The sequence below is a fragment of the Isoptericola sp. NPDC055063 genome, from assembly GCF_053608125.1.
In genome coordinates this window covers 360,187-410,023 of the sequence record NZ_JBSGUW010000001.1, presented here as the reverse complement: position 1 = coordinate 410,023, position 49,837 = coordinate 360,187, and the positions used below count along the sequence as shown (strand labels likewise).

The 49,837-nt window shown below is 74.3% G+C and carries 45 protein-coding genes; 17 read left to right on the top strand and 28 right to left on the bottom strand.

All coding sequences use genetic code 11. The annotated features are described in order from the left end of the window. Positions 1–203: 203 nt before the first annotated feature. The gene (locus ACWF41_RS01830; RefSeq protein WP_380326943.1) at positions 204–3,476 is read left to right on the top strand and encodes a GH92 family glycosyl hydrolase; all 3,273 of its coding nucleotides are present in this window, start codon (positions 204–206) and stop codon (positions 3,474–3,476) included. Positions 3,477–3,679: 203 nt separating this feature from the next. After that, on the top strand, positions 3,680–5,167 hold the full coding sequence (locus ACWF41_RS01825; RefSeq protein WP_380317727.1) for an APC family permease: 1,488 nt from the start codon (positions 3,680–3,682) through the stop codon (positions 5,165–5,167). 13 nt (positions 5,168–5,180) lie between these two features. On the opposite strand, the gene ACWF41_RS01820 is transcribed toward ACWF41_RS01825, so the two are convergent. Next, entirely contained in the window at positions 5,181–5,558 is a 378-nt protein-coding gene (locus ACWF41_RS01820; protein WP_380317724.1) for an HAD family hydrolase, read from the bottom strand. A gap of 33 nt (positions 5,559–5,591) precedes the next feature. Here ACWF41_RS01820 and ACWF41_RS01815 point away from each other — a divergent pair, with 33 nt between their 5' ends. Next, positions 5,592–6,215, top strand: coding sequence for a hypothetical protein (locus ACWF41_RS01815; RefSeq protein WP_380317721.1), 624 nt, complete (start codon positions 5,592–5,594; stop codon positions 6,213–6,215). Positions 6,216–6,469: 254 nt separating this feature from the next. Here ACWF41_RS01815 and ACWF41_RS01810 read toward each other — a convergent pair whose 3' ends face one another. The 4 genes from ACWF41_RS01810 to ACWF41_RS01795 all read right to left on the bottom strand — a co-directional run bounded on the left by ACWF41_RS01810 (position 6,470) and on the right by ACWF41_RS01795 (position 9,786). After that, the gene (locus ACWF41_RS01810) at positions 6,470–7,864 is read right to left on the bottom strand and encodes an HNH endonuclease signature motif containing protein (protein WP_380317718.1); all 1,395 of its coding nucleotides are present in this window, start codon (positions 7,862–7,864) and stop codon (positions 6,470–6,472) included. A gap of 75 nt (positions 7,865–7,939) precedes the next feature. Continuing rightward, a complete protein-coding gene (locus tag ACWF41_RS01805) occupies positions 7,940–8,464 on the bottom strand; it encodes an O-acetyl-ADP-ribose deacetylase (protein ID WP_380317715.1) in 525 nt (174 codons plus the stop codon). A 38-nt stretch (positions 8,465–8,502) separates the two neighbouring features. After that, positions 8,503–8,751: a PspC domain-containing protein gene (locus tag ACWF41_RS01800; protein ID WP_380317712.1), complete on the bottom strand. Its 249-nt coding sequence runs from the start codon at positions 8,749–8,751 to the stop codon at positions 8,503–8,505. A 96-nt stretch (positions 8,752–8,847) separates the two neighbouring features. Beyond that, positions 8,848–9,786 (bottom strand): aminoglycoside phosphotransferase family protein, encoded by a 939-nt coding sequence (locus ACWF41_RS01795; protein ID WP_380317709.1) that lies wholly within the window; start codon positions 9,784–9,786, stop codon positions 8,848–8,850. A 52-nt stretch (positions 9,787–9,838) separates the two neighbouring features. Here ACWF41_RS01795 and ACWF41_RS01790 point away from each other — a divergent pair, with 52 nt between their 5' ends. Together ACWF41_RS01790 and ACWF41_RS01785 are read left to right on the top strand one after the other, a co-directional pair. Next, on the top strand, positions 9,839–10,729 hold the full coding sequence (locus tag ACWF41_RS01790) for an endo alpha-1,4 polygalactosaminidase (protein ID WP_380317704.1): 891 nt from the start codon (positions 9,839–9,841) through the stop codon (positions 10,727–10,729). 94 nt (positions 10,730–10,823) lie between these two features. Next, entirely contained in the window at positions 10,824–11,219 is a 396-nt protein-coding gene (locus tag ACWF41_RS01785) for a hypothetical protein (protein ID WP_380317701.1), read from the top strand. On the opposite strand, the gene hrpA is transcribed toward ACWF41_RS01785, so the two are convergent. From hrpA to ACWF41_RS01750, 7 genes are all read right to left on the bottom strand, one after another. Beyond that, positions 11,200–15,549 (bottom strand): ATP-dependent RNA helicase HrpA, encoded by a 4,350-nt coding sequence (hrpA, locus tag ACWF41_RS01780; protein ID WP_380317698.1) that lies wholly within the window; start codon positions 15,547–15,549, stop codon positions 11,200–11,202. The genes ACWF41_RS01785 and hrpA overlap by 20 nt on opposite strands. 190 nt (positions 15,550–15,739) lie before the next feature. Then, the gene (locus tag ACWF41_RS01775) at positions 15,740–16,681 is read right to left on the bottom strand and encodes a CPBP family intramembrane glutamic endopeptidase (protein WP_380317695.1); all 942 of its coding nucleotides are present in this window, start codon (positions 16,679–16,681) and stop codon (positions 15,740–15,742) included. After that, complete coding sequence (locus tag ACWF41_RS01770; RefSeq protein ID WP_380317692.1) at positions 16,668–17,438, bottom strand: CPBP family intramembrane glutamic endopeptidase; 771 nt, start codon at positions 17,436–17,438, stop codon at positions 16,668–16,670. The genes ACWF41_RS01775 and ACWF41_RS01770 overlap by 14 nt, the downstream gene beginning before the upstream one ends. A 126-nt stretch (positions 17,439–17,564) precedes the next feature. Continuing rightward, the gene (locus tag ACWF41_RS01765; RefSeq protein WP_380317689.1) at positions 17,565–18,119 is read right to left on the bottom strand and encodes a VanZ family protein; all 555 of its coding nucleotides are present in this window, start codon (positions 18,117–18,119) and stop codon (positions 17,565–17,567) included. A 125-nt stretch (positions 18,120–18,244) separates the two neighbouring features. Further along, positions 18,245–18,751 carry a pyridoxamine 5'-phosphate oxidase family protein gene (locus tag ACWF41_RS01760; protein ID WP_380317686.1) on the bottom strand — a complete coding sequence of 169 codons (507 nt, stop codon included), beginning with the start codon at positions 18,749–18,751 and terminating at the stop codon, positions 18,245–18,247. A gap of 55 nt (positions 18,752–18,806) precedes the next feature. Further along, the gene (locus ACWF41_RS01755; RefSeq protein WP_380317684.1) at positions 18,807–19,742 is read right to left on the bottom strand and encodes an aldo/keto reductase; all 936 of its coding nucleotides are present in this window, start codon (positions 19,740–19,742) and stop codon (positions 18,807–18,809) included. 71 nt (positions 19,743–19,813) lie between these two features. After that, on the bottom strand, positions 19,814–20,674 hold the full coding sequence (locus tag ACWF41_RS01750; protein WP_380317682.1) for an aldo/keto reductase: 861 nt from the start codon (positions 20,672–20,674) through the stop codon (positions 19,814–19,816). Between the two features lie 97 nt (positions 20,675–20,771). Between ACWF41_RS01750 and ACWF41_RS01745 the strand changes: the two genes are divergently transcribed. After that, complete coding sequence (locus ACWF41_RS01745; protein WP_380317679.1) at positions 20,772–21,668, top strand: LysR family transcriptional regulator; 897 nt, start codon at positions 20,772–20,774, stop codon at positions 21,666–21,668. Positions 21,669–21,771: 103 nt separating this feature from the next. Continuing rightward, positions 21,772–22,716 (top strand): D-2-hydroxyacid dehydrogenase family protein, encoded by a 945-nt coding sequence (locus ACWF41_RS01740; protein WP_380317676.1) that lies wholly within the window; start codon positions 21,772–21,774, stop codon positions 22,714–22,716. A gap of 6 nt (positions 22,717–22,722) precedes the next feature. Here ACWF41_RS01740 and ACWF41_RS01735 read toward each other — a convergent pair whose 3' ends face one another. After that, positions 22,723–23,181: a hypothetical protein gene (locus ACWF41_RS01735; protein WP_380317674.1), complete on the bottom strand. Its 459-nt coding sequence runs from the start codon at positions 23,179–23,181 to the stop codon at positions 22,723–22,725. 43 nt (positions 23,182–23,224) lie between these two features. Continuing rightward, complete coding sequence (locus ACWF41_RS01730; protein WP_380317671.1) at positions 23,225–24,193, bottom strand: helix-turn-helix transcriptional regulator; 969 nt, start codon at positions 24,191–24,193, stop codon at positions 23,225–23,227. A 135-nt stretch (positions 24,194–24,328) separates the two neighbouring features. Here ACWF41_RS01730 and ACWF41_RS01725 point away from each other — a divergent pair, with 135 nt between their 5' ends. Then, the gene (locus tag ACWF41_RS01725) at positions 24,329–25,459 is read left to right on the top strand and encodes an epoxide hydrolase family protein (protein ID WP_380317668.1); all 1,131 of its coding nucleotides are present in this window, start codon (positions 24,329–24,331) and stop codon (positions 25,457–25,459) included. 109 nt (positions 25,460–25,568) lie between these two features. After that, entirely contained in the window at positions 25,569–26,417 is an 849-nt protein-coding gene (locus ACWF41_RS01720; RefSeq protein WP_380317665.1) for a siderophore-interacting protein, read from the top strand. Positions 26,418–26,426: 9 nt separating this feature from the next. Here the strand turns inward: ACWF41_RS01720 and ACWF41_RS01715 are convergent, their stop codons facing one another. Beyond that, positions 26,427–26,897: a hypothetical protein gene (locus ACWF41_RS01715; RefSeq protein WP_380317662.1), complete on the bottom strand. Its 471-nt coding sequence runs from the start codon at positions 26,895–26,897 to the stop codon at positions 26,427–26,429. A gap of 141 nt (positions 26,898–27,038) precedes the next feature. Here ACWF41_RS01715 and ACWF41_RS01710 point away from each other — a divergent pair, with 141 nt between their 5' ends. Beyond that, the gene (locus ACWF41_RS01710) at positions 27,039–28,313 is read left to right on the top strand and encodes an amidohydrolase (RefSeq protein ID WP_380317659.1); all 1,275 of its coding nucleotides are present in this window, start codon (positions 27,039–27,041) and stop codon (positions 28,311–28,313) included. 24 nt (positions 28,314–28,337) lie between these two features. On the opposite strand, the gene ACWF41_RS01705 is transcribed toward ACWF41_RS01710, so the two are convergent. Next, positions 28,338–29,102, bottom strand: a complete 765-nt coding sequence (locus tag ACWF41_RS01705; RefSeq protein ID WP_380317656.1) for an IclR family transcriptional regulator — start codon at positions 29,100–29,102, stop codon at positions 28,338–28,340. Between the two features lie 175 nt (positions 29,103–29,277). Between ACWF41_RS01705 and hutH the strand changes: the two genes are divergently transcribed. The 5 genes from hutH to ACWF41_RS01680 are packed head-to-tail and all read left to right on the top strand — an operon-like array spanning position 29,278 to position 34,505. Further along, on the top strand, positions 29,278–30,918 hold the full coding sequence (gene hutH, locus ACWF41_RS01700) for a histidine ammonia-lyase (protein ID WP_380317653.1): 1,641 nt from the start codon (positions 29,278–29,280) through the stop codon (positions 30,916–30,918). A 23-nt stretch (positions 30,919–30,941) separates the two neighbouring features. Beyond that, complete coding sequence (hutU, locus tag ACWF41_RS01695) at positions 30,942–32,627, top strand: urocanate hydratase (RefSeq protein WP_380317650.1); 1,686 nt, start codon at positions 30,942–30,944, stop codon at positions 32,625–32,627. A gap of 1 nt (position 32,628) precedes the next feature. Beyond that, entirely contained in the window at positions 32,629–33,912 is a 1,284-nt protein-coding gene (gene hutI / locus ACWF41_RS01690; RefSeq protein ID WP_380317647.1) for an imidazolonepropionase, read from the top strand. Positions 33,913–33,960: 48 nt separating this feature from the next. Further along, positions 33,961–34,176: a hypothetical protein gene (locus ACWF41_RS01685; RefSeq protein WP_380317644.1), complete on the top strand. Its 216-nt coding sequence runs from the start codon at positions 33,961–33,963 to the stop codon at positions 34,174–34,176. Then, positions 34,173–34,505: a type II toxin-antitoxin system PemK/MazF family toxin gene (locus ACWF41_RS01680; protein ID WP_380317641.1), complete on the top strand. Its 333-nt coding sequence runs from the start codon at positions 34,173–34,175 to the stop codon at positions 34,503–34,505. Before ACWF41_RS01685 ends, ACWF41_RS01680 begins: the two co-directional genes overlap by 4 nt. A 31-nt stretch (positions 34,506–34,536) precedes the next feature. Here ACWF41_RS01680 and ACWF41_RS01675 read toward each other — a convergent pair whose 3' ends face one another. Both ACWF41_RS01675 and ACWF41_RS01670 read right to left on the bottom strand, forming a co-directional pair. Further along, on the bottom strand, positions 34,537–35,031 hold the full coding sequence (locus tag ACWF41_RS01675; RefSeq protein ID WP_380317638.1) for a hypothetical protein: 495 nt from the start codon (positions 35,029–35,031) through the stop codon (positions 34,537–34,539). Next, on the bottom strand, positions 35,028–35,990 hold the full coding sequence (locus tag ACWF41_RS01670; RefSeq protein WP_380317635.1) for an arginase family protein: 963 nt from the start codon (positions 35,988–35,990) through the stop codon (positions 35,028–35,030). Before ACWF41_RS01670 ends, ACWF41_RS01675 begins: the two co-directional genes overlap by 4 nt. Before the next feature lie 352 nt (positions 35,991–36,342). Between ACWF41_RS01670 and ACWF41_RS01665 the strand changes: the two genes are divergently transcribed. Further along, the gene (locus ACWF41_RS01665; protein ID WP_380317632.1) at positions 36,343–37,833 is read left to right on the top strand and encodes a dicarboxylate/amino acid:cation symporter; all 1,491 of its coding nucleotides are present in this window, start codon (positions 36,343–36,345) and stop codon (positions 37,831–37,833) included. Positions 37,834–37,899: 66 nt separating this feature from the next. Here the strand turns inward: ACWF41_RS01665 and ACWF41_RS01660 are convergent, their stop codons facing one another. From ACWF41_RS01660 to ACWF41_RS01625, 8 genes are all read right to left on the bottom strand, one after another. Further along, entirely contained in the window at positions 37,900–38,391 is a 492-nt protein-coding gene (locus ACWF41_RS01660; protein ID WP_380324374.1) for a hypothetical protein, read from the bottom strand. Positions 38,392–38,464: 73 nt separating this feature from the next. Continuing rightward, the gene (locus ACWF41_RS01655; protein WP_380324377.1) at positions 38,465–39,163 is read right to left on the bottom strand and encodes a response regulator; all 699 of its coding nucleotides are present in this window, start codon (positions 39,161–39,163) and stop codon (positions 38,465–38,467) included. Beyond that, a complete protein-coding gene (locus ACWF41_RS01650) occupies positions 39,160–41,682 on the bottom strand; it encodes a sensor histidine kinase (RefSeq protein ID WP_380324380.1) in 2,523 nt (840 codons plus the stop codon). Before ACWF41_RS01650 ends, ACWF41_RS01655 begins: the two co-directional genes overlap by 4 nt. 2 nt (positions 41,683–41,684) lie before the next feature. Continuing rightward, positions 41,685–42,311, bottom strand: coding sequence for a K(+)-transporting ATPase subunit C (gene kdpC, locus ACWF41_RS01645; RefSeq protein WP_380324383.1), 627 nt, complete (start codon positions 42,309–42,311; stop codon positions 41,685–41,687). Between the two features lie 34 nt (positions 42,312–42,345). Then, complete coding sequence (kdpB, locus tag ACWF41_RS01640) at positions 42,346–44,505, bottom strand: potassium-transporting ATPase subunit KdpB (protein ID WP_380324386.1); 2,160 nt, start codon at positions 44,503–44,505, stop codon at positions 42,346–42,348. 3 nt (positions 44,506–44,508) lie between these two features. Then, the gene (gene kdpA, locus ACWF41_RS01635; RefSeq protein ID WP_380324389.1) at positions 44,509–46,182 is read right to left on the bottom strand and encodes a potassium-transporting ATPase subunit KdpA; all 1,674 of its coding nucleotides are present in this window, start codon (positions 46,180–46,182) and stop codon (positions 44,509–44,511) included. Beyond that, complete coding sequence (locus tag ACWF41_RS01630) at positions 46,182–46,271, bottom strand: potassium-transporting ATPase subunit F (RefSeq protein WP_380324392.1); 90 nt, start codon at positions 46,269–46,271, stop codon at positions 46,182–46,184. The genes kdpA and ACWF41_RS01630 overlap by 1 nt, the downstream gene beginning before the upstream one ends. A 314-nt stretch (positions 46,272–46,585) precedes the next feature. Then, complete coding sequence (locus ACWF41_RS01625) at positions 46,586–47,767, bottom strand: FAD-dependent monooxygenase (protein WP_380324395.1); 1,182 nt, start codon at positions 47,765–47,767, stop codon at positions 46,586–46,588. Positions 47,768–47,888: 121 nt separating this feature from the next. On the opposite strand from ACWF41_RS01625, the gene ACWF41_RS01620 reads away from it, so the two are divergent. Beyond that, positions 47,889–48,608, top strand: coding sequence for a TetR/AcrR family transcriptional regulator (locus tag ACWF41_RS01620; protein WP_380324398.1), 720 nt, complete (start codon positions 47,889–47,891; stop codon positions 48,606–48,608). 69 nt (positions 48,609–48,677) lie between these two features. On the opposite strand, the gene ACWF41_RS01615 is transcribed toward ACWF41_RS01620, so the two are convergent. Both ACWF41_RS01615 and ACWF41_RS01610 read right to left on the bottom strand, forming a co-directional pair. Then, positions 48,678–49,220 carry a DUF4822 domain-containing protein gene (locus tag ACWF41_RS01615; protein ID WP_380324401.1) on the bottom strand — a complete coding sequence of 181 codons (543 nt, stop codon included), beginning with the start codon at positions 49,218–49,220 and terminating at the stop codon, positions 48,678–48,680. 114 nt (positions 49,221–49,334) lie between these two features. Then, entirely contained in the window at positions 49,335–49,757 is a 423-nt protein-coding gene (locus tag ACWF41_RS01610) for a 5-oxoprolinase subunit C family protein (RefSeq protein ID WP_452181874.1), read from the bottom strand. Between the last annotated feature and the right edge of the window lie 80 nt (positions 49,758–49,837).

The following is a 49,837-nucleotide window of genomic DNA, read 5'->3' as shown; positions in this document are numbered from 1 at the left end:
GGGAGCGGGGGAGGGGGGGGGGGGGGGGGGGGGGGGGGGGGGGGGGGGGGGGGAGGGGGGGGGGGGGGGGGGGGGTTTTTTTTTTTTTTGGGGGGGGGGGGAAGAACCCCCCGCTCCGTGTTTCCCGGACGGCTGTTGACAGCGGTGTCAGGTCCCTGCCAGCCTTGGCCCGACCCACACAGCTGTGGAAGGAACCCGCTCGCATGGACGCACGTCGGGGCCGCACCGGCCGCCTGCTCCGCACCACCCTCACTCTCACGACGACGGTCGCTCTCGGCGCCGTCCTGGCCGGCGTCCCCGCGTCCGCCACCCCCTCGTCGCCCGACGGGACGGAGAAGGTGCGCGGGCCCCTCACCGCGTACGTGAACCCGTTCATCGGCACCAAGGACGACGGCAACACCTACCCGGGCGCCGCGGCGCCGTTCGGCATGGTCCAGCTCTCGCCCGACAACGGTCACAACGTGGGCTACGACTACGACAACGACCGGGTGCGCGGCTTCTCGCTGGTGCACATCTCCGGTGTCGGCTGCGGGCTGGGCGGGCCGCTGCCCGTGCTGCCCACCACGGGCGACGTGACCAGCACGGACTACGCCGACTACGCGCTGGCGTACTCCCACGACGACGAGGAGGCGTCGCCCGGCTACTACCGCGTCGGGCTGCAGGCCCCCGAGGGCGTCGTGGAGGCCGAGCTCACCGCGTCGCAGCGCACCGGTGCGCAGCGGTACACGTTCCCGGCCACCACGAAGGCCACCGTCATGCTGAACACGGGGCAGGCGCTCAACAGCGTCGCCGGCTCCAGCGTGCGGGTCGTCGACGACCGGACGATCGAGACCACCATCACGACGCGTGGCTTCTGCCAGGACACCGAGCCGCAGACGATCCACACGCGCACCGTCTTCGACCGGCCGTTCACCGCGCACGGCACCTGGAACGGCGACGCCGTCACGAAGGGCTCCGACGCCGCCGACGGCAAGGGCCGGATCGGGGCGTACGTGCAGTTCGACACGCGCGAGGACCGCGACGTCGAGGCGGTCACCTCGCTGAGCTACGTCGACGCGGCGGGCGCCGCCGCCAACCTCGAGGCCGAGCGCGGCACGTTCGACGAGGTCCGTGCCGCGACGACGGCCGCCTGGGAACGGCGCCTGCGGACCGTGCAGGTGAAGCGCGGCGCGCACGAGGACCTGCGCACCTTCTACTCCTCGCTGTACCGCAGCTTCCTCGCCCCCAACGTCGGCTCCGACGTCGACGGCCGCTACCGCGGGTGGGACCAGGAGGTGCACCGCGAGAAGGGGTTCACCTACTACCAGAACTACTCGCTGTGGGACACGTACCGCACCCAGCAGCAGCTGCTGGCGCTGCTCGCACCGCGCGAGTCCGCCGACATGGCGCTGTCCGTCGTGCGGCAGGGGCAGCAGGGCGGCTGGCTGCCGCGCTGGGGGTACGGCACGGTCGAGACCAACATCATGACCGGTGACCCGGTCACGCCGTTCCTGGTCAGCGCCTACCACCAGGGCCTGCTGGCCGGGCACGAGGACGAGGCGTACGAGGTCCTCAAGCAGAACGCCGACGGCGTGCCGCCCGCCGACTCGCCGTCGAACGGACGCGCGGGGAACGTCGAGTACATCCGGGACGGCTACGTGCCGCAGGACCCGTCGCGCCGCACCCGGCCGGGGGACTTCGACCTCGACCACGGCGCCTCCGCGACGCTCGAGTACGCGCTCTCCGACGCCATGCTCTCGACGATGGCGCGCGACCTCGGGCACGACGCCGACGCCGACCGCTACGCCACGCGCGGGCAGAGCTACCGCAACGTCTTCGACCCGCGCACCGGGGCCTTCCGCGCCCGCGGCGGCGACGGGCTGTTCACGGGCAACCCCGACCCGGCGTGGAGCGAGGGCTTCCACGAGGGCACCGCGGTCCAGTACCAGTGGCTGGTGCCGCAGGACGTGCTGGGGCTGTTCGACCTGCTCGGGGGCACCGACGCCGCGGCGGCCGACCTCGACGACTTCTTCGCCTACGACCAGCTGGTCGACGACCCGGCGCACGTCGCCAGCGACGTGTGGGTCAACGGCACGTACGACTACTACGGCTGGAAGACGTACAACCCGAACAACGAGCCCAACCTGCACGCCCCGTACATGTACCTGTGGGCCGGGCAGCCGTGGAAGACGACGGACGTGGTGCGCGCGGCGTCGACCCTGTTCACGGACGGGCCCGACGGGGTCACGGGCAACGACGACCTCGGCACGATGTCTGCCTGGCACGTGCTGTCGTCGATCGGCGTCTACCCGATCGCACCCGGCAGCGACCTGTGGGGCCTGACGACCCCGCGCTTCGACGACGTGCGGATCGACCTCGACGACGACTTCTACGGCCGGGGGACGCTGCACGTCACCGCCGACGGGCTGTCGGCCACGAACCGCTACACGCAGTCGGTGACGCTCGGGAAGCGCGACCTGTCGCGGGCGTACGTGACGGGGGCCGAGCTCACCTCGGCCGGGAAGCTCGACGTCCGCACCGGGGCCGAGCCGTCCGCCTGGGCGACGGCGCCCGCCGACCGGCCGGGAGCGGTGGCCGCCGGGGAGCCGCAGGCCGACCACCGCCTGTTCGCCGGCCTGTCGCCCGCGCACCCCGTGCTGCGGCCGGGCGGCAGCGTGGAGGCGTCCGTGCAGGTCGTCGCCCAGGGCGCCGGGAAGGTCTCCGGCACCGTCGAGGTGACGGCCGGCGGCGCCGTGGAGGCGGCGACCGACCTCGCGGAGTGGAGCGCCGACTCCGACGGTCTGCCCGCCACCGTGGAGGGCACCGTGACGCTGTCCGCGCCCGCCGACGCGAAGCCCGGGCAGTACCCCGTCCGCGTCGTCGTGTCCGACGGCGCCGGCGGCACCGTCGAGCGCGAGGTGCCCGTCGTCGTGGCCGCCGAGTCCTGGCTCGCGCCCGCCTTCGACAACGTGGGCATCGGCGACCGGGGCAAGGCCAACGCCGACCTCGACGGCGGCGGCGCCTACCTGCTGCGCGACGGGCTCGCCGCCGCCGGTGCCGTCCAGGGCCTCGAGCTGACCGTGCCCGGCACCGACCTCACCTACGTGCTCGGCGCCCCCGACGCCGGCGAGCCGGACAACGTGGCCGCCGCCGGCCAGCAGGTCGACGTGCCGGGTGCGCGGTCGGGTGCGCGGAAGGTGTCCGTCGTGGGCACCGCGACCCACGGCACCCAGCGCGGCACCCTGCGGCTCGGCTTCGCCGACGGGAGCTCGTCCGATGTCGACGTGGCGGTCACCGACTGGTGCGCCGGGTCGCCCGACGCCGGCAATGTGCTGGTCGCCAAGCCCGGCGGCCGCGGCAACGGCACCGGTGTGGACAACTTCGGCTGCGGGCTCTACGCCACCGCACCCGTCGCCGTCCCCGCCGGCAAGGAGCTCACGTCGGTGACGCTGCCGGACAACCCCCGGCTGCACGTCTTCGCCGTCGCGACGGACTGACCGCCCTCGCACCTCGTGACGTAGCGATTCCTCGTCGTCCCGCAGCAGGGCGACGAGGAATCGCTACGTCACCGTCGACCTTCGGTCACGGCCGCGCGTCGGCCGTGCACCGCGGGCCGGGGCGCGGTTCCATGGGGGATGGCTGTCCCGCGCAACGAGGCGCGGGGGCCGCGAGGACGATCCAGGGGATCCAGGGGGTCGCGATGAGCCAGACGATCGACGAGACCGGGCCGGACGGGGCGGGCGGCACCGCGGAGCCGGGCCTCAAGCGGGTGATGGGGCGCAAGCTGCTGCTGCTGTTCATCGTCGGGGACATCCTCGGCACCGGCGTCTACGCGCTCACGGGCCAGGTGGCCGGCGAGGTCGGGGGCGCGGCCTGGGCGCCGTTCCTCATCGCATTCGCGGTGGCGACGATCACGGCGTTCTCGTACCTGGAGCTGGTGACGAAGTACCCGCAGGCTGCGGGGGCCGCGCTGTACACGCACAAGGCGTTCGGCATCCATTTCGTCACGTTCATCATCGCGTTCATGGTGATGTGCTCGGGCATCACGTCGGCGTCGACGGCGTCGAACGCGTTCGCGGGCTTCCTCAACGACGGCTTCGGCCTGGGCCTGGGGACGAACGGGCTGCTGTGGATCGCGCTGGGCTTCATGACGCTGGTGGCGCTGGTGAACTTCCGCGGCGTCGGGGAGAGCGTCAAGGCGAACGTGGTGCTGACCCTCGTGGAGCTGTCGGGCCTGCTGCTCGTCATCTTCGTCGGCATGTGGGGGATGACTCAGGGGCGGGCCGACTTCTCGCGGGTGGTCGTGTTCGAGAGCCCGGACGACAAGGGCGTCTTCCTCGCCGTCACGGCCGCCACGACGCTCGCGTTCTTCGCCATGGTGGGCTTCGAGGACTCCGTCAACATGGCGGAGGAGTGCCAGGACCCGGTGCGGGACTTCCCGCGGACCATGCTCACCGGCCTGTCGATCACGGGGCTCATCTACGTGCTGGTCGCCATCACCGCCGTCGCCCTCGTGCCCGTCGGCGACCTCACGGACGCCGAGAAGGGTTCCGCGCTGACGCAGGTCGTGGCGGCAGGCGCTCCCGGCCTGCCGTTCGACACCATCTTCCCGTTCATCGGGATGTTCGCGGTAGCGAACTCGGCGCTCATCAACATGCTCATGGCGTCTCGGCTGCTGTACGGGCTGGCCAACCAGGGGGTGCTGCCGCGGAGCTTCGGCCGGGTGCACCGCACCCGCCAGACGCCGTGGGTGTCGATCATCGTGACCACGCTGATCTCGTTCGGCCTCATCGTCTACGTGGTCAACGCGAACGCGACCGAGGAGGGGGCCAACGCCATCGCCCTGCTCGGCGGCACCACGTCGTTGCTGCTCCTGGTCGTGTTCGCGGTCGTCAACGTGGCGTTGCTGGTGCTGCGCAAGCAGCCCGTGAAGCACCCGCACTTCCGCACGAAGACGTGGCTCGCCCTGCTCGGCGCGCTCACGTGCGCCTACCTCGCCGGGCCGTGGGCGCGCAGCGCGGAGCAGCAGGAGCAGTACCTCATCGCGGGCGGCCTGCTCGCCGTCGGCATCGTGCTCTCGTTCATCACCTGGCTCTACAACCGCACCGTGCGGCACGAGCCCACCGAGTTCGAGCACATCGAGGACATCGACGAGGACAAGCCGCAGGCGGGCTTCCCGAAGCGCTGACCTGCCGCCGGGCTCAGGGGGTCGCGACCGTCCGCCTGCCGTCGACCCCGTGCCCGTCGAGCAGGTCGAGCAGCGCCGCGTGCCCGTCGTCGACCGTCCAGCACACGGCGGCGAGGCCCGCGGCGCGGGCGCCCTCGACGTTGTCGGGCCGGTCGTCGACGAACAGGATGGCGGCGGGGTCGGCACCGATGCGGCGCGCGGCCTCGGCGAAGAACGCCGGGTCCGGCTTGGCCGCGCCGAGGTCGTGGGAGTAGCAGCTGACGTCGAACAGGGCGTCGTAGCCGAGGGCGTCGCGCATGTACGCGGCCCGGTGCCGGTCCTGGTTGGTCCCGAGGTGCACGCCGTACCCGTTGCGGCGCAGGGCGTCGACGACGTCGAGCGACGCGGGCACCGGGTCGATGCCACGTCGGCGGCGGCGCTCGGCGTGATCCGCGGGTCGTTCGCGGACGCCGGCGTGGACCTGACGCGGCAGGACGCGGAGCTGCTGCGCGCGGGGCTGGACGCCTGGCGCGACCTGGCCGGCCGGCACCAGATCCTCATCCACGGTCTGGTGCACCAGGGCGCGGAGTTCGCGGGCGAGACCGCCCTCGGGCGGGAGATCTTCTGGGACGTCACCGGCACCGTCACCGAGCTCTCCGCGGTGGACGGGCCCGTGTCGCTGCTGGAGGTCGTGCGCCGGGTGGTCGCCGCGCGCCTCGGGTTCGACGTCAACGAGGCGTACACCGAGACGTTCCGCACCGGCATCGGCCCGGCGCTGGGCCTGACCACCGAGCTCGACATGCCGTACCGCGTCCCCGGCGAGCCCGAGGACGCCGCCCCCCGCACCCGCACCGTGGGCCTCGCCGTCGTCGTGACCGCGCCGAAGCAGGGCGGCCCCGCGCTGGTGCTGTCGGGCTGGTCGCTCGACCCGGCGCAGCGCAACGGCCTGGAGATGCTGCTGGCGGCCATGGCCGGGCCCGCGACGATCGTCGCGGAGGGCGCGGACGAGGCCCCGCTGTTACCGGGCCCCGCCGGCCCGGGGACGCCGTCGTCGCCCGCGGGCGCCTGACCGATGGCGCGCACGAGGACCCCGCTGCCCCCTGCCCCGGACGAGGTGCCCCTCCCGGCGACGTTCGGCGACTGGTACGACCTGGCCGCCACGCATCTCGGCGTCGCCGAGCGCCGCGACAGCGGGGCGTCGCGGCTGTTCGCGGGCCTGCTGCTGGTGCTCGCGTGCACGCTCGGCCTGGGCGTGTTCGCCGGCCCGCAGCGGCGCCGCGTGTCCGTCGGGTTGTCCGTCCGTCGGGTCGCCCGTCTGTCGGGTCATCTGTCCGCCGGGTCGCTCGTCGCGGCGTTGCCGGTCGGTGGATCCGGCCAGCGTCTGCCTGTGGGGTCTGATGGCGGGTCGTGGTGCGTCCGCCCGGTCGGAGAGGTCCAGGTGGCGACGCCGTCCGGCCCCAGGCTGCTATGCCATGCCGTCTGGTGTTTCAGCACGTGATGATGACGGCACAGGTGGGTCAGGTTGCCCGCGACGGTGCGCCCGCCGTCGGACCACGCGACCACATGGTCGACGTCGCACTGCACCGCCCGGCGGGAGCAGCCGGGGAACCGGCAGACGCCGTCCCGCGCCCGGAGGAAGGCGCGCAACGCAGCGGGAACGGTGTAGGTGCCGGGGTCGGTGGTGAGGACGCGCCCGTCGACGGGGTCCACGAGCAGCCGACGCAACGACGGTGCGGCCGCCGTGAGCAGTGCCGCGGTCTCCGCGTCCATCGGTCCGTGGCCGTCGAGCTCGGCGGCCTCCTCCGCGTGACCGAGCAGCGACAGCACCGGCACCGTCACCCGTACCGCCGGGACGATCCGGCGCGCGATCTCCGACAGGCGAGGTACGGACGTCGCGCTGCCCGCGTCCGTGCCGTCGGCGGACGTGCGACGTTCGGGCGTGCCTGTGAGGAGCAGGTCACCGAGGGCGTCGGCGCGAAGCTGCGCGCGTGTGCGGCTGTCGCCGTGCTCCTGTGCGCGCGATGCGGCGCTGGTGAGGCGGTCGTAGGCGGCGTGGGCGACGTGCGCGGGCAGGTGGGCGGTGAGCCAGGCCATGCCGTCGGCACCTGGGTCGACGTAGACGGCCCTCGACTCCGCGGCTCGGCGATGACGCTCCGCGAACGCCTCCGGGTGGACGAGGTCCCGGGCGCGACGGAGGCGTCGGCGCAGCTGTGGCACGGTGCACGTCGTCGCGCGGGGGAGCACGGCGGCCTCGACCCGGGCACGCGCGTGGGGGTCCGGGAGGTCGGCCAGGGTGTCGGCGATCGCGGTCGCGTGCGCGAGGGAGACGCTTCCCTGGGAGAGCAGGTCGAGGGTGGCCCGTCCAGGTTCACCCGCCTCGACCACCAGCGTGCGGGCGGTGTCGAGGAGGTGCGAGGCGGTCTGCTCGGTGAGGTGCAGGGCGGTGGCGAGGTCGGCGGTGAAGGCGCGCCGCGCCAGGTCGTGACGGCGTTCGGCTCCTGCGCGGTTCAGCGTGACGTCGTCATGGGCGAGCAGCTCGGACTCGGCACGCGCCGCAGCCACCCGCGCGCGTTCCACGGCGACCAGCTTGCGCGCCTCGAGCGCGTCGACGTGCCGCTGGAGCTCGACGGCTTCGTCGATCGCGGTCGACGCGTGCGCGAGCGACGGCGCCGCAGGGGGCAAGTCGGCGGGGCGCGATGTCGGCACGGTGTCGAACATGTGTTCGACCCTAGCGGGTGCCCCGGCGCCCCACAAGGGTGTGGACAGCCGCCTGTGGACAACCGTTCCCGCAGGTCAGGCGGACGCGAGGGTCTGTTCGAAGGCGGCGAGCACGGGCGCGTTGAAGAGGACGAAACGGACCTCGTCAAGGGCGGCGGGGTTGGCGTCGTCCCAGGTCCGGACGGCGGTGGTGGCGGCCTGCGCCACGTCGTCGGCCGCCCAGCCGTAGACGCCGGCGCCGACGGCGGGGAACGCGACGCTCCGGGCGCGCAGGTCGGCCGCGACGTCGAGCGACCGGGTGAAGCACGAGACGAGCAGGTCGGGGTCGGTCTCGCCCGCGTGCCGGTTCGGGCCGACCGTGTGGATCACCCACGCGGCGGGCAGGTCGAAGCCGGGCGTGGCGACCGCCTCGCCGACCGGCAGCCCGGCGGGCAGGGTGCTGGCGCGCAGCTCGCGGCACGCTGCGAGGAGTCGCGGCCCGGCGGCCGCGTGGATGGCGCCGTCGACCCCGCCGCCGCCCAGCAGCGACGAGTTCGCGGCGTTCACGATCGCGTCCACGGCGACGGTGGTGATGTCGCCGCGCTCCACGGAGACGTGCACGGTTCCTCCTCGGGGTGGCACCAGGTCGGGCGGCGCGCTCAGGCGGCGCGCAGCGCCTTGTCCTCGTCGGGCATGAGGATCCACAGCACGATGTAGGCGAGCACCTGCGGGCCGGGGATGAGGATCGACGCGACGGCGAGGACGCGGACGAGGCCGCGGCTCCAGCCGAGGTAGTCGGCGAGGCCCGCGCAGACGCCGCCGAGCACGCGGCCGAACTTCGGCCGGAACAGCTTGCGGCGGGGGGCGGGGGCGGGCTGGACGTACGGGGTCGAGGTGGGAGTGGTCATGTCTCGACGGTACGAGCGGCCCCGCGCGCTCGGTATCGGGTTCTCCCCCGGTTCGACCCTGAGGATTCGACCCTGAGGATCCGACCCCGACCCCGGTCAGGCCACGGCCGCCGCGACCCTCCGCTGCGACGCCCGGGCGAACTCGGGCCAGCGGTCCCAGTAGTAGGGCAGGGCGATCACGCCCTGCACCAGGGTCCACCCGCGCCCGCGCTCCCAGGCCCCGTCGTCGAGGTCGCCGCCCGGCCCGGCCCCGGCGGCCTCGCGGAACGCGTCGCGGTCCCGGCCGGAGAAGAGCCACCAGGCGGGCGGCAGGTCAGCCGCCGGGTCGCCGACGCCGAGGGCGCCCCAGTCGATGACGGCGGTCAGCCGGCCGTCCCCGCCGGTGCCGTCCACCAGGAGGTTGCCGGGCATGAGGTCGCCGTGCAGCCACGTGCCGGGCACCGGGTCGGACGCGGCCTCCAGCGCGCGGTCCCAGGCCTTGAGGACGGCGGGGCCGTCGACGCGGTCGCCGGCCTCGGCGGTGGCGCGGCGGACGTCGTCGTCCAGGCGGGCCAGCGGTACGCCGCGGCCCGTGCCGTCCTTGACCGGCCCGTCCGTCGCGTCGACGGCGCGCAGCGCGGCGACGAACGTGCCCAGGTCGGTGGCCGCGGCGGCGGGGTCCAGGTTCGGGGTGGCGCCCGGGTCGAGCGGGTCGGCCACGGCGGCGCCGGGCACCCACGGCACCACGGACCAGTGGAACGGGTACGCGTCGTCGGGCTCGCCCACGGCCAGCGGGGCGGGCACCGTCAGCGGGACGTGCGGCGCGAGGCGGGGAAGCCAGCGGGCGTCGGCGAGCGCGTGCTCCCCGGCCCACGCGATCTTCGGCATCCGCGCCACCAGGGCGTCGTCGTCGCCGCCGAGGCGGAACAGCAGGTGGTCGGTGCCCGACTCCCGCACCGGGGTCACTGCCAGTGAAGCCCACTGCGGGTGCTGGGCCGCGACCAGGCGGCGGACGTCGTCGGCGGTGACGGGGACCTCGTCGTCGTGCAGCGTCATGGCCCCGACCGTAGACGCGCCCGCCACCCCGCAGCCAGGCGATACTCGTGCGGTGCGGGGAACGGCGGCGGTGCTCAGGTCCGTGCTGGTGACGACGACGGTGGCGCTCGCGGCGGCCGCGTGCGACCCCGTCGCATCGCCGTCCGCGGGCCCCTCCGCGCCGCCGTCCACCGGGCCGGAGGCACGCCCCGAGGTCGAGCTGCCGCCCACGACGGGCGCGCTCGACTACCAGCTCGGCGGAGCGTCCGACGCGGGAGAGGCCGGCGGGACGGCCACTATCGACGTGGTCGTCCGGGACGCGACGGACGACCCGCTGCCTGGCGCGTACAACGTCTGCTACGTCAACGGCTTCCAGACCCAGCCCGGCGAGGAGGGCCGCTGGGTGGGGCGCGAGGACCTGCTGCTGCACGACGCGGACGGCGAGCCCGTCGTCGACCCGGACTGGCCCGACGAGCGTGTCCTCGACCCGTCCACCGCGGAGCAGCGCGAGGGGATCCTCGCGGTGCTGGGCCCGGTGGTCGAGGGGTGTGCGGCGGCGGGGTTCGACGCCGTGGAGCTGGACAACCTCGACACCTGGACCCGGTTCGACGCCGTCGACGAGGCGGGCGCGCACGCCCTCGCCCGCGCGTACGTGGACCTGGCGCACCGGTCCGGGCTGGCCGTCGCGCAGAAGAATGCCGCCGAGATCACCCGCCTCGCCCACGACGACCTGGGCTTCGACCTCGCCGTCACCGAGGAGTGCGCCGTGTGGTCCGAGTGCGCCGCCTACACCGACGTCTACGGCGACCACGTGCTCCAGGTCGAGTACCCGGACGCGCTGGAGGCGGCGGGCCTGACGTTCGACGAGGTGTGCACGCTCGAGGACCGCGCGCCGCTCACCGTGCTGCGCGACCGGGACCTCGTCGCGGCGGGTGCCGAGGGGTTCGTGTACGACGCCTGCTGACCGCCTCGCAGGGCCGCTCGCCGGCACGGCTGGTGCGCGCCGTCACCAGCCGCGAGGATGAAAGCACCGACGGCGGCCGAGGAGGGCGCGACCCGTGAGCTGGTACGCGATGGTGCTGGGAGCCCTGGGCGCGTGCGCCCTGGCGGGGGCGATCACGTCCGTCCCGGTGCTGGTGTCGCGGTGGATGCGGTGGCACGTCGGCTGGTTGCGGGCCGCCGTCGTGCTCCTCGTGGTGTACCCGGCGCTCCTGCTCGGCCCCGGGGACGCGCTGCCGGTGCTCGCGCTGCCGGCCCTCGTCGGGATGACGCTGGGCGAGTGCCTCGCCTGGGCGCACGTCGCCCGCGCGCACCCGCTGTTCACGCGCGAGGGGTACTGGGGCCGCGTCCTGACCCTGCTCGGGCGGCTCGGGGTCGCCGGCCGCGTGGCGGCCGACTACCGGGCGGCGGCCCGCGTGCTCGGCGCGGCCCCGGTCACCAGCCCCCGGGGCTGAGGACCTTGCGGATGCGCTTCTCGCTGACGGCGCCGTCGGTGCCGAGCTGCTGCGCGAACAGGGAGACCCGCAGCTCCTCGATCTGCCACCGCACCTCCGCGAGCTCGGCCGCGCGGGTCGGGTCGGCGGGCCCGGCGGCGTACGCGGCGCGGGCCTTGTCGTAGGCCTCGGTGACGTCGTGCACGCGCCAGGCGAGCTCGGCGTCGCGCGCAGGGTTCGTCTGCGCCTTCTCCAGCCGGTACGACGCGGCCCGCAGGTAGCGCACCAGGTGCGGCAGGCGCCGCGGCGGCGTCTGGGCCATGAAGCCGTCGTGGATCAGGCCGGCCACATGGTCGCGGATGTCCTGCAGCGTGTTGAGCAGCGCGAGGGACGACGACGAGCGCACCTCGCCCTCGACGGTCCGCCACGCGGTCAGCGCGGCGACCACGTGCCCGACGATCCGGTGCACCTCGTCCTCCAGGTGCCGACGCACGAACGCGCGGGCGTCGGCGTACGCGTCGGCGTCGCGGACCTGCTCCGCCACCGGGCCGCCGACGGGGGTGCCGGGTGCCTTCGCCGCGTCGGGGCTGGTCAGCGCGATGACGGCCGCGAGCTGCAGGTCGGACACCAGCGCCTCGGTGTTCCGGTAGGGCGCGGCGGCCAGCGTCAGCGACTGTGTCGACGACCAGCGTGACGTCACGCGCCCCGTCTGCAGCGCCGTCTCCGCCAGCAGCAGGCGCCGCACCCCGCGGGCGTGGGCGGCGTCCCGGCCGCTCGCGTCGGCGAGCACGCGCAGGGCGACCGACGGCCGGCGCTTCGCATCCTCTTCCTCGACCAGGGCGGGGTAGCCCTTGACGACGACGCCGCCGCCGAGGTCGGTGGACACGGAGTCGGGCAGGGCGCCGTCGGGCAGGCCCTCCGGCCAGGTCGTGAGGCCCGTCTGCTCGGGCACGACGGCGCTCGCGCCGCCCGTCGCGGTCGGCGCGGGGATGGTGGGCGCAGGCTTGCCCGGCGTCGGCGCGGGGGTCGCGGAGGCCGGCGTGCCCGACGAGCGTCGCGCCTCCTCGAGCGCCAGCCCGACGGCGCCCTTGACGGCCGCGCGGACCGCGGCCTCGGCCTGTGCCGCGAGCCGGCGCTGCAGGGACAGCAGGTCCTTGGACTCGTCGAGCGGCGTCGCGGCAGACCTGGGGCCCTTGCCGCGCGACTTCCCCCGACCCTTGCCCTTCGCCGGGGCGACGGGGGCCGCGGCGGCGTCCTCGACCCGGAACGTCATGCGCAGGTGCGCGGGCAGGCGCTCCACGCGCTCGGCGTCCCACACGTCGTCGGGGATGACGACGTCGCGCAGCGCCCGGACGGCGCGCGAGAACGCGGCGTGGAACGGCTCGGCCATGTCGCCGGCGCGGGTCATGTCCTCCCACGACGGCGTGTTCTCGCGCAGCCAGCCCGCGACGGCACGGCCGACGTCCGGCGCGGGCACGAGCTGCACGCGCACGGCCTTGGGCAGCGACTTGATGGTCGCGACGCACAGCTCGTCGAGCAGGCCGGGCACCATCCAGTCGAAGCCCTCGGGGGCCACCCGGTTGAGGATCGACAGCGGGACGTGCACGGTGACGCCGTCGGCGGCCGCGCCGGGCTGAAACTGGTACGTCAGCGGCAGCGTGACCTCGCCCTGCGTCCACGTCTCGGGGAACTCGGAGGTGTCCACGGCGTCGGCGTCGACGAGCTGGTCGAGCGTGAACGTCAGCAGGTCCGGCGTCTCGCGCTGCGCCCGCTTCCACCACCGGTCGAAGTGGGCGGCGCTGACGACGTCGTCGGGCACGCGCTCGTCGTAGAAGGCGAACAGGTCGTCCTCGGAGGCGACGAGCCCCCGCTGGCGCGAGCGCGCCTCGAGCTTCTCCGCCTCGGCGAGCAGGCGCCGGTTCTCGGCGAAGAACTTGTGGTGCGTGGTCCACTGCCCCTCGACGAGCGCGTGCCGCACGAACATCTCGCGCGCAGCCTCCGGGTCCACCTTCGCGAAGAGCACGGGGCGGTCGGCGACGATCGGCACCCCGTACAGCAGCACCTTCTCCGTGGCCATGGCCGCGCCCTGCTTGGTGGACCAGTGCGGGTCGGAGTACGTGTGCTTGGCCAGCGGCCCGGCGAGCTCCTCCGCCCACTCGGGCTTGATGCGGGCGACGTCGCGCGCCCACAGGCGGGACGTCTCGACGAGCTCGCCGGCCATGATCCACTCCGGCGGCTTCTTGCTCAGCGGCGAGCCGGGGAAGATCGCGAACCGGGCGCCCCGCGCACCGACGTACTCGTTGCGGGCGCGCTTCGCCGCCTGCCGCAGCGCGCGGGCGCGCGCCTCGCCGCGCAGGTGCGCCACCGACGACGCCTTGATCTCGCCGGTGTCCTGCATGCCGATCTGGCTGAGCAGCCCGGCCAGCAGCGATCGGTGGATGGTGTCGTCGTCCCAGACGTGTTTCAGGTCGGCGTCCGACTCGGCCCCGGGTGCGTCCGAAGTCGGGTCGGACGCCTTGCGGCGCGCGGGGCCGGTGGGGGTGTAGCGCATGTCGATGCCGAGCGGCTTGGCCATCTCGCGCAGCTGCGCGACGACGTCCTGCCACTCGCGGATGCGCAGGAAGTTCAGGTACTCCGCCTTGCACAGGCGGCGGAACGCGGACGAGCCCATCTCGTGCTGCTGGCCGCGCACGTACTCCCACAGGTTCAGGGCCGTGAGGAAGTCCGACTTCTGGTCGGTGAACCGGGCGTGCAGCTGGTCGGCCTGCGCGCGGGACTCGGCCGGGCGCTCGCGCGGGTCCTGGATGGACAGCAGGGCCGCGATGATCGCGACCTCGCGCGCGACGCCCTGCTTGGCGCCCTCGATGATCATGCGCGCCAGGCGCGGGTCCATCGGGAGCTGCGCCAGCGTGCGGCCGACGTCGGTGAGCCGCGTCGCGCCGTCCTTCGTCTCCAGCGCGCCCAGCTCGGACAGGAGCTGCACGCCGTCGCGCACGGCCCGCGTGTCCGGGGGCTCGACGAACGGGAACTTCGCGACGTCGTCGGGGGTCTTCACGACGCCGACCGAGATCATCTGCAGCAGCACCGATGCGAGCGACGTGCGCAGGATCTCCGGCTCGGTGAACTCGGGCCGACTCTCGAAGTCGTCCTGCGAGTAGAGCCGGATCGCGACGCCGTCCGCCACGCGGCCGGACCGCCCGGAGCGCTGGTTGGCGCTCGCCTGGCTGATCGGCTCGATCGGCAGCCGCTGCACCTTGGTGGCCTTGGAGTAGCGCGAGATGCGCGCCGTGCCCGGGTCGACGACGTAGTGGATGCCCGGCACCGTCAGCGACGTCTCCGCGACGTTCGTTGACAGCACGATCCGTCGGCCCGGGTGCGACTGGAAGACGCGGTGCTGCTCGGCCGCGGACAGTCGTGAGTACAGCGGCAGGATCTCGACGAAGTCCGGCCGCTTGGCGTCCCGCACGCGGTCCTTGAGGTGTCCCTCGAGCGCGTCCGCGGCATCGTGGATCTCCCGCTCGCCGGAGAGGAACACGAGGATGTCGCCGGGGCCCTCGCGCATCAGCTCGTCGCAGGCCTCGACGATGCCCGTGACCAGGTCCTTCTCCTCGCCCTTGGCCTTCTTGGGCTGGTCCGGGTCCGTGTCCGGGGAGAGCGGGCGCCAGCGGATCTCGACCGGGTAGGTGCGCCCGGTGACCTCGACGACGGGCGCGGCGTCGGGCAGGACGTCGACGACGGCCTCGGGAGCCCCGCCGACCTCGGCGAGGTGCGACGGCGAGAAGTGCGCGGCGAAGCGCTCGGAGTCGATCGTCGCGGACGTGATGACGAGCTTGAGGTCGGGACGCCGTGGCAGCAGCCGCGACAGGTAGCCCAGCAGGAAGTCGATGTTGAGCGACCGCTCGTGCGCCTCGTCGATGACGATCGTGTCGTAGGCGAGGAGGTCCGGGTCCCGCTGGATCTGGGCCAGCAGGATGCCGTCCGTCATCACCTTGACGAGCGTCTCCTCGCTCGAGGTGTCGGTGAACCGCACCTGGTAGCCGACGACGCCGCCGAGCGGCGTCCCCAGCTCCTCGGCGACGCGCTCGGCGACGCTGCGGGCCGCGATCCGCCGCGGCTGCGTGTGCCCGATCTGCCCCGCCCGGCCGCGGCCCAGCTCCAGCAGGATCTTCGGCAGCTGCGTCGTCTTGCCGGAGCCCGTCTCGCCCGCGACGACGACGACCTGGTGGTCGCGGATGGCGGCCGCGATGTCGTCCCGGCGTGCCGAGACCGGCAACTGCTCGGGGTAGACGATCGGCGGCACCTCGACGGCGGCGCGGATCGCGGCGGCCTTCTCCAACTGCTCGCGGTTCACCCGGCGCGGGCCCGCCTTTCGGGGGCCTCGGCCCTGCCCGCGTCCGCGCCCTCGGCCACGACCCCTGCCGTGTCCCCGGTCCTGGGAACGACGCGCACCGCCGTCGTCCGACGACGACTGCGGTGCGGGGCTGTGCTCGGTGCTCACGACGTCCCATTCTCTCAAGCCCCGCAAGGTGATTCGTGCCCGGCTACGCGGCGACCGTCGCGCCCGTCGCCGCTCCCGTCCCCGCGCCGCCGTCGGGCCGCGCCAGGTACCGGCGCAGCGCGACGAAGGCGACCGCGACCACGACCGCGAGCACCACGGTGAGGTACACGCTCGCCTCGGTGCCGAACTCGCCGCCCGTGAGGGCCGCACTCGACCCGTCCGCGGGGGCGAGGCGCACGAGCGTGTTGTCCCGGGCCTCCCCGCTCACCGCGATGCCGAGCACGTTGCCCTGCACCATGTTCCAGCCCGCGTGGATCCCCATGGCCGTCCACAGGGTGCCCTGCCGCAGCACGAGCAGGCTCACGAAGATGCCGAACAGCGTGATGTTGAGCTTCGCCAGGAGGTTGCCGCCGGGGTGGATGAACGCGAACAGCGCCGCGAGGAGCACGACGGCCAGCCAGGCGGGCCACGAGTACAGGTGCCGCTGCAGCAGGAAGCCGCGGAACACGATCTCTTCGCTGCTGCCCTGGATCAGCCAGATCGGCAGGGTGGCCAGGACGAGACCCAGGGCTCCCGTCCGCGTGAGCGTCCCCGGCCCGCCGTCGACCACGACCAGCTGCCCGGACAGGATCGACGGCAGCGCGCCGAGCGTGACGAGCGCCCCGCCGAGCACGAGACCTCCCAGCAGCCGGGCCCACCAGCGGCGGTCGCGCAGCCCGAGCGACCCTGCCGGGCGCCGCTCGTAGAGCACCACCCACAGCAGCACGATGGCGATGGGCCACAGGTCGGTGACGCCCTCGATCACCTGCGACGCGAAGCTGGACAGGTCGTTTCCGTGGCCGGTCGCGATGCGGATGCCGGCGCCGATCACCACCTGCACCACCAGCACGGCGAGCACGATGCCGACGACGTACGTCAGCCAGATCGGCGTCCGGCGGCGGCCCTCGTCGATCGCGCGGACGAACGGCAGGTCACGGACGCGCACCGTCGGCGCCCTCCGCCTCGACGGCAGGGGTTGCATCGGACGCCGTGCGCTCGTCGGCACCGCGGATCACCCACGCGACCACGGCGAGCCCGAGCAACCCGATCAGCGGGGTGGCGAGGCCCGCGACCGGCACCGTCTCGTCGTCGACGAAGTTCACCGTGAACACCGACACGTCCCACAGCCCGTGCAGCACCATCGACCACACCAGCGAACCGGTGACGCGCCGCAGGATGTAGAACACGGTGCCGGACCCGGCCGCGATCAGGGCCTGGAGCAGCGCCTTCTCGGGCGCCAGGCCGGAGACGGTGTTGGCCAGGTGCATCGCGCCGAACAGCAGGGTGCTCAGCAGCCACACCCCGGCCTCCCGGTAGCGCGAGCGCAGGGCGACCAGCAGGACGCCGCGGGCGGCCAGCTCCTCGCAGAATCCCACGCCGACGCCGAGCAGCAGCAGCGCGATCAGGAAGGAGGCGTCGAACGCGGACCACTCGGTCTGTGCGAAGCTCACCAGCGCGAGCATCGCCATGAGGACGGGCACGACGACGGGCCACCGGCGCGCGCTGGGATGCCGGTCGTGCAGCGCGGGCCGCCACCAGCCGAGGGCGGTCGTGACGGCGACGAGGTAGACCGCACCGACCACGAACGACGGCACCGTGACGCGGTAGATCGACTCCGCGCTCGCCCCCACCTCGTCGAACGGCACCCCGGAGATCTCGGCCACCACCACGACGATCACCAGGTACCCCACGAGCACCGCCACCCCGATCCATGCACGAGGCCGTACGCGCACGACACCACCAGCCTTCCGCTCGACGTTCCCGGACGTGCACGGCTCCGTCGCCGCGCCTTCATCGTCGGGGCGGTCGGCGCTTCCCGCGACCGGACGTCACGGCGCCCGGCTGACGGCGACGTCGCCCGGAGGCGGCCCGGAGAAGCTCACCGGCGAGGCGACGAAGAGCCCCGCCGCGAGCACGGCGAGCACCGTCCCGGCGGCGCACCACCGGGTCACGACCGTCGCCGCCCGGGCCTGGAGGGTGCGGCGCGCGAGGACCACGACCCCGAGCCCGGCCAGGCCGCCCGCGGTGTTGACGACGACGTCGGTGACGTCCGAGCTCCCCACCGCCAGCACGTACTGCGCGACCTCGAGAAGCGCGCTCGCGCCCGCGAGGGTGCCGGCGACCTTCCACCACGGCCACGCCGGCGCGAGGAGCCCGAGGTAGACGCCGAAGGGTAGGAAGATCACGAGGTTCAGCATCAGCTCGACGGGCTCGCTGGCACCCGCGTGGGCGGTGGCCACGAACGGCACGAGCTTGACGACGCGCTGCCCCGCCTCGCCGGTCCAGGGGACGCCGAGCTTCCACAGCACGAGCCACGTGAGCAGGACGAGGTACGTCGCGAACAGCAGGGGCAGGAGCCGCGGGCGCGGCGCGGGGACGGTCATCGCCCCAGCCCACCCGTCGCCATGTTGCGGGAGCGTATGCGAATCACGCCGCGCCGTGTGGCGATGCTCGAGCGCGACGACGTACCGGGAGCCCTTCGGGGGGCCCGGGCTCAGGGCAGGTCGACTCAGGGCAGGTCGACGTAGAGCCGCCGGTCGGTGCCCCCGCCGCGCGTCGGGTGGCTGCCGGGTGCGTGCAGGAACCACTCGTCCACCGTCAGCACGTACAGCCGCAGGTCGGACTCGCCCGAGAGCTCGGCGGGGGTGAACGGGCTCAGGCCGCGGGGGTCGGCGTACGCGGCCGCGCAGCGTTCGGCCAGCTCGTCGTCCGGCACCTGCCGGGCGCGCCCGGTCACGTAGACCGCCTCGCCGGCGCCGATCGCGCGGGTCGAGTCGAAGACGACGGCGTCGACCCGCGGTTCGGTCGCGACGTTGCGGGAGTGGTGCGCCCGGGGGTTCGACACCCAGTACAGGTCGCGGCCTGCCTGGGTGAAGAAGACGGGCGAGGCGTGCGGGGCGCCGTCGGCGTCGACGGTCGCGAGCACCAGGTACCGGACGGCGGTAAGGACGCGGCGGGCGTCGGCGACGAGGTCGGGGTCGGCGGGGGGCGGGGGGCCCTGCGGGGGAACGGTCATGCGGGGGTGGACCGGCGCCCCGGACCGGAGTCATCGGGGCGCCGGTCGGTCCGGCTCACGGCACGCGGTAGCCCGCGGCGCGGAACAGCTCGTACCACTCGGCCCGCGTGAGCGGGAGGTCCGAGCCCTGCGCGGCGCCGGCGACGCGCTCCGGCGTCGTCGTGCCGAGCACCACCTGCATCCCCGCCGGGTGACGCGTGATCCACGCGACCGCGATCGCGATGGGCGGCACGTCGTACTTCGCCGCGAGGCGGTCGATCACGGCGTTGAGCTCGGGGTAGTCGTCCGAGCCGAGGAACACGCCGGTGAAGAAGCCGGCCTGGAACGGCGACCAGGCCTGCACGGTGATGTCGTGCAGGCGGCAGTAGTCGAGGATGCCGCCGCCGTCGAGGGTGAGCGACTGGGTCTCGCCGGCCATGTTGGCCGCCACGCCCTGCGCCACGATCGGCGCGTGCGTGATCGACAGCTGCAGCTGGTTCGCGACGATCGGCTGCCGCACCGAGCGCTTCAGCAGCTCGATCTGGCCGGGGGTGTGGTTGGAGACGCCGAAGGCGCGGACCTTGCCCGCCGACTCGAGATCGTCGAACGCGCGCGCGACCTCGTCCGGCTCGACGAGCGCGTCCGGGCGGTGCAGCAGGAGCACGTCGAGGTAGTCGGTCCCCAGGGCCTGCAGCGAGGCGTCGACGGACTCCACCAGGTGCTCGTACGAGAAGTCGAAGTACGGCCCCTCGCGCACGATGCCGGCCTTGGACTGGATGGTGAGCTGCTCACGCTCCGACGGCGTGAGCTGCATCGCCTCGGCGAAGCGGCGCTCGCAGCCGTGCAGCTCCTCGCCGTACACGTCGGCGTGGTCGACGAAGTCGATGCCGGCGTCGCGGCCGGTGCGGACCAGCTCGCGGACGGCGTCGTCGTCCAGCTGCTGGATGCGCATGAGGCCGAGCACGACGTTCGGGACCTGGCGGCCGGTGGTGCCCAGGGGGACGGTTCTCATGAGTGGTCTACCTCGATCGGGGGAGAGGTGTGGCGGTGGGGGTGGTGCGGCGGGCTCAGGAGCCCGACAGTTCAGGAGTCGGAGAGCGCGGCGAGCTCGTCGGCGGTGAGGACGAGGTCCACGGCGCGCGCGGAGTCCTCGATGCTCGCCGGCCGCGACGCCCCGGGGATGGGGACGACGACGGGCGCCAGCGCGAGCTCCCACGCGAGCGTGACCTGCTGCGGGCTCACGCCGTGGGCCTCGGCGACGCGGCCGAACGCGGCGTGCGCCGTGCCGACCTCGCCGGCCCGGTTGATCCCGCCGAGCGGGGACCAGGGCAGGAACGCGATCCCGAGGGCCGCGCAGTGCTCGAGCTCGGCCAGGCTGGAGCGGAACGCCGGCGAGAACTGGTTCTGCACCGACGCGAGGCGCCCGCCCAGCACCTCGTTCGCCTCGTCGATCTGGGCGACGCTCGCGTTCGAGATGCCGGCCTGGACGATGACGCCCTCGTCGAGCAGCTCGACCAACGCACCGACCGACTCGGCGTACGGCACGGCGGGGTCCGGGCGGTGGAACTGATAGAGCCCGATCGCCTCGACGCCGAGGCGGCGGGCGGACTCCCGGGCGGCCTTCTTGAGGTGCTCGGGGCGCCCGTCGCGGGTCCACGACCCGTCGCCGGGGCGCAGGTGGCCGCCCTTGGTGGCGACCAGGACGGCGGACGTGTCGCCGCCCCAGGAGCGCAGCGCGCGGGCGATGAGCTCCTCGTTGTGGCCGACCTCGCCGGCGTCGCGGTGGTAGGCGTCGGCGGTGTCGACGAGGGTGACCCCCGCGTCGAGCGCGGCGTGGATCGTGGCGACCGAGCGTGCCTCGTCGGGGCGGCCCTCGATGGACATCGGCATGCCGCCGAGCCCGATCGCGCTGACGGTCTGGGTTCCGATCGTGCGAGCTTCCACGGCTCTCCTTGTGTCGTCGGTGCCCCCGACGATAGGAAGATCACCGTTGATGAGTCCAACAACTGGACGTGATGGGTTTCAGCACGGGGAGCGATCAATGGAGCTGCGGCAGATGGAGTACCTCGTCGCGGTGGCGGAGGAGGGCCACTTCACGCGCGCGGCGGCGCTGTGCGGCGTCACGCAGTCCGGGCTGTCCGCCGCGATCCGCAACCTCGAGCGCGAGCTCGGCGCCGACCTGTTCCTGCGCACCACGCGACAGGTCGCGCTCACGGACGCCGGGCGGGCGCTGCTGCCGTTCGCACGGCGCATGCTCGCCCAGGCGGCCGCGGGCCGCGACGCCGTCGTGCGCGCGAGCCACCAGATCTCGGGCCGCCTGCGGCTCGGGGCCGAGCAGTGCCTCGGCGTGGTCGACGTCGCGCCCCTGCTCGAGCGGTTCCGCCTGCGCTACCCGCTCGTGGACGTCCAGTTCACCCAGGCGGGCTCGCGCGAGCTCACCGCCCAGGTGCGCGCGGGCGACCTCGACGTCGCCTTCGTCGCCGCCACCGAGCACCTCGGCGCGTTGCGCCGGCTCGAGCTCGGGCGCCGCCCGATCGTCCTGCTGACCCACGCGACCGACCCCCTCGCCGCCGCGCCCGCGGTCGCCTGGGAGGACCTCGTCGACCGCGACTTCGTCGACTTCCGCGAGCAGTGGGCGATCCGGCGGCTCGCCGACGCCGCCTTCGCCGACCGGCACCTCGAGCGACGCGTGCGGATGAGCGTGGACGACGTCCACACGCTGCTCGACTTCGTGCAGCGCGGCCTCGGCATCGCCGTCGTGCCGCAGCACGTCGCCGCCAAGCCGCAGGCGGCAGGGCTGGCTGTGCTGGACCTCCCCGCTCGCGGGACGCCCGAGTGGGTGGTCGCCGCGATCGCCTCGCCGACGGCCGAGCCCACCGCGGCGCGCCTGCTGGAGCTCGTGGGGGAGGCCAACCTGGCCGTCGCGCAGCCGGCGTGACCGGGTCCCGGGCCGGGCGTCCGGCCGGTAGGTCGTTCGTTCGGTCGGGCGGTCGGAGTAGCGTCGGCACGGCCCGACCGCCGGGCCCCCGAGGAGGTCTTCGATGCGCGTCGCCGTCCTGGACGACTACCAGCAGGTCGCCCACCGCTTCGCCGACTGGGCGGGTCTGGGGGCGGAGGAGGTCGCGTTCCTCGACCACCCGCTGCCCGACGACGACGCCGTGGCCGCGGCGCTCGACGGGTACGACGTCGTGGTGGCGATGCGGGAGCGCACGCCGTTCACCGCCGCGCGGCTGGCGCGGCTGCCCGACCTGCGGCTGCTGGTGACGACCGGGCGCCAGAACGCGTCGATCGACCTCGACGCCGCCCGCGAGCGCGGCGTCGTCGTGTGCGGCACGGAGTCGCCCGCGAACGCCACGCCCGAGCTCACGTGGGCGCTGATCCTCGCCGTGCTGCGGCACCTGCCGGCGGAGGACCGGGCAATGCGCGACGGCGGGTGGCAGCACACCGTCGGGGGCGACCTCGAGGGGCGTCGGCTGGGTCTGGTCGGGCTGGGCCGGATCGGCTCGAGGGTGGCGCGCGTCGGGCTGGCGTTCGGGATGGACGTCGTCGCCTGGAGCCAGAACCTCGACCCGGGGCGCGCCGCGCAGGCCGGCGTGCGCGCCGTCGCGAAGGACGCGCTGTTCGCGACGTCGGACGTCGTCACCGTGCACTACACGCTGAGCGACCGCAGCCGCGGCATCGTGGGCGCCGGCGACCTCGCGCGCATGAAGCCCACCGCCGTGCTCGTCAACACCTCGCGCGGCCCGCTCGTCGACACCGGCGCGCTGCTCGCCGCGCTGCACGACGGCCGCATCGGCGGGGCCGGGCTCGACGTGTACGACGTCGAGCCGCTGCCCGCCGACCACCCGCTGCGGTCCGCGCCGCGCACCGTGCTCACCCCGCACCTCGGCTACGTCACCGAGGCCACGTACCGCACGTTCTACGGGCAGGCGGTCGAGGACGTCGCCGCATGGGCGGCCGGGGAGCCGCGGCGCGTGCTGACGTAGTCGGCGTCAGACCGACATTCCGGCGCCGTCGAGCGTCGACGTGGTCACGGAGAAGAACGACAGCATGCCGCCGAACACGACGAGCCCCATGAAGACGGCGTAGAGCACCGCGAGCGACGAGAAGATGATCGACAGCCAGAGGCCCCACCGGCCCAGCGGGTTGTCGACGCCGGCACGCTTCGACTCCGACAACGCCATCGCGGAGACGACGATCCCGGCGGGCGCGACGACGAACGCCAGCACGAAGCCGACGATGCCCATCGTCCGGCCGGGCGGTTCGGGCGCGTAGGCGGGGTACGGGTAGCCCTGAGGCGGGTACTGCCCCTGCGGCGGCTGCGGGTAGCCGGGCTGGGGATAGCCGGGCTGCGGGTACCCGGGCTGCGGGGCCTGCTGCTCCCCGGCCTGCGGCGCCGGCTGCTGGCCGGGCTGCGAGTACGGCTGGTACGGCTGGTAGGGATCGCTCACGGGGACAGTGTCGCGGAGCGGCGGCCCCGCGCCAAGGGCGTCGTCACGACGGCGGCACGGCGCGGGCGTACCGCGCCGCCAGCGCGCGCAGGTGCTCCACCAGCTCGGGCGGCTCGGTGACGTGGAAGTCGAGGCCGAGCATGCCGATCCACACGGCCACGACCTCGACGCTGTCGCCACCGGTGACGAGCACGCTGCGCCCGTCGGGCAGCGCGCCGACGGTGCCGACGGCCGGGTTGATGCGGGCGAGGACCTCCTCGGCGGCCGCGTCCACGACGATGCGGGCGTGCACGGCCCAGCCGGTGCGTGCGACCTCCCGCACCACGAACTCGGAGAAGTCGCCGGGGAACGGCACGGGGTGGAAGCGGCGCCCACCCGGTGTGCGCAGCCGTAGCCAGTCCATGCGGTACGGCGCCCAGGCGCCGTCGTCGGGCCCGGCCGGGCCGACCGTGCGCGCGACGAGGAACCACCGCCGCTGCCAGGAGACGAGGTGGTAGGGCTCCAGCTCGACGGGCTCGTCCCGGTAGAGGGCGCGCAGGCCCTGGCGGTCCCGGATGGCGTCGGCGACGGCGGCCAGGGTGCCGGAGTCGACGCCCGGGTCCTCGACGTTGGAGCCCGTGTTCTCCGGGCCGGTGGTGCTCGCGTCCCGGATGGCGGCCAGCCGGCGGCGCAGCCGGTCGGGCAGCACCTGCTCCAGCTTGGTCAGCGCGGACCGGCCGGACTCCTCGAACCCGGCGGTCGCCGTCGCGGCGCGCAGGCCGACGGCCACCGCGACGGCCTCCGCGTCGTCGAGCAGCAGCGGGGGCAGCCGGGCGCCGGCGCCGAGCCGGTACCGGCCACCGGGCCCGCGCACCGCGTGCACCGGGTAGCCCAGCTCGCGCAGCCGCGCGATGTCGTTGCGGACGGTGCGGTCGGTGACGTCGAGCCGGTCGGCGAGCTCGGCGCCCGACCAGTCGGGCCGCGACTGGAGCAGGCCGAGCAGCGCCAGCAGCCGTGCCGAGGTGGACCCCATCGCGACCTCCCGGGGACGCGCCGAAAACTCGTCGGAACCCGTCGAGAATAACGGAAAGAACCGTTCCTGAACCCTTCCTACGGTAGGTGTCAGGAGCTCGGGGAGGGACCCGGCTCACGACCTCGGGAGTACGCCATGACCGCCTCGACGACCGCCCTGGAGCTCCGCCCCTTCTCCGTGCACGTGTCGCAGGCCGACCTCGACGACCTGCGCGAGCGCCTCGAGCGCACCCGCTTCGCGCCCGCCGCGCCCGGCGACTCGTGGGAGTACGGCACCCCCGAGTCCTACCTGCGCGCCATGGTCGAGCGGTGGAAGGGCTTCGACTGGCGCGCGGTCGAGGGTCGGCTCAACGCCTTCCCGCAGTTCACCGCCGAGATCGACGGCCAGCCGCTGCACTTCCTGCACGTGCGCTCGCCGCACCCGGACGCGACACCCCTGCTGCTCGCGCACACCTACCCCGGCTCGGTGCTCGACTTCCTCGACATGATCGGCCCGCTGGTCGACCCGGAGGCCCACGGCGGACGGGCGGAGGACGCCTTCGACGTCGTCGTCCCGTCCATGCCCGGCTTCGGCTTCTCGACGCCGCTGGTGGGCGGGGAGTGGACGATGGCGCGCGTCGCGCGCACGTACGACGCCCTGATGCGCGGGCTCGGCTACGACTCGTACGGCGTCCACGGCAGCGACGGCGGGGCCATGGTGGGCCGCGAGCTCGCCGTCCTCGACCCCGAGGGCTTCCGCGGCGCGCACGTGCTGCACCTGTTCTCCTTCCCGTCCGGCGCGCCGGGGGAGATGGACGACTTCGGGCCGAAGGAGTACGCGGCCCTCGCGCACGCCCAGTGGTTCCAGTCGGTGGGCGGCTACAACGCGATGAACGCGTCCCGGCCGCAGACGGTCGCCGCCGGCCTGGCGGACTCGCCGGTCGGGACGCTGGCGTACTCCGAGCTCTTCGAGAGCTTCGGCAACGGCACGTCGCTCGTCACCGCCGACCAGGTGCTGGCCCAGGCGTCGCTCTACTGGCTGACCAACACCTACGCGACGGCCGCGCGCTACCACTACGCGGAGCAGCGGTCCGGCGCGGAGCCCGTCGTGAGCACGGGGCGCCTCGGCGTCGCCGTCTTCAAGGACGACTTCCAGACCATCCGCAGCCTCGCCGAGCGCGACAACGCGCGCATCGAGCACTGGTCAGAGTTCCCGCGCGGCGGCCACTTCGCGGCCATGGAGGTGCCCGACGATGTCGTCGCCGACCTGCGGGTCTTCTTCGGCTGAGGTGTAGCGGCGGTCTGTTCGGCAGGGAGCTGATCACTTCGGCACGGGTAGCTGCCGAACAGATCGGCTCCCTGCCGAACAGATCCGTGCGGCATGGTGGAATCGGAGGGTGTTCACCCGCTCCCGCTCCCACCTCGACCTGGTCCCCCGCCGCGTGCGCGTGCATGCCGTCCGCGAGCTGAGCGGCACGCTGCGCCGCACGACGTTCCGCGACGTCGACGGCGCGGACCCCGCCGCCGCGACGTCCCTGGCGGCGCTGCGGGCGCCCGGCCCGGAGGACCACGTGAAGGTGTTCCTGCCCGACCCGGCCACCGGCGAGCTGCACGCCCCGACCCTCGCCGCGGACGGCGGCCTCCAGCGCCCGACGGGCGTCGTGTCGATCTCGCGCGACCTCACGGTCCGCGCCGTGCGTGCGGTGGACGGGGTGGCTGAGGTCGACGTCGACTGGGTGCTGCACGGCGACGACGGCCCGGCCTCGGCGTGGGCGGCCCGCGCGGCGGAGGGCGACGAGGTGGTGCTCGCCGGGCCGAGCGGCAGCGCGGAGCTGCCCGACGGAATCGGGCGGCTCACGCTCGCCGGCGACGAGACCGGCCTGCCCGCCCTCGCGCGCTGGGCGGAGGCCGTCGGCCCGGACGTCCCCGTGACGGCGATCGTCGAGATCGGCGACGACGTCGACGAGGCCCACGTCGAGGGCGAGCTGGCCGGCGCGACCGTCGAGATCCTCTACCGCACCGACGGCCCCGGGCAGCTCGCCGACGCCGTCCGCTCCCTGGGCGGGCTGGAGGCCGACGAGCTGTTCGTCGGGCTCGGCGAGGCCGGCGACCTCGTCCCCGTGCGCCGCTACCTGCGCCGCGAGCTGGGGCTCCCCGCCGAGCAGGTGCTGGTCTCCGGCTACTGGCGGCGCGGGGTGGTCAACCTCGACCACCACCTGCCCGTCGACCCGACCGACCCGGACTGACGGGACGCGTCAGGCGACGGCGCTCTGCGTCTCGCCGCGCAGCGCGTCGATCTGCTCGTGGAGCCTGGAGAGCTGGTCGGCGACCTGGCTCGCGCCCTTGTCGCGGGCCTCGCCGGTCACGTACCGGACCTCGGCGGACGCGGCCTCGAGCGCGACCTGCGCGTCCTCCAGGGCGACGACGGCGCCGTCGGCGGAGGTGGCGGCGCGGGCGAGGGCGTCGCGCGCCTCGTCGGTCGCGGCCTGCGCGGAGCTGATCGCGTCGGCGACCTGGGTGCGCAGCGCGGCGGGCACCTCGGTGGCCCGCTGCAGCTGCTGGAGGTCGACGTCGAGGGCCTCGGCCTGGCTCTTCGCGTCGGCGATGAACGACTGGACGTCCTCGGTGGGGGCGGAACACGCGCCCAGCATCATGGTCACGGCGAGCAGGCTCACCGCGGCCAGACGGGTCGTCGTCTTGCCCTTCGAAGTCGTCGCTGACGTCATGGGCACGATTCTGCCCTGCTGACCTGAATAAACCCTTACGACGACGTGGAGATCTTGCACACAGCCCTCCTTCCGTCATCGCGCGCTCACCGGATCGCTCACCGGATGTCGCAGCGCGCGACCGGGGGCACGATGACCCCCATGAGCGCGCTGACGACGTCCGAGCTGACGGCGATCTACACCGACCTCCACGCCCACCCCGAGCTCGGGTTCGCCGAGCACCGCACCGCCGGCATCGTCGCCGAGCGCCTGCGCGGGTGGGGCTTCGACGTGCACGAGGGGATCGGGGGCACGGGGGTGGTCGGCGTCCTCGCGCACGGAGCCGGTCCGCGCGTGCTGCTGCGCGCGGACATGGACGGGCTGCCCGTCACGGAGCGCACCGGCCTGCCGTACGCGTCCACGGACACCGCGACGACGCCGGAGGGGCGCGAGTCCGGCACCATGCACGCCTGCGGGCACGACGTGCACGTCACCTGCCTGCTGGGTGCGGCCGCCGCGCTCGCGGGGCGGGACGACTGGTCGGGCACGCTCGTCGTCCTGTTCCAGCCGGCGGAGGAGGTCGGAGAGGGCGCCCGGCGGATGGTCGCGGACGGGCTCTACGACCGCATCGGCGTGGTGCCCGACGTCGTGCTGGGCCAGCACGTGATGCCGCTGCCGGTGGGTGTCGTGAGCCTGACGTCCGGGACGGCGATGGCGGCGGCGGACTCGCTGCGCATCACCATGCACGGCTCCGGCGGGCACGGCTCCAGCCCGGAGGCCACCGTCGACCCGGTGGTGATGGCCGCCGCCACGGTGCTGCGGCTGCAGGGCATCGTGGCGCGCGAGGTCGGCGCCACCGAGTCGGCCGTCGTGACCGTCGGATCGGTGCAGGCGGGCACGCAGGCCAACGTCATCCCCGACCGGGCGGACCTGCTGGTGAACGTGCGCACCTTCGACGCCGGCGTCCGCGAGCGGGTGCTCGCCGCGATCCATCGCATCGTCGACGCGGAGGCCGCCGCGTCCGGCGCGCCGCAGCCTCCCGAGTACACGTCCGTCGCCACGTTCAACCTCACCACGAACGACCAGGCCGCGAGCGCCCGCACCCGGGTCGTGCTCGAGCGGACGCTGGAGGCGCAGCGCTCCCGCGTGGAGGCGGCCGGTGGGCACCCGCAGGTCGTGAGCCTGCCGCCGATGCCCGGGTCGGAGGACGTCGGCGACCTCGCGACGGCGGCCGGCGTGCCGCTGGTCTACTGGTTCCTCGGCGGGTTCGACGCCGCGCTCTTCGCCGGCTTCGACCCCGCCGCCGCGACCGGGATGGGCGGGCTGCCCGACGGAGTGGCGCCGAACCACTCGCCGTTCTTCGCGCCGGTCCCCGAGCCGACCCTCGACCTCGGCGTCGCGACCCTGGTCGCGGCGGCGGAGGAGTGGCTGGGCTGACCCACGCTCGATTCCCCCGGCGGGTCAGCGGGCGCCCAGGCGGCGGCTGATCTCGGCGGCGGCGCGGCCTGCGGCAGCGGCGAGGTCCGCGCGGCGGTCGTCGTCGACGTCGTCGGACCAGAACGTGAGCGCGACGCCCGCCACGGGGTGGCCGGTGTGGTCCAGGGCGGCGTGCGCGACGGACGCGAGGCCGGTCGTGACCTCGCCGTCCTCGGTGGCGTGGCCGCGGCGGCGGGTGTCGCGCAGCACCTCGCGCAGGTCGCGCAGGGTGCGCGGCCCGACGCCCGTGCGGTCGGCGAGCGCCGCCGCCGACGGGAACAGCGCGCGCACCTGCGCGGCCGGCAGCAGTGCGAGCACCGCACGGCCGCTGGCGGTGAGGTGGCTGGGCAGGCGCACGTCGACGTCGGTCACCAGGCTGGGCCGGTGCGGCGCGCGCTGCTCCACGAGGTACAGCACCTCCCGGCCGTGCAGGACGGCGAGGTGCGCACTCTCGCCGGTCGTCTCCACGAGCCGCGCGACGACGGGGCGCGCCAGCCGTGCGAGCGGCGCCTGCCGCGCGTACGCCGACCCGAGCGACAGCGACGCCGTCCCGAGCCCGTAGCGGTGCTCCTCCGGCAGGTGGGTCACGAAGCCCTCGTCCACCAGCACCGTGAGCAGGTGGTAGACGGTGGAGCGCGGCAGGCCCAGGTGCTGCGCCACCGCCGCGGCCGGGACCGGGCCCGCCTGCGCCGCGAGGTACGTCAGCACCCGCAGCGTGCTCCGCGCCGCGGGGACGTCCGCCACGGTCATCTCCTCTCGTCGTCCCACCGCGAGGTAGTGCCTTCTGTCCTCCGGTAGGTCGCGGGGTGCACTACCGGAGGACGGAAGGCACTACCTCGCGAGCGGCTCGGCGGTGTCTGGGATCCCAGACTGAACCTCGGCGAACCCCGTGTCCAGCGGCCCCGCGACGGTGTGTGCTGGCCACATGTCCGCAACGCTGCAGCAGGCCGGCGACCCCGCCGGCCGCACGACGACCCACTCGGTCGCGCCCCTGTCCGACGTCGTCGTCGAGGTCACGGGAGATCCCCTGACCGTCGACGACGTCGTGGCGGTCGCCCGGCACGGCGCGCGGGTGCGCCTCACCGACCGCGCGCTGGCGGGGATGGCCGGGAGCCGCGCCGTCGTCGAGTCGCTGGCCGACGACGACCGCCCGCACTACGGCGTCTCGACCGGCTTCGGCGCCCTCGCCCGCCGCCACATCCCCACGGACAAGCGGGCCCAGCTGCAGCTGGGGCTGGTGCGCTCGCACGCCGCGGGCAGCGGCCCCGAGGTGGAGCGCGAGGTGGTGCGCGCGCTGCAGCTGCTGCGCCTGGCCACGCTCGCCACCGGCCGCACGGGCGCGCGCCCCGTCGTCGCCGAGACGTACGCGGCGATGCTCAACGCGGGCGTCACGCCCGTCGTGCACGAGTACGGCTCCCTCGGCTGCTCCGGCGACCTCGCGCCCCTGGCGCACGTCGCGCTGGCCGCGCTCGGGGAGGGGCGGGTCCGCGACGCCGACGGCGAGCTGCGGGACGGGGGAGAGGCGCTCGCGGCGGCCGGCATCGCGCCGCTGGAGCTGCGGGAGAAGGAGGGCCTGGCCCTCATCAACGGCACGGACGGCATGCTCGGCATGCTCTGCCTCGCCCTCGACGACCTGCACCGCCTGCTCACGACGGCGGACGTCGCGGCGGCCTCCAGCGTGGAGGCGCTGCTCGGCTCGGACGCGCCGTTCGCGGCGGACCTCGTCGGGATGCGCCCGCACCCGGGGCAGGCGGCGTCGGCCGCGAACCTGCGGGCTCTGCTCGCGGGGTCGCCCGTCGTGGCGAGCCACCGGACCCTCGACGCCGACGGCCGCCCCGAGTGCACCCGCGTGCAGGACGCGTACTCGCTGCGCTGCGCGCCGCAGGTGCACGGCGCCGCGCGCGACACGGTCGACCACGCGGAGGCGGTCGCGGGGCGCGAGCTCGCCTCGGCGATCGACAACCCTGTCGTCACGGTGGACGGCCGGGTCGAGTCGAACGGCAACTTCCACGGCGCGCCCGTCGCGTACGTGCTCGACTTCCTCGCGATCGCCGTGGCCGACGTCGCGAGCATGAGCGAGCGGCGCACAGACCGGTTCCTCGACGTCGCGCGTAACGAGGGCCTGCCCGCGTTCCTCGCCGACGACCCGGGCGTCGACTCCGGCCTGATGATCGCCCAGTACACGGCCGCCGGGATCGTCTCGGAGCTCAAGCGGCTGGCCGCGCCGTCGAGCGTCGACTCCATCCCGTCGTCGGCGATGCAGGAGGACCACGTGTCCATGGGCTGGGCCGCCGCCCGCAAGCTGCGCCGCGCCGTCGACGGCCTGGGCCGCGTACTCGCCGTCGAGCTCATGACCGCCGCCCGCGCCCTCGACCTGCGCTGCACCCCCGCGACGGGCCTGTCGCCGGCCGCGGGCACCGGCGCCGTCCACGCGCTGCTGCGCGCCGCCGTCCCCGGCCCCGGGCCGGACCGGTTCCTCGCCCCCGAGATCGAGGCCGTGACGCGGCTCGTGGTCGGCGGCGAGGTCGTCACCGCCGCCGGTGCCGCCGTCGGCCCGCTCCGCTGACCCCACGACCGAAGGAGACCGTGATGGCCTACGACCGCGGCACCCCCGTCCCCGTCCGCGCCCCGCGCGGCACGACGCTCACGGCCCGCAGCTGGCAGACCGAGGCGCCGCTGCGGATGCTCATGAACAACCTCGACCCCGAGGTGGCGGAGCGCCCCGACGACCTCGTCGTCTACGGCGGCACCGGCCGCGCCGCGCGCGACTGGCCGAGCTACCACGCCATCGTCCGCACCCTCACGACGCTGGGCGAGGACGAGACGCTGCTCGTCCAGTCGGGCAAGCCGGTGGGCGTGATGCGCACGCACGAGTGGGCGCCGCGGGTGCTCATCGCGAACTCGAACCTCGTGGGCGACTGGGCCACGTGGCCTGAGTTCCGGAAGCTCGAGGCGCAGGGCCTCACGATGTACGGCCAGATGACGGCCGGGTCGTGGATCTACATCGGCGCGCAGGGCATCCTCCAGGGCACGTACGAGACGCTCGCCGCGGTGGCCGCCAAGCGGTTCGGCGGCACGCTCGCCGGCACCCTCACCCTCACCGGCGGGTGCGGCGGGATGGGCGGCGCGCAGCCGCTGGCCGTGACGCTCAACGGCGGCGCGTGCCTCGTGGTCGACGTCGACCGGTCGCGCCTGGAGCGGCGGGTGCGCGAGCGCTACCTCGACGAGGTCGCGGACGACCTGGACGACGCCGTCCGCCGCGTCGAGGCGGCGAAGGCCGGGCGCCGGGCGCTGTCGGTCGGGGTCGTGGGGAACAGTGCGGAGGTCGTGCCGGAGCTGCTGCGTCGCGGCGTCGCGGTGGACGTCGTCACGGACCAGACGTCGGCGCACGACCCGCTGTCGTACCTGCCCGTCGGCGTGTCCGTCGACGAGTGGCACGACTACGCCGCCGCCAAGCCGGAGGAGTTCACCGACCGGGCGCGCGAGTCGATGGCCCGGCACGTGGAGGGCATGGTCGGCTTCCTCGACGCGGGCGCCGAGGTGTTCGACTACGGCAACTCGATCCGCGACGAGGCGCGCCGCGGCGGCTTCGACCGCGCCTTCGACTTCCCCGGCTTCGTGCCCGCGTACATCCGGCCGCTGTTCGCGCAGGGCAAGGGCCCGTTCCGCTGGGCCGCGCTGTCCGGCGACCCGCGCGACATCGCCGCCACCGACAAGGCCGTCCTCGACCTCTTCCCCGACGACGACCACCTGCACCGCTGGATCCGCGCCGCCCAGGAGCGCGTCGCGTTCCAGGGCCTGCCCGCCCGCATCTGCTGGCTCGGGCACGGCGAGCGCGACCGCGCGGGGCTGGCGTTCAACGACCTCGTCGCGTCCGGGGAGGTGAGCGCGCCGGTCGTCATCGGGCGCGACCACCTCGACTCCGGGTCCGTGGCCTCCCCGTACCGGGAGACGGAGGGCATGGCCGACGGCTCCGACGCCATCGCCGACTGGCCGCTGCTCAACGCGCTCACCGCCGCGTCGTCGGGCGCCACCTGGGTGTCGCTGCACCACGGCGGCGGCGTCGGCATGGGGCGGTCCATCCACGCCGGCCAGGTGTCCGTCGCGGACGGCACCGACCTCGCCGCGCAGAAGCTGGCGCGGGTGCTGTCCAACGACCCGGGCCTCGGTGTCCTGCGGCACGTCGACGCCGGGTACGACGACGCCGCGGCCGCCGCCGCGCGGGGCGGGCTGCGCGTGCCCATGCTGGAGACGGACCCCGACACGGAGGTGTGACGTGCGCGAGGTGGAGCACCCCGGCGGGTCGCACCCGGCCACGCTGATCCTGGGGATCGGCGAGCTCACGACCAACGCGCCCGAGGCGGTCGGCGTCGACCCCGTGGACGACCCGACGGGCGTCGTTCGGGACGCCGCCCTGCTGCTCGACGGCGGGCGCGTGGTCTGGGCGGGACCGGAGAGCGTGTGCGCGGACGGGGTCGAGGGGGCGCTGGGCCGCGCGCCGGACCGCGTCGTCGGGGTCGACGGGCGCGCAGTGATCCCCGGGTTCGTGGACTCGCACAGCCACCTCGTGTTCGCCGGCGACCGGTCAGCCGAGTTCGAGGCGCGCATGGCCGGCCGCCCGTACGCCGCGGGCGGCATCCGCACCACGGTCGCGGCCACGCGCGCGGCGTCGGACGACGAGCTGCGGGCGAACCTGCGCCGGCACGTCGACCAGGCGCTCGCGCAGGGCACCACGACGTTGGAGACCAAGAGCGGCTACGGGCTGTCCGTCGACGACGAGGCCCGGTCCCTGCGGCTGGCGGCGGAGATCACCGACGAGGTGACCTTCCTCGGCGCGCACGTCGTGCCGCCGGAGTTCTCCGGCGACCCGGACGGCTACGTCGACCTCGTCGTCGGCGACATGCTCGCCGCGTGCGCCCCGCACGCCCGCTGGGTGGACGTGTTCTGCGAGACCGGCGCGTTCACGCCCGAGCAGTCGCGGCGGGTCCTCGAGGCGGGCGCCGCCGCCGGGCTGGGCGTGCGGGCGCACGCGAACCAGCTCGGTGAGGGGGAGGGCGTGCGCCTCGCCGTCGAGCTCGGCGCCGCCGCCGTCGACCACTGCACCTACCTGTCCGACGACGACGTCGCGGCGCTCGCGGGCTCGTGGTCGGGTTCCGGGCCCGGTGCGGCGCACGGGACCGTCGCGACGCTGCTGCCCGGCGTCGAGTTCTCCACGCGCCAGCCGTACCCGGACGCGCGCCGCCTCCTCGACGCGGGCGCCGTCGTCGCGCTGGCCAGCGACTGCAACCCCGGCTCGTCGTACACGAGCTCCATGCCGCTGATGGTGGCGCTCGCGGTCAGGGAGATGCGGATGACCGTCGCCGAGGCCGTGTGGGCGGCGACGGCGGGCGGCGCCCGCGCGCTGCGTCGCGACGACGTCGGGCACCTCGCCCCCGGCGGCCGCGCCGACGTCGTCGTCCTCGACGCCCCGAGCCGCACGCACCTCGCCTACCGCCCCGGCGTCCCGCTCGTGCACGGGGTGTGGAAGGACGGGCGCGAGGTTGTGCACCCGCCGAGGTAGCTCGCCGCACGTCTTACATTTGTGCGACGCGCGATCTACGATGGGGTCATGTCCGTCGAGAGCGTGCCCAAGACCGTCACCTTCAGACCCACAGCGGAGGACCGTCGCATCCTCGACCGCCTCAGCAGCGAGGGCGTGAACACCAGCGACGCCGTGCGCCGCGGCCTGCGCCTGCTCGAGCAGGAACGGTGGCTGGACGAGGCGCGGGCCGACATGATCGCGCACCGTGACGAGAACCTGAACGACGAACCGGACGCCTGGTGATCCGCGGGGCGGTCTACAAGGTCGACCTCGGCGAACCGCGCGGACACGAGCAGGGCGGGAAGCGGCACGGGCTCGTCCTGTCCCCCACGGACGCGCCCTGGACAGTGGTGACGATCGTCCCGACGTCGACCAGCGCGCCGGCGCTGAGCTTCCGGCCCCGGCTCGAGGTGGCCGGAACTCCCACCGTCTTCCTCGTCGACCAGGTGCGAGCCGTCGACATCTCGTACCTGCACGACGAGCCCGTCGACTATCTGTTCAAGGACGATCTCGCCGTGGTCGAGGTCGCCGTGTGTCGGTACCTCGGGCTCGTCCTGACGATGGAGGAGTGACGCCGAGCAGAGCGCGTGCCGCAGCCGGCGGTCAGCCGGTGACGTCGATCGGGGCGAAGGGGTTCTTCGTGCAGTCGATGCTGGGGTCGAGCTCGCAGATCGTCTTGGCGCCCACGAGCCGGAGGGACACCTCGGCCTTGCCCGCCGGGGTGTCGGCCGGGAGCCGGACGGTGCCCTCGGCGTCGCCCTCGTCGCTCGGGTCCAGCGTCCCGAGGCTCCTCGACCAGCGGCCCATGGTGGGGTCGCTGTCGGGCATCTCGGACATGATCGAGACCTCGTAGCGGGCGCGGGCCGGCATGCGCGGCTCGCAGTCCACGCCGTCGACCCGGCCGGTCGTCTCGACGTGCAGCTCGTCCCCGGGGGTGGCGTGCTTCGGCGTCACGACGGGGTCCTCCGGCCGGCAGTACGCCGTCCGGTCGAAGGCGGCGCTGATGCTCGCGCAGCCCGAGACGACGGTCACGGCGAGCGCGAGTGCGGCGGCGAGAGAGCGCCGAGCGGCACGACGTCCGCGCACGGCCTGCCTCATCGCCGGCCTCCGGCGCGGAGGGTGAGGCCCGCCAGGACCTCCAGCACGCAGAGGGCGGCGAGGCGGACGGTGCGGCCGTCGGGGGTGTCGGCGGTGGCGTCCACCTCGGCGAGGTCGACGGAGCGGACGCGCGGGTCCGTCGCGGCGGCGCGGACGAGGGCACGCAGCTCCCAGGCCGCGAGGCCGCCGGGCACGCTGGCGGGGCAGCCGGGGGCGACGGCGCGGTCGCAGACGTCCACGTCGACGTCCAGGTGGACCGGCCCGCCCGCGGCGCCGGCGACGTCCAGGGCCTCGCGGACGACGTCGGCCAGCCCGCCGGGGCCTCGGCGGCGGACCTCGTCGAGCGGCACGACCGTGATCCCCAGGTCGCGGGCCCGCCGCGCGTAGGCGGCGGAGTTGGCGAAGTCCGCGATGCCGATCTGCACGACCCGCGCCGGGTCCAGGCCGGCCTCGACGAGCCGGCGCACGGGCGAGCCGTTGGAGACGCCGTCGCGCAGGTCGTAGTGGGCGTCGAAGGTGACGAGCCCGGCGGTGGCCAGGTCGTCGCCCCACGCGCCGAGCGCGACCGGGACGGTGAGCGCGTTGTCGCCGCCCAGCGCGACGACCGCGCGGGCGCGCATCCGGTCGGTGCCCAGCGCGGCGGCCACCGCGGCGCGGGCGCGGGCCTCGCCGTCCGGGCCGTCGGGCTCGGTCACGTCTCCGTGGTCGACGACGGCGGCCTCGCCGAGGTCGACCGGCGCGCCGTCCTGTCCCTCGATCAGGGCGGGGCTGTAGCGGCGCAGCGCGTCGCGGACGGCCGCGGGCGTCGCGTGCGCGCCCGTCGTCGACAGGGAGGTGCGCCAGGTGGGGACGCCGATCAGCGCGAGGTCGGCGGGGACGTCCTCGGCCGAGGGCGACGGCGCGGGCCAGGCGCCCGCGCGCGGCCAGAGGGGGTCGTGGGGCAGGGCGGCGGAGGTCACCCGCCGACCGTACGGCCACCATGACGTCCCTCACACACCCTGGGCGCCGCGACACCGCGCTGTTAGGGTCCTGTATTCGCGGGCTCGATGCCCGCCATCGATCGCGTCGATCATTCGGTCGTCCGGTCCCCCGGATCTCGACCCTGCTTGGAGCACCTGTGGTTGTCAGCGCCCCCGTGAGGCACTTCCTCACCGCGCGGCTCGACGTCGACTTCCGTCGCGTCGCCAGCGCGCTGTGTCGCTGACCGTCGTCGCCGCCGACGACCCCACCACCTGACTCCCGGACGACCGCTCCACTGCCGTCGTCCCCCCACCCCGGCGCCCCCGTGCGCCCGAGGCGAAAGGCTCCCTCGTGTCCCGCACCTCCACGGCGAAGATCCCCGGCACGGAACCCCGCGCCCGCAAGGGTCTGCGCTTCCCGTCGTTCTCGACCCAGATCCTCCTGGGCCTGGGCCTCGGCGTGCTGCTCGGCTGGCTCGCGCTGGCCCTCGGCCCGCAGGCCGACGGCGAGACGCCCAACGGCCTGACGACGACGCTCGCCACCATCGGTTCGTCGTTCGTCACCCTGCTCAAGGCGATCGTGCCGCCGCTGATCTTCACGGCGATCGTCGCGTCGATCGCCAACCTGCGCACCGTCACCAACGCGGCCCGCCTGGCCGGCCAGACGCTGCTCTGGTTCGCGATCACGTCCGCGATCGCGGTGGCGATCGGCATCGGCCTGGGCCTCGTGTTCCAGCCCGGCCACAACACGACGCTGTCGATCGCGGACGGCGCCGCGCCGTCCTCCACCGGCACGTGGCTCGACTTCCTCAACGGCCTCATCCCGACCAACGTGCTGGGCCTCGGCGCCTCGACGTCGGTCGAGGCGGGCGCGGACGGCGCGTTCACCGCGGAGACCGGCATCAGCTTCAACGTGCTGCAGATCCTCGTGGTCGCCCTGGTCATCGGCATCGCGGCGCTGAAGTCCGGCGCCAAGGCCGACCCGTTCCTCGCGTTCAACAAGTCGGCGCTCACCATCGTGCAGAAGGTGCTGTGGTGGATCATCCGCCTGGCCCCGCTGGGCACGATGGGCCTCATCGGCAACGCCGTCGCCACCTACGGCTGGGAGTCGCTGCGCTCGCTGGCCTCCTTCTCCGTGGCGATCTACGTGGGCCTCGCGCTCGTGCTGTTCGTCGTCTACCCGGTGCTGCTCAAGGCCAACGGCCTCGGCGTCATCTCCTGGTTCAAGGGCGCGTGGCCGGCGATCCAGCTCGCGTTCGTCTCCCGCTCGTCGGTGGGCACCATGCCCGTCACGCAGCGCGTCACCGAGCGGAACCTCGGCGTGCCGAGCGAGTACGCGTCGTTCGCGGTGCCGCTGGGCTCGACGACGAAGATGGACGGTTGCGCCTCGATCTACCCGGCGATCTCCGCGATCTTCGTGGCGCAGATCTTCGGCATCGACCTGTCGCTGACCGACTACCTGCTCATCGCGTTCGTGTCCGTGGTGGGTTCCGCCGCGACCGCCGGCCTCACCGGCGCGATGGTCATGCTGACGCTCACGCTGTCCACGCTGGGCCTGCCGCTCGCGGGCGTGGGCCTGCTGCTCGCCGTCGACCCGATCCTCGACATGGGCCGCACCGCGGTGAACGTCGCCGGCCAGACCCTGGTCCCGACGATCGTCGCCAAGCGCGAGGGCATCCTCGACCTCGAGCAGTACCGCGCCGCGTCGTCGGAGCACCTGTTCGACGAGGACGACGCCGCGCAGGACCCCTCGCAGGACGACGCGCAGGACGACGCCCCGCAGGCCGAGCCTGCGACGGACGACGCCGGCCGCGAGCCGGTGGGAGCGGGCGCTAAGGCCTGACGGCCCGCAGCCGATGACGGAGGCCCGGTGGGTGACGCCCGCCGGGCCTCCGTCATGTCCGCCGGGCTACCGGACGAGCCCGGCGGCGTCGACCAGCCCGGCGCACGGGATGGCGAGGACGTCGCCGCGGCGCAGGTCGCGCGGGAGGCGGGCGGCCGGCCCGCCGCGGCCCGGCGCCGGGTGCACGGTGAACGGGCGCAGCGGCTCTGCCGACGACCGGCCCACGAGCCGCGCCCGGTCGAGCAGGACGGCACACGCGCCGAGGTCGGCGTCGAGCCAGGCCTGCCGGGCGTCGTCCCCGAGCCGCGGGACGGCGTCCACCACGCGGGCGAGGACGACGGTCCGCACCTCGGCGTCGCCCCAGAACCGGTCGACCCGCGTGACGTCCGCGCCCACCGGGACGTAGACGCGCGGCGTGGCGCAGTGCTCGGCGAGCCGGGCCAGGCTCGTGCGGTCGACGAGGACGTCGTCGCGGGTGACCTCGGTGTCCTCCGGCCACCCCTCGGGCGCCGCGAGCCGGGGGTGGAACAGGGCGGTGACCAGCGTCGTGAGGCTCATGCCTCCGGTCTACTGCGGCGCGGGCGCGCGGGACCCGGACCTCACGGAACGCATACCGGGAGAGGCCCGATCCTCACGCCTGGCCGCCGTCCGGGTCGAAGCGGTAGCCCATGCCGGACTCGGTGACGAGGTAGCGCGGGGCGGCGGGGTCGGGCTCGAGCTTCTTGCGCAGCTGCGCCACGTACAGCCGCAGGTACCCGGTGTCGCTCACGTGCTCCGACCCCCAGATCTCCGTGAGGAGCGTCTGGCGCGTGACGAGCTTGCCGGGGTTGCGCACCAGCCGCTCGAGCATCTGCCACTCGGTGGGCGTAAGGCGCACGTGCTCGGTCTGGCCGCCGCGGGCACGCGTGACGCTGTGCGCGGAGAGGTCCACGGTGACGTCGCCGAACCGCACCACCGGGTCGGAGTCCTCGTGCGTCACGCGCCGCGTGAGGGCGCGGATCCGGGCCAGCAGCTCCTCGATGGAGAACGGCTTCGTCACGTAGTCGTCCGCGCCGGCGTCGAGCGCCTCGACCTTGTCGGCCGCTCCCGTGCGCCCGGACACCACGAGGATCGGGGCGTCCGACCAGCCGCGGACGGCGTGGATGACGTCGATGCCCTCCAGCTCCGGCATGCCCAGGTCGATCATGAACACGTCGGGGCGGTGGTCGATGGCGCGGGCGATCGCCTGCGTCCCGGTGGTCGCCGTGACGATCTCGTACCCCTGCGCGGTGAGCGTGATCCGCAGGGCGCGCAGGATCTGCGGGTCGTCGTCGGCGATGAGGATCTTCATGGGGCGGTCGCCTCCGGCTGGTCGGGGTCCTCGGGGTGACGGGTCGCCCCCGCGGCGGGGAGGGCGACGACCATGGTGAGGCCGCCGCCGGGGGTGTCCTCGGGGGTCAGGGTGCCGCCCATGCCCTCGACGAACCCCTTGGACAGCGCGAGGCCGAGCCCCAGCCCGGTCGTGTTGTCGGTGTCGCCGAGCCGCTGGAACGGCACGAAGACGTCCTCGCGCCGGTCGGCGGGGATGCCGGGGCCGTGGTCGACCACCCGGATCTCGACCGTGCCGGCGAACGTGCTGGTCGAGACCCGCACCCGGCGTCCGGCGGGCGAGTGCCGCAGGGCGTTCGCCAGCAGGTTCACCAGCACGCGCTGGAGCAGCACGGAGTCGGCGACGACGCTCGGCGCGGTGAGGTCGAGGTCGAGCTCCACCTCGCCGGGGCCGACGCCGAGCTCGTCGAGCGCGGGCAGCACGACGTCGGCCGTCTCGACGGGCGCCCGCGAGACGGCCAGGACGCCCGCCTCGAGGCGGCTCACGTCGAGCAGGTCGGTGATGAGGGTGGCCAGGGCGGTGAGGCTCTCGTCGGCTGTGGCCAGCAGCTCGTCCCGGTCCGCCTCGCTGAGGGCGCCGCGGGCGGAGCGCAGCCCGCTCACCGCGGCGGCCGCGGAGCTCAGCGGGCGGCGCAGGTCGTGGCTGAGCGCGGACAGCAGGGCGCTGCGCACGCGGTCGGACTCGGCGAGCTGGTCCACCTCGCTCGCCACCTCGGCCAGGTCGCTGCGCTCCAGAGCGGCCTGCAGCTGGACCGCGATGACGTTGAGGAGGCGACGCTCGGAGGCCGCGAGGTCGCCCCCGGACAGCTCGAGGACGGCGCGGTCGTCGACGTCGATCGTCGTGCGCGGGCCTGCCGGGTCGTCCTCGCCGTCCGCGGCGAGCACCACCCCGCCGGCGACGAGCCGCGCCCCGGAGAGGCCGAACGCCTCCCGCGCCCGGCTCACCAGCGCCTGCACGGCGTCCTGCCCGCGCAGCACGCTGCCCGCGACCGTCGCCAGCACCTCCGACTCGGCCGCGGCGCGGTGCGCGGCGCGCGTGGTGCGGGCGGCGCGGTCCACGACCACGCTCACCAGCACGGCCGTGACGACGTACAGGACGAGGGCGACGACGTGCAGCGGCTCGCCCACGGTGATGGTGTGGATCGGCTCGACGAAGAAGAAGTCGAGCGTGATGCCGGACAGGACCGCGGCGTAGACCGCCGGCCCCGCCCCGCCGACCAGCGCCACGACGACGACCAGCAGCTGGTACGACAGCACGTCGGAGACGATGGACTCCTCGCTGCGGAGCGTCACCAGCCCCCACGTGAGCAGCGGCCCGCCCAGGATGGCGAGCAGGAAGCCCGCCAGGCGCCGCTTCGCCGACAGGGCGCCGCCCATGCGGGGCAGGCGGGAGCGACCGCCCGCGGCCGCATGGTTGACGATGTGGACGTCGATGTTGCCGGCCTCGCGCGTCACGGTCGCACCGATGCCGGGGCCGCTGAGCGCGGCGGCGAGGCGGCCGCGGCGGGAGACCCCGATGACGAGCTGCGTCGCGTTGACGCCGCGCGCGAACTCGACGAGCGCCGTCGGGACGTCGTCGCCCACCACCTGGTGGTAGGTGCCGCCGAGTTCCTCGACCAGCAGCCGCTGCCGCGCGAGCGCGCCGGGGGTGGCGCCGCGCAGCCCGTCCTGGCTGGTGACGTGCACGGCGAGCAGGTCGCCGCCGGCGGACCGGGCCGCGATGCGCGCCCCGCGCCGCAGCAGCGTCTCGCCCTCGGGGCCGCCCGTGAGCGTCACGACGACCCGCTCGCGGGCCTCCCACGTGGAGTCGATGCCGTGCTCGGTGCGGTAGTGCTGCAGCGCCGCGTCGACCTCGTCGGCCAGCCACAGCAGGGCGAGCTCGCGCAGCGCGGTGAGGTTGCCGAGGCGGAAGTAGTTCGACAGCGCCGCGTCCACCCGCTCGGCCGGGTAGACGACGCCGGACGAGAGGCGGTCGCGCAGCGCCTGCGGGGCGAGGTCCACGACCTCGATCTGGTCGGCGGCGCGCAGCACGGCGTCGGGGATGGTCTCCTGCTGCGCCACCCCGGTGATCTTCTGCACGACGTCGTTGAGCGACTCGATGTGCTGGATGTTGACGGTCGACAGGACGTCGATGCCGGCGTCGAGCAGGGCGTCGACGTCCTCCCACCGCTTCGCGTGCGCGAGGCCGGGGGCGTTGGTGTGCGCGAGCTCGTCGACCAGCGCGACCTCGGGCCGCCGCGCGAGGACGGCGTCGAGGTCCAGGTCCGTGAGCTCGACGCCGCGGTGCGTGACCGTGGTGCGGGGCACGACCTCCAGGCCACCCGCCATCGCGGCGGTCGCGGCGCGCCCGTGCGTCTCCACGAGCGCGACCACGACGTCCCGGCCGTCGTCGCGCAGCCGCTTGCCCTCCTCGAGCATGGCGTAGGTCTTCCCCACGCCCGGCGCCGCACCGAGGAGGACGCGCAACCTGCCGCGACCCATGCTCACCTCCCGAGCTCGGTCGTGCTCTCGTCGAGGGCCACGTTGAGCTCCAGCACGTCGACCACGGGCTCCCCGAGGTACCCCAGGGCGCGACCCTCAGTGTGCCTCGCGACGAGGTCCGCGACCTCCTCTTCCGGCAGGTCGCGCGCGGCGGCGACCCGCGCGACCTGGAGGTCGGCGTACTCCGGGCTGATGTGCGGGTCCAGCCCCGACCCGGACGCGGTGACGGCGTCGGCCGGGACGTCGGCCTCCGCCACGCCCTCGAGCGCGGCCACGGCCGCGCGCCGCTCCTCGATCGCCGCGACGAGGTCGGGGTTCTCCGGGCCCAGGTTCGACCCGGACGACGCCGCGCCGTCCCAGCCGTCGCCCGCGGCCGACGGCCGCGGCTGGAAGTACTGCGGCAGGGGCGCGCCGTCGGCGTCGACGAAGCCCTGGCCGATGAGGGCCGAGCCGACGACGGTGCCGTCGCCGTCGCGCACGAGCGAGCCGTCGGCCTGCGCCGGCAGCACGAGCTGCCCGACGCCGGTGAGCGCCGCCGTGTAGCCGACGCCGAGCAGCAGGGTGAGGACGATCATCGCCCGGACCGCGACCCCGAGGGTGCGGCCGGTGCTGCGGGTGGTGGCATTCATGGGTGTTCCTTCTTCCTGCTCAGGACCGTGCTGCTCAGAAGCCGGGGACGAGGCGCACGACGAGGTCGATGAGCCAGATGCCGACGAACGGCGCGACGACGCCGCCGAGGCCGAAGACCAGGAGGTTGCGCCCGAGGGTCTTCGACGCGTCCATGGGCCGGTATCGCACGCCGCGCAGGGACAGCGGGATGAGCAGCACGATGACGAGCGCGTTGAACACGATCGCCGACACGACGGCGGACGACGGCGAGCTCAGGCCCATGATGTTGAGCGCCTCGAGCCCGGGGAAAACGCCCATGAACATCGCCGGGATGATCGCGAAGTACTTGGCGATGTCGTTCGCGATGGAGAAGGTCGTGAGCGCCCCGCGCGTGATGAGCAGCTGCTTGCCGATGCGGACCACGTCGATGAGCTTGGTGGGGTCGGAGTCGAGGTCGACCATGTTGCCGGCCTCCTTCGCGGCCGACGTGCCCGAGTTCATGGCGACGCCCACGTCGGCCTGCGCGAGGGCGGGGGCGTCGTTGGTGCCGTCGCCGGTCATCGCGACGAGGCTGCCGCTCTCCTGCTCGCGCCGGATGAGCTCCAGCTTGTCCTCCGGCGTGGCCTCGGCGAGGTAGTCGTCGACGCCGGCCTCGGCGGCGATGGCCGCGGCGGTCAGCGGGTTGTCGCCCGTGACCATGACGGTGCGGATACCCATGGACCGCAGCTCGGCGAACCGGTCCGCGATGCCCTCCTTGACGACGTCCTTGAGGTGCACGACGCCGAGCACGCGCCCGGCCCCGCCCGGCGCCCGGACCGCCACGACCAGCGGCGTGCCGCCGGACCGCGCGACCCGCTCCACCGCGTCCTCGACCTCGGCGGCGACGGGGCCCGCCGTGGGGGCGTCGTCGGCCAGCCAGGCCATGACCGCGCTGCCGGCGCCCTTGCGGATCTGCGTGCCGTCGGGCTCGTTGAGGCCGGACATGCGGGTCTGGGCCGTGAACGGCACGACCTCGCCGGGCGCGGTGTCGCCCACGTCCGCCCCGGCCCGGGCGGCGAGCGCGACGATCGACGCGCCCTCCGGCGTCGGGTCGGCGAGGGACGAGAGGGCGGCGGCGCGCACCAGGTCGCGGGCGTCGACGCCGGACAGCGGCAGGAACTCGCTCGCCTGCCGGTTGCCGTAGGTGATGGTGCCGGTCTTGTCGAGGAGCAGCGTGGTGACGTCGCCGGCGGCCTCGACGGCGCGGCCGGACATCGCGAGCACGTTGCGCTGCACCAGGCGGTCCATCCCGGCGATGCCGATGGCGGACAGCAGCGCGCCGATCGTCGTCGGGATGAGGCACACCAGCAGCGCGACCAGCACGGCCACGCTCACCGGGCTCGCCGCGTACGACGCGATCGGGTTCAGGGTGAGCGCCACGACCACGAACACGATCGACAGCGACGCGAGCAGGATGCTCAGCGCGATCTCGTTCGGCGTCTTCTGCCGGCTGGCGCCCTCGACGAGCGCGATCATCCGGTCGACGAACGTCTCGCCGGGCTTCGAGGTGATGCGCACGACGATCCGGTCGGACAGCACCCGCGTGCCGCCGGTGACGGCGGACCGGTCGCCCCCGGACTCGCGGATCACGGGCGCGGACTCGCCGGTGATGGCGGACTCGTCCACGGACGCGATGCCGCGCACGATCTCGCCGTCGCCCGGCACGAGGTCGCCCGCGGTGACCACGACGACGTCGCCGAGGTCCAGGTCGGCGGACGACACGTCGTCGAGCGCGGCGCGCAGGGCGTCGGGGTCGGCCGCGTCGTCGTAGGCGGCGACGCGGTGGGCGACCGTGGCCGTGCGGGTCTGCCGGAGCGTGTCCGCCTGCGCCTTGCCGCGGCCCTCCGCGACCGACTCGGCGAGGTTCGCGAACACGACGGTGAGCCAAAGGAAGAGCGCGATCACGGCCGTGAACGAGCCGGGGACGGCGGTGCCGCCCGAGGTCACGGGCCCACCGAGGAACGGCTCGACGACGGCGAGCACGGTGGTCAGCGCGGCGCCGACCCACACGACGAACATCACGGGGTTGCGCCACATCTGGCGCGGGTCGAGCTTGCGGAACGCGCCCGGCAGGGCGGTCCGCACCTGGGCCCAGGAGAAGGCCCCGCCCGGCGTGCGGGCGGTCGTCGAGGACGCGGGGGACGACGGGTTCGGGGTGTCGATGAGGGTGGCCATGAGTTACACGAGCCCTTCCGCCAGGGGACCCAGCGCGAGAACGGGGAAGTAGGTGAGCGCGGTGAGGATGACGACGACCCCGACGAGCAGCCCGACGAACTGCGGGCGGTGCGTCGGCAGCGTGCCGGCGGTGGCCGGGACCTTGTCCTGCCGGGCGAGGGACCCGGCGAGGGCGAGCACGAGCACGATCGGCACGAAGCGCCCGAGCAGGATCGCGACGCCGAGCGCCGTGTTCATCCAGGGGGTGTTCGCCGTGATGCCGGCGAAGGCGGAGCCGTTGTTGTTCGCCGCGGAGGTGAAGGCGTACAGGACCTCGGACATGCCGTGCACGCCCGGGTTCCAGATCGTCGTCCCCACGACGCTCTCGCGCACCGCGGGGATCGCGAAGCTGAGCGCGGTGCCCGCCAGGACGAGGGTCGGGGTGACGAGGATGTACAGGCTCGCGAGCTTGATCTCGCGCGGGCCGATCTTCTTGCCGAGGTACTCGGGCGTGCGGCCCACGAGCAGGCCGGCGACGAACACCGCGATGACGGCGAGCACGAGCATGCCGTAGAGGCCCGACCCGACGCCGCCGGGCGCGACCTCGCCGAGCATCATGTTGAGCATCGGCAGCATGCCGCCCAGCGCGGTGAAGGAGTCGTGCATCGCGTTGACCGCGCCGGTCGACGTCGTCGTACTCGTCGTCGCGAACAGCGTGGACCCGACGATGCCGAAGCGCGCATCCTTGCCCTCCATCGCGCCGCCGGCGAGCTGCGGGGCCGTGCCGTTGCCGGCCGACTCGAGCGCCGTCAGCGCGGCGAACGACGCCACGAAGATCACGCCCATCGCCGCGAGGATCGCGTACCCCTGCCGCAGGTCGCCCACCATCCGCCCGAACGTGCGGGGCAGGGAGAACGGGATGACCAGCATGAGGAGCACCTCGACGACGTTCGTCCACGCCGTCGGGTTCTCGAACGGGTGGGCCGAGTTCGCGTTGAAGAACCCGCCGCCGTTGGTGCCGAGCAGCTTGATGACCTCCTGCGAGGCCACGGGTCCGCCGGGGATGCTCTGGGCGCCCCCGGCCACGGTCGTGACGTCGGTGAAGCCGTCGAAGTTCTGGACGACGCCGCCGATCATGAGCACGACCGCGCCGACCACCGAGATCGGCAGCAGGATGCGCAGGGAGCCGCGGACCAGGTCGACCCAGAAGTTGCCGATCGTCCCCGTGCGGCGGTGGGCGAACCCGCGCACCAGCGCCACGGCCACCGCCATGCCGACCGCGGCGGACACGAAGTTCTGCACCGCGAGCCCGGCGAGCTGCACCGTGTACCCGACGGTCTGCTCGGGCGAGTACGACTGCCAGTTCGTGTTGCCCACGAACGACGCGGCCGTGTTGAACGACAGGTCCGACGGCACCGCGGGCAGCCCCAGCGAGTACGGCAGCCACTGCTGCGTGCGCTGCAGGGCGTAGACGATCAGCAGCCCGACGAGCGAGAAGGTCAGCACGCCGCGTGCGTACGCCTGCCACGTCTGCCCGGAGCGCGGGTCGACGCCCAGCACGCGGTACAGGCCCCGCTCGACGCGCCAGTCGCGGGGGGTGGTGTACACGGTCGCCATGTAGTCGCCGAACGACCGGTGGACGACCGTGAGGACGAGGGCGACGGTCCCGAGCGCGAGGACCGCCCACACCCAGCCCATCAGAACTTCTCCGGCTTCACGAGGGCCACCACGAGGTAGACCAGCGCGGCCACGCCGAGCGCCGCGGCGACGAGCTCGATGACGATCACAGCCGCTCCACCGCCTTCGCGATCCCGGCCACCAGAGCGAACAGGGCGATCACGCCCAGCACGTAGACGACGTCGAGCACCAGCACGTCCCCACTTCGAGTACGGCGGCCGCCCCGGGGAGGGGCCCGGCCGGGCACCTCTTCTCAGGTGCCGACGTCGATGCAACACCCGCCGCGAGGCCCGGAAGCCCGTCCTTACGGGACCCATACGGGCCCGGGTCGCACCCTGACGGAAGCCATACGGTGAGGGCCCCGTGGCCCGCGCGCTCGGGGGCGTGCGTGCTCCGGATGGAGCCTGCTCAGCGCAGGGGGAGGTCACCGTAGGTCGTAGGCCGGGATCCTGTCGTCGGTCGCGAAGGCGTCCGTCATCCACAGCATGGCGCGGTACGCCCACCGGTTCGCGAACGTCCAGTCCCGCATCCGGATGCGGGCGGCGGACGGCGGCGCGAGGAACGGCCCGGCGTTGCCCGACCGGGCGACCTTCGTGGGCCTGCGCATCCGCCGGTCGTAGGCCGCGAACGCGGCCTCGTGGTCGCCGCGCGCCGCGACGAGCTCGCCGGCGAGGACGTAGGCGCCGACGAGGGACAGGCCCGTCCCGAACCCGCCGAGGGTGTTGGCGTGCCCGGCGTCGCCGACCAGGGCGAACCGCCCGCGCGTGAACGACGTCATGCGGGTGCGCGCCAGGGCGTCGAGGTAGAGGTCGTCGGACCGGCGGACGGCGTCGAGCGCGGCGGGCACGCGCCAGCCGGCGCCGGCGAACGCGCGCTCGAGGAAGGCCCGCTGGGAGGCGACGTCGTGCCGGTCGTAGTCCGGGCGGTCGGCGCGGAAGACGAACAGGCTCGGCGCCTTCTGCCCGCCGAGCAGCGCGAGCCGGCCGGGCTCGTTGTACCCGTAGGCGACGGCGCGGCCGTCGGGGCGCCGGGTCTCGAGGCCGTCGAGCGGCGCGGCGGCGTCGGCCACGGCGTAGTAGTGCCCGAGGTGCTGCACGTGCTGCTCCTCGGGCCCGAACGCGAGCCGCCGCACGGCGGAGTGCACGCCGTCGGCCCCGATCACGAGGTCGAACCGCTCGCTGGGCCGGTGCGCGAACGCGACCTGGACGCCGTCCGTCGTCTCGGTCGTGCCGACGATCTCGTCGCCGAACACGTACTCGGCGTCGCGGGCGCCGTGCTCGTGCAGGATCGCGGCGAGGTCGCCGCGCAGGATCTCGACGTCACCACCGATGAACTCGCCGGGGATCACGGCGCGCACCCGGTCGTCGGCGTCGACCATGCGCCAGTCGGTCCGCGGGGTCTGGCGGGCGTGGACGTCGTCGAGGATCCCCATGCGGTCCAGGACGTCGCGGTGCGTGCGGCCCTTGAAGTCGACGGCCTGGCCGCCGGGCCGGATCGCGGGCGCCTTCTCGACGACGGTGACGTCGAAGCCGTTGCGGCCGAGCCAGCGGGCGAGCGCGGGCCCGGCGATGCTCGCGCCGGAGATGAGGATCTTCGTGCCGGTCATGGTGTGCTCCTGGGTAGGTCAGAACTGCGTCCTATGGACACAGTAAATAACCGCATACGATGGACGCAATACCTTTCCGGCACGAGACCCCCCGGCGTCGGCCGGGGCGAGGGGAAGCGCGATGGGCGCGGACGAGCGGGACGGCGCGACGGGGGTCGACGGCGTCGTCGCCCTGCTGTGGCGGGGCGAGGCGCCGCCGCGGCGCGGCCCCAAGCCGCGCTTCAGCGTCGAGGGCGTCGTGGCAGCGGCGACGGAGATCGCCGACGCCCGGGGCCTCGACGCGGTGACGATGCAGAGCGTCGCCGAGCGCCTGGGCACCACCAAGATGGCGCTGTACCGCTACGTGCCCGGGCGGGTCGAGCTGGACGCGCTCCTGCTCGACGCGGCGCTCGGGGACCCGCCGCCCGCGGCAGCGGGGCCGGACTGGCGGGCCGCGCTGACCGCCTGGGCCGGCGCCGTCCACGCGCGGGCGCTCGACCGCCCCTGGTCGGTGGAGCTCGCCCAGCGGCCGCACGTGCCCGGCCCCGTCGAGCTCTCCTGGTTCGAGGCCGGCCTCGCCGCGCTCGCGGACCTCCCGCTCAGCGGCGCGGAGAAGCTCGACACGCTCGCCCTCCTCGTCGGTCACGTCATGTCGCTCGTGCGCCAGCAGCCGCGCGGCGCGTCGCCGGAGGGCGACCTCGCTGCCGGCCTCGGGCCCGTCCTGGCCGAGCGCGCGGCCGACTACCCGCGCACCCTGGCGGCCTTCGCCGACGCCGAGCCCGGCGGCCGTGACGACGCCCTGCGGTTCGGCGTCGAGCGCGTCGTCGCCGGCGTCGCCGCGCTGGCCGCCGAGCGTTCCTGACCCGGCCGGGCCAGGGACGACGCGACGCCCGCCCCCCGAGGGGGAGCGGGCGCCTCGAGGGGACCGGGCTCAGGACGCGGCCGGCTCCTCGTGGTCGGTCGGGGTGTGGACGATGTCGACGTACACGTCCGTGTTCCCCTCCTCGGGGAACACCCGGTAGGTGAACTCCTCGTCGGTCAGCGTGACGATGTCGGAGTCGCGCTCGAACTGCACCTCGCCTGCGTCGTCCTTCGCGACGATGTGGCGGGTCGTGCCCTCCTCGTCGACCGTCCAGTCGCCCTGCATCTTCGGGGCGTCGTCCAGGGTGTACATCGTGAACGTGCCGTCGTCCTTGAAGTAGGCCCAGCCGACGAAGTTGCTGACGTTCTCGTCGTCGAGCGCGACGTCCTCGCCGTCGGCGTCGGTCGCGCCGGTGGTCTCCCAGGCGGTCGACGCCAGCACGTCGGACGGCGTCCGCGCCTCGGCGCCGGCGGGGGCCTCCTCCGCGGCGACGGCGCTCTGGTCCGCCGCGGCGTCGGTGCCCTCGTCCGTGCTGCAGGCGGTGAGCGCGCCCAGCGCGATCAGCGCGGAGGCGGCGATGGTGACGGGCTTGAGCGACTTCGTGAGCTTCATGCGGCTGTCCTTCTGTGGTGGCCGGGCGGGTGGTGCGCACCGGGACGTCGGGTGATGCCGCCATCGTCGGTCGGGTCGTCGCCCGGGCACATCGCCTGGGGGGCTCGCCGCAGATCAGCCGAACGGATGAGACGGCACGAACCGCAGCCGCGCCCCCGGGGGCAGCTGGCCCAGCAGCCACCGGTGCGTGGAGGCCACCGCCGCGACCACGGGGTAGCCGCCCGTGAGCGGGTGGTCGACGCCGAACAGCACCGGCAGGCCGTCGGGCGGCACCTGCAGCGCGCCGGTCACGCAGCCCTCGCTGGGCAGCTCCCGGGCGTGGGCGTCCTCCGTCCGGGTCAGCGGGTGCGCGCCATCGAGCCGCAGTCCTACCCGGTCCGAGCGTTCGGTGACCGTCCACACCTGCCCGGTCAGCCGCTCGACGGCGTCCGCGGTGAACCAGTCGTCGTGCGGGCCGAGGACGACGGGGAGCGTCGTGAGCTCGCCCGGCGCGGGCAGCGCCGCGACGTCCGGCGCCCCGACGTCCCCCACCGCCACCGCCCCGAGGTCGTGGGGGGGGGTGGGGGGCGTTTCGCCGACCAGGGTGCGGTGACCCGCAACCCCCCCAACCAGAGGGG

Coding starts and splice junctions, on each gene's coding strand:
- ACWF41_RS01830 (WP_380326943.1), top strand. CDS start 204: ATGGACGCACGTCGGGGCCGCACCGGCCGCCTGCTCCGCACCACCCTC.
- ACWF41_RS01825 (WP_380317727.1), top strand. CDS start 3,680: ATGAGCCAGACGATCGACGAGACCGGGCCGGACGGGGCGGGCGGCACC.
- ACWF41_RS01810 (WP_380317718.1), bottom strand. CDS start 7,864: ATGTTCGACACCGTGCCGACATCGCGCCCCGCCGACTTGCCCCCTGCG.
- ACWF41_RS01800 (WP_380317712.1), bottom strand. CDS start 8,751: ATGACCACTCCCACCTCGACCCCGTACGTCCAGCCCGCCCCCGCCCCC.
- ACWF41_RS01795 (WP_380317709.1), bottom strand. CDS start 9,786: ATGACGCTGCACGACGACGAGGTCCCCGTCACCGCCGACGACGTCCGC.
- ACWF41_RS01765 (WP_380317689.1), bottom strand. CDS start 18,119: ATGACCGTCCCCGCGCCGCGCCCGCGGCTCCTGCCCCTGCTGTTCGCG.
- ACWF41_RS01760 (WP_380317686.1), bottom strand. CDS start 18,751: ATGACCGTTCCCCCGCAGGGCCCCCCGCCCCCCGCCGACCCCGACCTC.
- ACWF41_RS01755 (WP_380317684.1), bottom strand. CDS start 19,742: ATGAGAACCGTCCCCCTGGGCACCACCGGCCGCCAGGTCCCGAACGTC.
- ACWF41_RS01745 (WP_380317679.1), top strand. CDS start 20,772: ATGGAGCTGCGGCAGATGGAGTACCTCGTCGCGGTGGCGGAGGAGGGC.
- ACWF41_RS01740 (WP_380317676.1), top strand. CDS start 21,772: ATGCGCGTCGCCGTCCTGGACGACTACCAGCAGGTCGCCCACCGCTTC.
- ACWF41_RS01730 (WP_380317671.1), bottom strand. CDS start 24,193: ATGGGGTCCACCTCGGCACGGCTGCTGGCGCTGCTCGGCCTGCTCCAG.
- ACWF41_RS01725 (WP_380317668.1), top strand. CDS start 24,329: ATGACCGCCTCGACGACCGCCCTGGAGCTCCGCCCCTTCTCCGTGCAC.
- ACWF41_RS01715 (WP_380317662.1), bottom strand. CDS start 26,897: ATGACGTCAGCGACGACTTCGAAGGGCAAGACGACGACCCGTCTGGCC.
- ACWF41_RS01710 (WP_380317659.1), top strand. CDS start 27,039: ATGAGCGCGCTGACGACGTCCGAGCTGACGGCGATCTACACCGACCTC.
- ACWF41_RS01705 (WP_380317656.1), bottom strand. CDS start 29,102: ATGACCGTGGCGGACGTCCCCGCGGCGCGGAGCACGCTGCGGGTGCTG.
- hutH (WP_380317653.1), top strand. CDS start 29,278: ATGTCCGCAACGCTGCAGCAGGCCGGCGACCCCGCCGGCCGCACGACG.
- hutU (WP_380317650.1), top strand. CDS start 30,942: ATGGCCTACGACCGCGGCACCCCCGTCCCCGTCCGCGCCCCGCGCGGC.
- ACWF41_RS01685 (WP_380317644.1), top strand. CDS start 33,961: ATGTCCGTCGAGAGCGTGCCCAAGACCGTCACCTTCAGACCCACAGCG.
- ACWF41_RS01675 (WP_380317638.1), bottom strand. CDS start 35,031: ATGAGGCAGGCCGTGCGCGGACGTCGTGCCGCTCGGCGCTCTCTCGCC.
- ACWF41_RS01660 (WP_380324374.1), bottom strand. CDS start 38,391: ATGAGCCTCACGACGCTGGTCACCGCCCTGTTCCACCCCCGGCTCGCG.
- ACWF41_RS01655 (WP_380324377.1), bottom strand. CDS start 39,163: ATGAAGATCCTCATCGCCGACGACGACCCGCAGATCCTGCGCGCCCTG.
- ACWF41_RS01650 (WP_380324380.1), bottom strand. CDS start 41,682: ATGGGTCGCGGCAGGTTGCGCGTCCTCCTCGGTGCGGCGCCGGGCGTG.
- kdpC (WP_380324383.1), bottom strand. CDS start 42,311: ATGAATGCCACCACCCGCAGCACCGGCCGCACCCTCGGGGTCGCGGTC.
- kdpB (WP_380324386.1), bottom strand. CDS start 44,505: ATGGCCACCCTCATCGACACCCCGAACCCGTCGTCCCCCGCGTCCTCG.
- kdpA (WP_380324389.1), bottom strand. CDS start 46,182: ATGGGCTGGGTGTGGGCGGTCCTCGCGCTCGGGACCGTCGCCCTCGTC.
- ACWF41_RS01625 (WP_380324395.1), bottom strand. CDS start 47,767: ATGACCGGCACGAAGATCCTCATCTCCGGCGCGAGCATCGCCGGGCCC.
- ACWF41_RS01620 (WP_380324398.1), top strand. CDS start 47,889: ATGGGCGCGGACGAGCGGGACGGCGCGACGGGGGTCGACGGCGTCGTC.
- ACWF41_RS01615 (WP_380324401.1), bottom strand. CDS start 49,220: ATGAAGCTCACGAAGTCGCTCAAGCCCGTCACCATCGCCGCCTCCGCG.